We start from the raw sequence: 57,336 nt of genomic DNA, 5'->3' as shown, positions 1-57,336 counted from the left end.
AGGAAGGTTTGCGTGAGCGTGTGGCTGAACTCGCGGTTGCCGGTGCGGAGAAAATCCTGCGCCGTGAAATCGACGCCAAGGCCCATGCTGACATCCTGGGTACGATCAAACAGGATCTGTAACGCTTATGGCTGAATCCGTCACCATCGCTCGTCCCTACGCGGAAGCAGTATTCCGCCTGGCGCGCGACGGAAAGGCCCTGGCTCAGTGGTCGGATACCCTGAAGCTGCTGGCGACCATCGCACAGGACCCCGAAATGGTCCAGTGCGTCGGTAACCCGAAGCTTTCGGCCGAACAGCTGACCCAGCTTTTCGTCTCGCTCAGCGGCGAGGCTGCCAAAAACGCCGACGTGACCGGTTTTATCCGTGTCCTGGCCGAAAATGAGCGCCTCTCCCTGTTGCCGCAAGTCCAGGAAATCTACGAGCAGCTCAAGAGTGCCGAAGAGGGCATCAAGGAAGCCGTTGTTTTCAGCGCCTTCCCCCTCGATGACGCGCAAGTGAAAAATCTGATGGGCCAACTTGAAACCCATTTCAGCTCCAAGCTCCAGCCCCGCGTGGTGGTGGATGCAGCGCTGATCGGTGGTATCAAAGTGGCGGTGGGTGACCAGGTCCTCGACGCTTCCGTACGCGGCAAGCTCGATGCGATGGCTACGGCGCTCAAGAACTAGGAGAAATTCATGCAGTTGAATCCTTCCGAGATCAGCGAACTGATCAAGAGCAAGATTCAAAACCTGCAGGTGGGCGCCGAGACCCGCACGCAGGGTACCGTTGTCTCGGTGACCGACGGCATCTGCCGCGTTCACGGCCTGCAGGATGTAATGCAAGGCGAAATGCTGGAATTCCCCGGCAACACCTTCGGTATGGCGCTGAACCTGGAGCGTGACTCCGTGGGTGCTGTGGTGCTGGGTGAATACGAGCACATTTCCGAAGGCGACACCGTCAAGTGCACCGGTCGCATTCTGGAAGTGCCCGTCGGCCCCGAGCTGATCGGCCGCGTGGTGAATTCCCTGGGCCAGCCTATCGACGGCAAGGGCCCTCTGGGCAACAAGCTGACCGACAAGATCGAAAAGGTCGCCCCTGGTGTGATCTGGCGGAAGTCCGTGTCCCAGCCCGTGCAGTCCGGCATCAAGGCTATCGACTCCATGGTTCCCGTGGGTCGTGGCCAGCGCGAACTGATCATCGGTGACCGTCAGACCGGCAAGACCGCTGTGGCTGTTGATGCGATCATCGCCCAGAAGGGTCAGAACATGAAGTGTATCTACGTGGCAGTGGGCCAAAAGGCTTCCACTATCGCCAACGTGGTACGCAAGCTGGAAGAGCACGGCGCCATGGAATACACCATCGTGGTGGCCGCCTCCGCTTCTGACTCCGCCGCGCTGCAGTTCATCGCTCCCTACGCCGGCTGCACCATGGGCGAATACTTCCGCGACCGCGGTGAAGACGCCCTGATCATTTATGACGATCTGACCAAGCAAGCTTGGGCCTATCGCCAGATCTCCCTGCTGCTGCGTCGTCCGCCCGGCCGTGAAGCCTACCCTGGTGACGTGTTCTATTTGCACTCCCGTCTGCTGGAACGCGCTGCCCGCGTTTCTGAAGAATGGGTGGAAAAGCTGACCAATGGCGAAGTCAAGGGCAAGACCGGTTCTCTGACCGCCCTGCCCGTGATCGAGACCCAGGCAGGTGACGTGTCCGCCTTCGTGCCGACCAACGTGATCTCCATTACTGACGGTCAGATCTTCCTGGAAACCGACCTGTTCAACGCCGGTGTCCGTCCCGCCATTAACGCCGGTATCTCCGTGTCCCGCGTGGGTGGTGCTGCTCAGACCAAGCTGGTGAAGAAGCTGTCCGGCGGTATCCGTACCGACCTCGCCCAGTACCGGGAACTGGCTGCATTCGCCCAGTTCGCTTCCGATCTGGACGAAGCTACCCGCAAGCAGCTGGAACGTGGCCGCCGTACCGTGGAAGTGCTGAAGCAGGGTCAATACACCCCGCTGAGCATTGCCGACCAGGCCGTGACGCTGTACGCCATCACCAAGGGCTACGCAGACGACGTCGACGTGAAGCGCGTTCTCGAATTCGAGAAGGGCCTGCACAGCTACGTTCGTCAAAAGTACGCCGACCTGGTGACCAAGATGGAAACGTCCAAGGACCTGGATGCTGACGGCGAAAAGCAACTCGTCGAAGCGATCAAGGAATTCAAGGCCGCTTGGGTTTAATCCGTCCAGGAGAGCGTAATGGCTAGCGGCAAGGAAATCCGCAACAAGATCAAGAGCGTCGAAAACACGCGCAAGATCACCAAGGCCATGGAGATGGTGGCCGCGTCGAAGATGCGCAAGGCGCAGGAACGTATGCGTCAGGCACGTCCTTATGGCGAGAAGATCCGCCGCGTGGCCGCCCACCTCTCTCATGCGCTGACCGAGTACAAGCACCCGTTCCTGGTGAAGCGTGATCCGATCAAGAAGGTCGGCATCATCGTCGTGACGTCTGACAAGGGCCTGTGCGGTGCGTTGAACTCCAACGTGCTGCGCAACGTCCTGAACCAGATGAAGGACCTCGAAGGCAAGGGTGTCGCCATTCAGGCGACCGCCATTGGCAACAAGGGTCTGGGCTTCCTGCAGCGCTCCGGCGCAAGCGTCGTTTCCCAGGTCACTGGCCTGGGCGACACGCCCCACCTGGAACGTCTGATCGGGCCCGTCAAGGTTCAGCTCGATGCTTACATCAACGGTGAGATCGACCAGTTGTTCATCGCCTACACCCGCTTCGTGAATACCATGAAGCAGGAGCCGGTTATCGAGCAGCTGCTGCCCCTGTCCGGTGAGGTCGTGGGCTCCGAGTCCGCCCGTTGGGACTACGTGTATGAGCCCGACGCCAAGTCCGTCATCGACGACCTGCTGGTACGTTATGTCGAGGCACTGATTTATCAATCAGTCGCTGAAAGCATGGCGTCCGAGCAAAGTGCCCGAATGGTGGCCATGAAGTCGGCTTCCGACAATGCCAAGAATGTGATCGGCGAACTGAAACTGGTCTACAACAAGACCCGTCAGGCCGCGATTACCAAGGAATTGTCCGAAATCGTCAGCGGCGCAGCGGCGGTCTAACTGGTTTCTATAGTTTGAGGGATTCAAAATGAGTCAAGGTATGATCGTTCAGTGCATTGGCGCTGTGGTGGACATCCAGTTCCCCCGCGACGCCATGCCCAAGGTCTATGACGCCCTGATGCTCGATGTGGCCGAAGAGCACGCCAACATCGAAAAGGGTCTGACCTTCGAAGTGCAGCAACAGCTGGGTGACGGGATTGTCCGTACCATCGCCCTGGGTTCTTCCGACGGCCTGCGCCGCGGCATGAAGGTTAACAACACTGGCAAGCCCATTTCCGTGCCCGTTGGCCACGGTACCCTGGGCCGTATCATGGACGTGCTGGGTCGCCCGATCGACGAAGCCGGTCCCGTCGCTTGCGACGAACTGCGCGCCATTCACCAGAAGGCTCCCGCTTTCGACGAGCTGTCCCCCTCCGTGGAACTGCTCGAAACCGGCATCAAGGTGATCGACCTGATCTGCCCGTTCGCCAAGGGCGGCAAGGTGGGTCTGTTCGGTGGCGCCGGCGTGGGCAAGACCGTGAACATGATGGAGCTGATCAACAACATCGCCAAACAGCACTCCGGTCTGTCCGTGTTTGCTGGCGTGGGTGAGCGTACCCGTGAAGGTAACGACTTCTACCACGAGATGAAGGACTCCAACGTGCTGGACAAGGTGGCCATGGTGTTCGGTCAGATGAACGAACCCCCCGGCAACCGTCTGCGCGTGGCGCTGACCGGCCTGACCATGGCCGAGCGTTTCCGTGACGAAGGCCGTGACATCCTGTTCTTCGTGGATAACATCTACCGCTACACCCTGGCCGGTACCGAAGTGTCCGCACTGCTGGGCCGTATGCCGTCCGCCGTGGGCTACCAGCCCACCCTGGCCGACGAAATGGGCCGCCTGCAGGAACGGATCACCTCCACCAAGGTGGGTTCCATCACCTCCATCCAGGCCGTGTATGTGCCTGCCGATGACTTGACCGACCCCTCCCCCGCCACCACCTTCCTCCACCTGGACTCCACCGTCGTGCTGTCCCGGGACATCGCTGCGCTGGGTATCTACCCCGCCGTGGATCCCCTGGACTCTACCTCCCGCCAGCTGGATCCCCAGGTCGTGGGCGAAGAGCACTACAACGTGGCCCGTGGTGTGCAGATGACCCTGCAGCGCTACAAGGAACTGCGCGACATTATCGCCATTCTGGGTATGGACGAACTGGCTCCTGAAGACAAGCTGGCCGTGGCCCGCGCTCGTAAGATCCAGCGCTTCCTGTCCCAGCCCTTCCACGTGGCCGAAGTGTTCACCGGCTCCCCTGGCAAGTACGTGCCGCTGAAGGAAACCATCAAGGGCTTCAAGATGATTGTTTCCGGCGAATGCGACACCCTGCCGGAACAGGCCTTCTACATGGTCGGCTCCATCGAAGAGGCCTTCGAAAAGGCGAAGACCCTCCAGTAATCAACCGGTAAGCCGCATCCCGTCCGGGGTGCGGCCATCCTGAGGGGAACCCCTATCATGGCATTGAGAGTACATGTAGACGTGGTCAGCGCCGAAGAGTCTATCTTCTCCGGCGAAGCTGAATACGTGGTGCTCCCGGGCGAAGCCGGCGAACTCGGCATCTACCCGCGGCACACCCCGCTGCTGACCCGCATCAAGCCCGGTACCGTGCGCATCAAGGTGCCGGACGCTGAGTTCGAGATGATCTACGTCTCCGGCGGTATGCTGGAAGTCCAGCCCACCATCGTCACCGTGCTGGCCGATACCGCAATCCGCGGTGCCGACCTGGATGAAGCGAAGGCGCTGGCTGCCAAGAAGGCTGCCGAAGAAGCACTGCAGAACCGTTCCGCCGAACTGGATTACGCCAAGGCCGAAGCAGAACTGGCCGAAGCCGTTGCCCAGCTGGCAACCATTCAGCAGCTGCGCAAGCGCAAGCACTGATCGGTTCATACCGATAAAAAAAGCAGCCTTCGGGCTGCTTTTTTTTGTTTACGAATGCGACGAGCCTCAGCTACCTCGGGGGCCAAGCGTTAGCGGTACCCGGTGGGGCCGAGCCATGCCGCAGAGACGCCTAGGGGGGCCAAGCCAGCTACCAGCCATGCGGCACCCAACCCTGCGGCCGGCAGGCCTGAGAACATTCACTCCAAAGATCTGCCGCCTGCCTACCTAGTGATCGTCGAGGTAACACCGTAACGAGCACAGCGCTATGCCTCCCCATACCGGGAGGTCGCCAGAGCTATTGAATCAGCCTACTGAACCGCGCAATCATCGCCGCTGCCGCTGGAGGTGCCGGGACCTCGCAGGTTGCTTCGTGCAGCATCCCGGACAATGGATTCCGCCGGGCGGAAACCATTGGGAACAACAACCGGCAAGGTATTGGCATTCTGCACGTAGGCACCCTGACCGGCATTGAGATTCTGCGTGCCGGCCTGATTGCTGACAAAGATGGCACCTTCGGTCACATCCACATGCAAGCCATCCTGCAAGGGCTGGCCACCCTGGGTGGTATAACCACCACAATCACCATCGCAGAAGAGAACACCGAACACCGTTCCGCGGATGCCGATGGTGGCGGTACTGGTTGTCATGCGATAACGCTGCGGGTCCTGCTTGCCGATCAAACCCGTGATGGCCCGCAGACCACCCTTGATCAGCCGGAACACTGCACTGTCTTGTTCCGGTGAACCGGCGCGGTGGGAAAAGGCTTCCACTTGGAACTGGGTATTGGGCTTAAGGGTGATTTCACCGCCATCGCTGAAGCGAATCCGGGCAAACGTGTCCTTCTCCGTATAAAGGGTATCGCCGGAGAGCACGTCGGAATTGACGGAAAGAATACGCATCCGGCCGTCGCTTGCCTTGGCTGAGAGTGTCCCCCCGAGATTGAGCACCACCCCGTCAGAAGCGAAGGTCGGGGAAGCCGCCAGCGCGCAAAGGAAGATCAGGGAATAAAGCGAGCGGAGCATGACAGTGGGCCTCACGGATTGCATACCTTCATTTTCTGGGAACCATCCTTGTCGCCGGAGCGAGAGTCTCCCCGGTTGCCCGAGTCGGATTTTCTGTCGCGCCGGTCACCATTCTGATCATCGCCGGGGCCGCCCGTCCTGCCGTTGCTCCCGCTGGGGTCGGAAAGGGTCAGATTATTGGTCATGCTGCTGATCACCGCGTTGGCTGCATTGACCGACTGGTCGATGCTCTGGCCCAAGCTCCCACCGCCATCCACTGGGGGCGGTTGCAGCGCCGGATCGTTGCTGATGACCGTACCAGTTCTGGAATTGACCAGGGTTACATAGCCGCTGCTTGAGGACACCGACAGGGCCTTGGCATCATAGGTCAGCTTGATGCCCTTGGCGGCAGCCAGCTTGAGGGAACCGGCCAGGATGTTCGGAGAGATACTGGGATCGGCACTACCGATATTGCCGGACTTGGATGAAATATCCACATTGCCCGGCGCAGCATCGATGAGGCCCAGGGAAATGTCACCAACGGCCGCGATCTGGATGGGGCCGCCGGCAGTCTTCATCTGGGCTGATGGCGTCATGCTGAAGAGGCCGCCAGCGGTAGCCAGGATACTGCCACCCTGGGTCGTCAAACGGCCGCTCTGCACGTAGTTGTCCCCGGCAATGGCAGAAATATTCCCCAGTACGGAAAACACGGTGCCATTGATCACCAGATCGTCGCCGGTGGCTGCGCTTGCGCCAGCTTCCAGCAGGATATCGCTCTGGGCCTGGATGTTGCCATCGATGGTGAGCGGGCTGTGAGTGCGCAGGCTAACCTTGCCAGCGGTGGAAGTCAGCGTCCCGCCAACGGTCAGTGCCCCCTGGTTTTCCAAAGTGAAATCACCGGCAAGTTGCCCACCGGCGAGGGTTAGTTTGCCCACATTGTTCAAGGCGATGTTATGTCCACCGAGAACCAGCAGACTGCCCACATTGCTGTCCAGGGCTGCATCACCGCCAAGATTCAAGGTCAGGGATGAGCCGTGAATGTTGGTGGCGGTCCCATCGAGATCGGTGATGTTGCCACCCGCCTTCAACGACACGCTACCGCTACCGGCATCGATCAGGGCCGTGGCAATGCTGCCGCCGGCCTCCAGACTGACCTGCCCACCACCAGAACGGATACCGCTCGGGTTGTTGGCGATATCGCCGCCGGCCTTCAGCAGCACGTTGCCGCCCAGGGTGTTAAGGCCGCCGTTACTGTTGATCGAGCCAGTGCCCAGGGCAGTCAGGGTCAAGGGCCCACTGCCGGCATTGATGCCGCCGCCAATCATTGCGGCAGTGGTTGCACCTCCGCCGAGAATGGTGAGGTCGCCCTGAGTGGCAATATTCACCCCTTCAGCAGTCACGCCGGCGACGAAGCCATCCACCGAGGTGGTATCGCCCACGGTGCCCACGGTCAGGGTCTTGGCATTCTGCAGGGCGAAGCTGCCACCGACCCTGGCGGCAACCGTATTGACCGAGGTAACGAGGCTGACCGGGCCATTCGCCACCACGCCGAGGCGATCCACCGCCAGGGCGTTGCCGTTCTGAGCAATGGTGCCGCCGGTCAGCAGTGCCAAGTCGGTGATGGAGGTGGCCAGCGTGCTGCTGTCCAGGGCTGCGTACAAGTTGAGATTGCCGCTGACCGACCCCGTGCTGTTGTTCGTGCCGATACGCAACCCCTGGATACCCGAGCCCGTATGGCTCTTGATGTCGGTGAGGTTCAGCCCCAGGCAGGTATTGCTGCTGACGCAAGCGGGCAGGTTGGCCCCGTTATGCACGGCGATTTCCCGATTGTTGGTCAGGGTTTCGAAGCCCAGCCAGTGGAAGCCGCTGGCCGTACCGCCCATGGGGCCGAAAGTCAGCTTGTCGGTACGGAAGCTCAATTCTGCCGCGCCGCTGCCGGTGGCGTTCATGCTGGCATCTGCCGTACCCCAGGCAATCTCGGGAGCGGAGAAATAGACATCGCCACTGTTCGGGGCGCTGACCGAACCCTTCAGCGTCAGCAGGCCACCATGATTGATCTTGATCGCCTCGCTGCCGCTGCTGGTGGTCATGCCGCCAGCGCTCAGGGCTGCGGCGCCGGTCCAGCTATGGGCCATGATTTCCAGGGGAGTGGTGGCGCCGCTGCTGAAGGCCAGGGAGCCACCGCTGGCGCCGGAGAAAGAACTGACCGTTGCGTTACTGACGTTGATGGAGCCGGCACTTTTCAGAGCCAGGTGCTGGGCATTGATACTGCTGCCGGCGCCCGAAAAGATACCGGCACCGGTGCCGGTGGATTCCAGGGCGAAAGTCGTCAGCGCCTTGTTGGCGCCGAACAGGTTGGTGGGGCCCTGGTTGATGATCCACACGCTGCCGGTGGTGCTTTCCGCATGCAACTGGCTGGTCTGGGTCAGGATGGGCAATGGCGTAATCCCGTCCGTATCCATGCCGATGTCCCCATAGGCGGAGAGGGAAATGCTGGAAGCCTTGATGTTGGTTACGCCAGCCCCCGCTGCGTTAACGATCTTGCCCGTATCAACCACCAGATTCACCGTGCCCAGGGTGTACAGGGTATTCAGCATGTAATCGCCGCTGGACCACGTGATATTGATGTTCTCGCCGCCGATGGCGGTACCGCCGATATCAATGCCGGACTGGGCCGTTAAAGAAACGGTAGCCGAGGTCGAGGTGATGTCCGCCCCGGCAGAGCCGGCTGCCCGTGTAATGGAGGTTCCTGCATCGAGGCTGACAATTCCATCCGCCGTGATGGTGCGCTTCGGCATCAGGTTATTGACGTTGATGGAGCCATTGGAGATCAGGGTAATGCCGCCGCTGACCGTGGAGAGATTGGCTTCATTAACGATCTGCCCGCCGACGTCCTGAGTGGAAACGACAATGGCGGGTGCATCTGTCGACAACCCGGTCTGCAGCGCCTTGAGATCCCCCTTCAAGGTGATGATGCCGGCGGTGGAGCCGTCTCCGGAAATGAGCGAAATGGTCCCGGCATGGATAGGCCCGGCGGTCAGGTTACCGGTTGCACGCAGCGTGACGTCATCGGCGGCCGTCACGTTGATGCCATATCCCTGGGCGTTGAAAGACTGGCTGGTCCGCACATCAATGCTGGAGCTGCCACCGCCGCCAGTGATGCCGGCGCTACCCAAGGAGAGGGCGCTGCTGCTAAAAACCTGCACACCGTTCATGCCCTCGAGATAAGCCGAGAACGAGGTAAATGCATTTCCGGAGTTGGTGAAATTGGCGAAACCCTCTCCCCCCATGCTCAGCGAAAAAAGGCCGGTGTTCAGGAAAGTGCCAGTAGCCTGGGTGACCGATATCACCCGGTCGTAGAGGCTGAAGCTGCTGCTGGTGACATTCCCCACCAGAGTGATGTAATTATTCTGATTCATCAGGGAGATGGCATGGCCCGGGGCGGAAAGCGTCAAAATCCCCGGTGTGGCGCCGCCCAGGGAAATGACGTTGCTGAGGCCGGTGCCCTGGATAATGTCCCCGTTGGCGGCAGAAAGATTGATGTCGCCACTCGAAGTGCGGAGGCCATTGGTGTAGATCGCCCCGCTCGACTGGATGGAAATGTTTTTACCCAGCCCTGCCTCCAGCAAGCCTGTCTTGATCGGTGCAGCGTCTCCGCCATAACCGGTGGCTAGCAATATGTCCCCATTCGCCTTGAACTTGAGATCAGGGTTACTGCCTTCGCTCGTCAGGTCGATACCATAAGCCGTATTGCCATTTCCGGTATTGTTCTGGGTCTTCATCGTCAGGTTGCCGCCGATGGTCACCAGATTGCTGGCAAAGGTGCCGCTGGTTTTGATACCGCTGGCAGCTTCCAACCAAACGTTGCCGCCAATACCTTCCAGTTCAGACTGATAGATGATGCTGGGGCCGGCGCCGCCCATGAAAATAGTGCCTGCGCTACTGCCGGAGAATGTGCTGGTACCGTCTGTCGTGCCATCCCCGGAACCCCCGACGATCTGGATCATGTCCGGGTCCAGCAGCAGCTGGCCCGATTTCCCTCGGGGGGCCGCCAGGTCTGCCGTACCTCGCATCGAGAGAAAGGACTTGCCCGAGACTTCCGCCTGGCCGCCGTTGCCGCCGCGCAGGCCGCCCTTGGCCGCCAGGCTGCCGAAGAAGCGCGTTGTGTCGTCGGCCCAGACCACCACCTTGCCGCCATCGCCCTTGGCCAGGGCGTTGGCGCTCAGGTGTGCATCCGCGCCGACAAAGGTCAGCCGGGCATTCTGGATCGCCGAGTTTTCACCCCGGAAATCGCCGCCCACCAGCACCTGCCCGCCCCCCGTCTGCCCGTCGGCAGAAACCCGAGCACCGTCGAGCAAGGCCACGCGCTGGCCGAGAATCTGCACATTGCCGCCCTTGGCGGCGCTGCCGTCCGCCGATACCTGGCCGCTGACCAGGGCATCGCCGGCCGTGGCTTGCACCTGCACACTGCCGCCGCGAACGCCGGCCGCCTCGGTGCGGCTACCCGCCGTCAATTCCACCTGATCCACCGCCCGCAGGACGATGCGGCCCTGGGCATCCCGGCTTGCCGTATTGGCCGAAATCACGCCACTTTGGCTGATGCGGCCGGCAAACATGCCGATATTGCCGGCCCCGGCCAGCAACTGGCCGAGGTTCAGAGCCTCGCCCTTGCCGGCGGTGATTTCCACCCACAGGTCCGGCGTGCGGACATCGGCCACGCGCACCGATTCCCCCGCCGCCACCAGGATGTCCCCCGATGGCGCACGGATGACCCCCCGGTTCTCCACCGTCGGCGCCACCAGATAGATGGCACCGCCCTTGGCTGCCTGCAGTAGGCCCTGATTCTCGATGCCACCGGCCCCGTTGCCGCCGGTGAAGCGCAGCTTGCCCGCCAGGAAATCCTGGTCGGAGAGATTCAGGGTCGACGCTACCAGCCCGCCCACGTTGATCTGGGCGCCCTGGCCAAAAACGATACCGTTGGGGTTGATCAGGAAAACCCGGCCGTTGGAGCTCAACTGGCCGAGAATCTGGCTCGGGTCCTGGCCGATTACCCGGTTCAGTACGGCGCTGCTGGCCGAAGGCTGGAGAAAGCGCGCCGTCTCGCCGGCGCCGATGGAAAAGCCCTGCCAGTTGATGATGGCGCCGGAGCTGTTGCGTACCGTCAGCACGTTGCCGGCCTGGCTGATGCTGGCCTGGCCGTTCGCAACGGTGGGGCCCGTGGGCATTGCCAGAACGGTGCCCGGGAAGGCAAAGCAGGCAGCCACGGCAGCGGCCAGCACCGTGGGGGAATATTGCCGGGAACGGCACCGAGTTTTCAGACTGACCATACGCACCCCCCTGAACCCCAGGGAAAAAACAACATTCAACGCCCGTCTGCCCCGCCGGATCGGGCGGTGGCTCGCCGACCACCCTCATTCCACCAGGGGTGGCTTTCTCGATTCAGCCTAGCACACGGGAAAAAAACCGCTGTGAAGCAAGGCCGCCGGGAGCCGGGCAGGCTCGGGCTGATAAAAAAGCTCAATAACTGAGCATCAGATTGACATGCAGCCGGTCATCGCCGGCCCGCTTGGTGCCGGCGCCATCCAGCACCTGGGCGTAGTCCGCACCCAGGCTGAAACGCTTGCTGACGTTCAGGCGCAGGCCGACACCGGCACTCGCCAGGCCTTCCCGGGAGACTTCGCCGGGGAGCGCATGGTTGAGGCGGATCGACGCAAAATCATAAAAACCGAGCAGCCGCAGATTGGCACCTTCAATCGGCACCCAGCCCTTCAACTCGGGGGTGTAAAGCTCCAGGCTGCCCCGGTAGCCGCGATCCATGGCCACGGCCCGCTCGTTGAAGCCGCGTACCGAAGCCACGCCGCCGGCGCCGAACTGTTCGGCGGAAACCAGTTGGTCCCGGGTGTACTGGCCGGAAAAGGCAGCCACAGCCTGCCAGTCGCCGGCCAGGGCCTGGCTGTAATTGCCGCTCAGGCGCCACAGGGAGTAATCCTCCCGGGCCCCCAGCCGCACCTGTTTGAGCTGGGCCTCACGGCCCTTGTCCGTATAAGGCAGGTTGCGCATCCAGGTGGCAGCAAAGCCGGCGCGGGCGGTGGTCCAGTCCAGGGCGCCGCTATAGGTGGCCAGCAGGGGCGTGACGGTGTAGTCGGGTAGCAGGGAAGCACCGCCACCGAGGGGGCGCACCTGGTTTTCATAGGCCCGGTAATCCAGGCCCAGGGTGGCCTTGTGGTCGTAGATGCCGTGGCGGGCCAGGTTGCGCGTGTAGCGGGCCCCCAGCACGGTACCGGCACCGCTGACGGTGAAGAGATTGGCCACGGTGCCCGAGCTGACGTCCGAACGGCCGGCGAAGAATTCCAGGGTGTCGCTGCTGGCGTAGAGGGGAATCCGGTAACCCAGGCCGTAGACCGATACCTGGTCCAGCGCATCCGGCGCGGTGGTGTATTGGGCCGTCAGCACATGGTCGCGATTGAAAAGGTTGGCGTGCTGGGCGCCCAGGCCCAGGCGCATCCGGCCGGTTTCCACCGTGCCGGTGTTGTCCAGGGTGGCGAAAAGACGCCAGGGCTTTTCGTCGCTGACCCGCACCGCCGCATCCACCTGGCCCGGCACTTCGCTGCCCTGGAGGATCACCTGCACCTGCTTGGCCGGGCTTTCGTTGGCCACTTGCAGATTGCGCGACAAGGCCTGCAGATTGGGCGCCTCGCCCTCCCGCAGGGCGGGCAGGCTGGCCCGCAGGTTGGCTTCGTCGAAATGCTGCTGGCCGCTTACGTGCACCTTGCCCAGGCGGGTCTCCTGCACCGTCAGGCGAATCTCGCCGGATTCCAGCACCTGCTCGGGCAGCACCACTGATACGGTGGAATAACCGGCGGCCCGGTAGGCGGCCTCCAGGTCTTCCACGGCCCGTTGAATGTCGCTGAAAGTGCGGTCAGTGCCGGCGTGGCGGGCCAATATCGCCGCCACCTCGTCGGCCGGCAGAAGGCTGTTGCCCTCCACGACAAAGCGGGAAATGCCAAAGCGGGGAACCGCAGCGCCGTCCTCCGCCCATCCTCCTTGGCAGAACAGCAAAGCGGCCAGGGCGCAGGCGCGGAAGGAGAGGGTGGGAAGGCGGGCGGCGTTGATGGGGAGATTCTGCGGGATGGGCAATGGTCGGATTTTTTCATGAACTCGCCATAAAGTCACTTAACTGATTGAAAAATAGGCGAGTTGCCGTCTTACGCCTGACTTTTCCCGGATCGGTGGCGACTTGATGCCTCCGGTATGGCCGGCCGTGCTTCCACCGGGCCGCAAACCCTCTCCGGCTTTGCCTGGCTTAACGATTGGGAGCGGCGCCAATGATGTTAAACTGCCAAAGTTTTGTTCAATTGCATCAATAGGTCATGACAAACATCCTGTTTTCCCTGCGCCCCGTCCTCCGCAAGCATTTCGCCGTTCCTTTCCTGGCCCTCATGCTGTTGGCAGGTTGTGCCACCACTGCACAGTGGGCGGCCTACGAAGTGCCGGGCGAAACCAAGGCCATCCTGGCCCGTCAGGCCGAGCTGGAAAGGCCGGGTCTCGATCTTTCCCAGGCCACGATCATTCGCCTCAAATCTGGCGATGTGGCGCTGGAGGTCAATAGCTTCATGTCCCTGGTGCTGAAGAACCAGGCTTTCGGCTGGGCCTACGCCAAGAGCCTGATGAGTTTCGACGAAAGCCGGAAAAACCTGCGCCTGTTCACCTTCGACGTCAAACGCAACAAGGCCTACCAGACCCAGATTCCCGTGGCTGAATTGCAGCCCGGCAAGAGCTTCACCTTCCCGATTCTGGGCAAGGACGGCTTCGCAGAAGACATGACCTTCACGGTCGAACGCGTCATCGTCCAGTAACGATGGGTTGGCTGGTCGCCATTCGCGGCAAACTTCAGGCAGGTGCAGGGGCGGGCAAGAATCAGGCTCGAACCTATCTGCTGGTTGGCGTGGCCCTGCTCCTGGGCGGATTGATCTACCTGGATCAATCCGGGGGGCCGGCCGATCGCGCCGCCAGCCGTTCCGATGATTCTCCCGCAGCCTCTGGTTCTGTTACCGGCGCCCGCAAGCGGGCCGGCAACGACCTGCAATCCCGCCTCGAGGAAATGCGCCAGGTGGTGGCCCAGCGCCCCGAAATCGAAGGCCGCTACCAGAAGATCGGCTTTGCCTACGCCGAATCCATGGCCTCCCTCATTGGCTACAACGAAGACGGCAAGGTCGATGATGAAAGCCTGCGGGCTGCCATCTCCCGGGTCTTGCCGGAGAGCGTCAAACTCGAAGAACTGCTGGTGGGCGCCAGTTCCCCTGGTCGGGGGGGCAGCCAGATCGTGCCTTTGAACGTTAGCCTTTCCAGTACCGATTCCCAGGCGCTCCTGGCCGTCGTCATGCAGCTGGGTGATGCTGCCAGCGGCAGCCTGTGGCAGGACCTCAGCATCAAGGCCGACCCCGAGCGCCGGGAAGTCCGCCTCGATGGCACCCTCAGCCTGCTTGTCATGGGGCCTGCCGAATGAAATTCCGCAAGCCGGCCTTCTCTTTCCCTTTTTCCCGCGGCCCCCGCGCACAGCCACGCCTGGCGGGCACGGGGCGTATGGGCCGTATGGGGCGCCTGGGCAATTTCACCCCGGCCCTTGGCCTCTGGTTGGCCAATGCCCTGCTGTTGTGCCTGCTGATCGTGGCCATCTTGTACCAGGCCGCCCGCCTGTTCGGCTTTCTGCCCCTGTCCCCCAAGCCCCTGGCGCTGCCCGCCGCGGCTTCTGCCGTGGCTGCTGCGCCCCTCGACTATGCCCAGGCCCGCAACCCCTTTGACCCCGCGGGCCAGCCCTGGGGTCGGGTGGCGGCCCCCCAGGGCAATGTCCGGCCCAGCGGCCCGGTGGGCGGCATCATGATGTTCCCCGGCGTATCCCTGGCCCTCACGCCCGGTGGCGCCGTAAAGCCCGGCGAAGCCCTGGCCAATGGCACCCTCAAGGAAGTCGGCGCCACCCAGGTGACCGTGCAGACCCCCGAAGGCACCAAAGTTGTGGACCTGCCGGCCCGCCGGCGTCCCAGCCTGCAGCAGCTCAATGCGCGCAGGGCAGAATCTCGTAAGGAAACATCCCAGTGATCACATTCAAATCCCGCTTGCTTGCCCCCTGCCTGATGGCCCTGCTCATCAGCCAACTGGCCGCCTGCGGCTTGCTGGACCCCTTCGTGCCGCCAGCTGCCGGCCAGGTTGCCGAACATGCCGTGCGCACTGATTCCGAGTTGCAGAAGCTGGCCGAGCGCAACCGCCAGCTGCGGCAGGAAAACGACTACGCCACCATGGGCCTGCCGGCCCGGCCGGGTTCCGGGATCATCGGCGAAATCGACGTCACCAAGGCGGTCAACAAAAGCATCAACGACAGCAACAAAGGCAGCCGGGAAAAGCCCAAGCACGTTCGCCTGGATTTCGACAGCGTCAGCCTGAAGGACGTCATCGTTGCCTTCATGAGCGAGTACATCAAGGCGCCCTACAGCTTCCAGGACAGCTTCCGCGACCGTAACGTGAACCTCGTCTTCGATGCCGAAGCCACCCGGGATGAAGTCATCGGCCTCTTCGAAAGCCTTCTCGACGCCAACGGCGTGCGGGTGCGCCGGAACGGCAAGGTCTACCTGATCGGCAGCGCCGAAGACAAGGGCGAGGCCGGTAGCCAGGGCCCCGCCGCCACGCCGCCCGGGGCCGCCCGCATTGGCGATTCGGTGGGCCTGTTCAAGCTCAAGTTCCTGGAAAGCAAGGATTTCCTCGGCCTGGCCAAGCAAGTGGTGAAAAGCACCGACAAGCTCACCCTGCTGCCCGGCAACATCATTCTTGCCAACACCAGCAACGCCGATCTGCGGGCCCTCGATTCCCTGGTCAAGGATGCCGACGTGCCGGCATTCCTGGGCAAGTACATCATCGTCTACAGCCCCAAGTTCCTCACTGCCGCCGGCCTCGTTGCCGTACTCGACAGCTACCAGACCCAGCTCACCGCCGGTGCCCCGGCCAACGTGAAGCAGTTCGAAGTGAAGCAGATTCCCGAAATGGAGCGGGTGGTCATCGTCGCCGCCAACAAGGTCTCCCGGGATCTGGTGGAAGGCTTCCTTAAGCAGGCCGACGTGCGCAACGGCAATGACCGGCAGATTTTCCAGTACCCCCTTTCCATGCAGACCGCCACCGACCTGGCGCCCAACCTGCTGACCCTTTCCAAGGCCGTGCTGCGTAACGCCACCGAGATCAACGTACTGGCCGACAAGACCAGCAACAGCCTGCTGATCTATGCCTCCCCCGCGGAATTCGCCGAAATCAAGAAGCTGCTGGACCGCATGGACCGCCGGCCCCCCTCGGTGCAGGTGGAAGTGGCCATTGCCGAAGTGCGCCTCAACAACGCCATGCGTTACGGCGTCGAGTGGTATCTCAAATCCACCGGCAACATCACCACGGACTTTGCCACCAACCTGATCGCCAAGGATTTCACCAATCCCACTTTCTCGGCCGGCGTGGTGCACAAGAGCAACTTTGCCACCCTGCAATTGCTGGCCAGCCAGACCGCCTTCTCCCTGCTCTCCAACCCCAAGATCGTCGTGCGCAACGGCGCCACCGCCAAGATCAACGTGGGCAGCGAAGAGCCCATTCCCAAGGGCAAGCTGATCTCCGGTACCTCCACCCAGACCGCAGTGGAAGTGGAGTTCAAGAAAATCGGCCTGCAGCTGGAAGTGACCCCCTGGGTGACCAACAACAACGAAGTACGCATGGTCATCAAGGTCAAGGATGACACCGTTTCCGGCAACAAGACCATCGACGGCAACAGCTACCCGATCCTTTCCAACCGCCAGCTGGAAACCGACCTCATCAGTGCCGACGGCGCCACCATCTTCATGGGCGGTATGCGCCGGCAAGACGCCAACGATACCCAGACCAAGGTGCCCGGCGCCGCCGACATTCCCTATCTGGGCGCCGCCTTCCGGGCCAAGAACCAGGAAGAAAACGGCACCGAGCTGATCGTTCTCGCCACGCCCCGCCTCATTCTTGACCAGCAAGGTGCCGATACCCTGTTGCAGGCCCTGCTGCGGGCGGCCAACGAGAAGTTTGCCGACCTCAAACAGCCCCGCCCCGGTGCCCTGGCCGCCAAGGCGCCCCAGGGTGAAGACGGTGCCGTAGTGGCCCCGGTGGCAGCGCCGGCGGTGGGTACCAGCGTTGAAATCGAGCCGGCCCCGGCCGAACCCGTGGCCCCTGCAGCCGCCCAATGATCCGCCCCCTTCTCTTTCCCCGCTGGCTGGCGACCCTGGATGCTCAGGGGAAACTGGCCCTGTGGCGCCTGCACATGGGGTGGGACGGCAAGCTGAGCCTGGCCCCTCAGGCCGCCCCGCCGGCGCCCCGCAAGAACGGCAAGCCCCAGCCCTGCCTGCTGCTGGTGTCGCCCCGCCTGCCCTTCCGGCGCCGCCTGCACCGCTACCCGGAGCAGGAGACCGCCCGGGCCGCCATGCTGCGGTCCGCGCCGGATGAATTCCCCCTGGCAGCGGCCGAGCATTGCTATGCCATGGCACCGAACGTGGAGCAGGCCGGTGAAGGTTATCTGTATGCCTTGCCCCGGGCTGCCCTGGCGTCAGTAGGCGAAGCCGGCCTGCGGCCGGTGGCCATCCGTCTGGTGGATGAAGGTTTGCTGGCCGACCCGGTGGCGCTGGCCCCGGCCTTGCCCCGTCTGGCGCGGCAGGCAGCGGCGGGGGATTTCCTGCGCCAGCACCAGCTGATTCCCCCGGCGGTTCCTCTCTATGGCGGCCTGGCTGCCGGCCTGGCCATCCTCATGGGCTTGCTGACGCTGGTGTTGTTGCCCCAGGGGCCGGTGGAATCCCTGGAGCGCCAGCAGATCGCCCGCCTGCGCCAGCAGGCTGGGCCGGCCCTGGCCCAATACCAGGCCCTCAAGCGCATGGAATCCCAGCAGCAGGCCCTCGCCGCCTTCCAGAAGCGGCCGGAAGCCCGCCTGACGCCACGCCTCAAGGAACTGCTGGCCAACCTGCCCGAGGGCTACAGCATCCGGGCCATCCAGCTCGATGGCCAGAGCCTGCTCATCAGCGGCCGGGGCCTCAACGATCCCGAGGGCAACAAGTTCCGGGAATGGGCCGCCCGCAATCAGCTGCCCGCCGAATCCGCCACCTTTGAAGAAGGCGGCGGCCTCATTCTCTTCAAGGTGCAGCAGAGCCTTTAGCCGGCGCCGGGGAGTTCTCCGGGGTTCCCTGTTTCTGTGCCGATGCCTGCTGGGCGGCCTCCCGCTCGGCCTTCTCAGCCTTTTCGGCGGTCCGCTCTGCTTCCTGCATCGCCTCCTTCCGCCTTTCCTTGTCTTGCCGCAGGATGGTCTGCGCCGTATCCACATTGACGTCGGAAGAGGTATTGGCTGGTGGGTCCAGCGAGGGGGCCAGGCGGCTCATGGTGAAGCGGCCCCGTTCCAGCACGAAACGCTGGCCGGGGGTATAGGCCAGGTCCAGGGGCGGCAGGGGTTCGTTGGTAAAACTGAAATTCCGCACATCCACGCTGGGCGAATTGGGCTGGCTGGGCCAAGTCATGGTCAGGCGCTGGGCATAGAGGCCCGAACCCTCCCGGGTGCTGACAACCTGCAATTGCCCCTTGGGCCAGTGGGGCAGGCGGGTGGCCTCGTTGAGCAGGGTCATGGCCGTGATGACCTGCTCCTGCTCCTTTTCCGCCCGCAGGATCAAGCCGCGCAGGTGCTGCAAGACCACCCCGGCGCCCACCGCCAGCACCACCAGGGCCACCACGGTTTCAATCAGGGTAAAGCCGCCCTGCCGGTGGCTCGGCCACGCCCCCCGGCGCTGCCAGATGTTCCGGCTCACGGCGAAACCCGGCTGGTGCCGCCGCCATACAGCCGCAGGATGGCCCAGTCCGCCTCGTCGCAGCGCCCATCCCGGTTCACATCCCGGGTTTCGTCGCAGGGGGCTTCCACCTGGCGGGTCAGGCGCTGGGCCTGGGGGGTGGCGGCTTCCTGGGCCGAAAGTTCTGCCGTCTGGGGGCCGATGCGCCAGTGCAGGGGCGTGCGGTCTGGCAGGGTGCGGCCCCGGTAGGTGAACCATTCCTGGCTGCCCTCCAGCGGCAGCAGGGCATAGCGTTTGCGGCCCTGCTGCAACTCCAGCACCACCGGGGTGCCGTTGAACGAAGTCAGGCGGGAGGCGCTCACCACATAGCGGCCCGGCCCGGTTACCTCGCCATCGCCCACCAGCAGCCCATCCCGCGAGGAGAACATCAATACCCGCCCCGGTGGGCGGGCTTCCACGCCGGGGGCCAGGGGGCCGGGGCGAATGTCGCCCACCACCACCATCAGGGCCGGCGCATCCGGTGCGGCCAGCAACGGGGCGTGGGGCAAAAGGCCCGTCAGGGCCAACAGGCAAAGCCGCAAGGCTTGTCCCACGACAGGGGGGTAAGGAAAGTTCAGGGAGTGATTCATCGGTGCAGGGGGAATACCGGGAATAGGTAAGGGAGGGTCGGTGCGGCACGGCGGCCGCAAGTCACGGCCCCGCTTGGCGGCTACTATACCGGCCAACCACGCCGACCCGTTATATCGACAGCTGGGGCAATAAAAAACCCGGGCACTGGCCCGGGTCTGGTTATTACCTGTACATCACCTTCAAGAGTTTCCGCAGGGCAGAAAATCAGCGGTTGGTACTACTCTTGGCCGCTTGCACGGCGGGGGAGCCGGTGGTGCTGGTGGTGCCTGCCGCCGCCTTCAGGGCCTGCACAATGGGGGAGCCGCTGCTACTGGTGGTTGTGCTGGCGGCCGTGGCGCTGCTGCTACCGGTGGTCGTGGTGGTGGTGCCCGGCAGGGAGGCCCGCAGGGTCTGCAGGCGCAGGGTGCGCAGGTTCTGCAATAGCACGATCAGGTCCCGGGTATTGAAGACGCCGTCCTTGGTAATATCCATGGTCGCCATATTCACGGCCCGGTTGCCGGCCAGGGCGGCGTGGAGAATCTCCACGTCGGTCTCATCCAGCTTGCCGTCGCCGTTAACGTCGCCGGTTACCGGCGTGGGGGTCGGCGTACCGCCGTTGCCATTACCGTTGCCGTTGTTGCCGTTGCCGTTATTTCCATTGCCGTTGCCGTTGCCATTATCGGTACTGATCACCGTGGCGGTCATCAGCACGTCCATGGTGCTGCGGGTGGGAAAGACGCTGCCGGAGAAAGTGAAGGTCTTGTCCCCTTCCTTGCCGGCTTCGGTGGCATAGGTACTGTTGCCCTTGATGTAGCGGAAGGCCAGCACCTTGGTGCCGTTGTCCGCCAGGGTCAGGGTGACGACCAGGCCGCTGTAGACGCCGCTGGTCACGGTGGTGCGGGCCTGTTCCTTACCGGCAGAATCCACCACTACCACCACGTCGCCGTTGGTGGGGCTGAATTTACCGTCGGTGGTGGCAATGACCTTGCCGTCCAGAATCATCATGGCCGGCATCTGATTGGTCTGGGCAGGGGCGGCCAGGGGCAGCAGGCAGGCGACGCAGAGCAGGAAAAAACGTTTCAAACAACGCTCCCTATTACTTTTGTAAGGTACTTACTGGTAGCTAATGACTTTTGAGTATATACAGCCAGGCCTCCTTTGCCAATACTCCGCCCGTCATCGTCCCCCCATGAACCCTACGTTCGGGACGACGGCTTTAAACGATTTCTTTCGAAAGGAAATGTTCATGCAAAAGTTCTCCAAGAAGCAGATCGCCCTGGCAATCTCCGCTTCCCTGCTGGCTGGCTCTGCTCTGGCTGCTGCTCCCGCTTCCCGTACCGCTGCTCCCGTGCTGGTGACCTCCGTCGGCGGCGCTACCGAAGCCCTGTACGCTACCACCGGTCTGGTTAACCAGACCGTTACCTTCAAGTACTACATTGTTGATACCGATGTTGCCGACACCCTGGCCAGCGCCGGTCCTTCCGTGATCAACAACGCTACCCCGGCCAACAACACCGTCAACGTCTACGCTGTTGATGCTGCTGCTGCCAAGACCTATCTGACCGTGACCTCCGCCACCTTCACCTCCGGCGGCGCTGGCGGCCTGGGTGACTTCTCCGTGGTTCTGACCGCTCCTGGCGCCAACAAGGGCTTCAAGGTCATCGGCGGCAAGCTGAAGTACTCTGCTGACACCACTGTTGCCGCTCCCGTGTGGCAAGACGTGAAGTTCGAGTACAACGATCTGGCCGGTTCTGCAGTTAACGACGGTGTTGCCGCCTCCAAGCTGGTTTCCCTGGCTGCTACCGATATCCAGACCTCCCTGGTCCCCGCTCTGAAGTCCGTCAAGACTCGTGCTACCAATGGCCTGGTCGACGGTATCACCTTCGAAACCTACACCCCCCTGTCCGCCTTCGCCAACGACGACGTGGATGTGGCTACCATCATCAAGACTGCCGGTTCCATCACCACCAAGGCTGGCGCTCTGACCACTGGTTACACCGCCCAGGCCAAGGCTGCCACCACTAACACCTATGAAGTCTTCTTCGCCGCCCCGGCCACCATCGACTGGACCGCTGGCGATACTACCGCTGACGCTGCTGCCTATAGCTCCGACCTGTTCAACACCGGTGTTGCTGGTGGTGGCCTGGCCTTCTCCGTTGCTGCCACTGCTACCGGTGCCAACCAGACCGACTACTCCGAAGTCTTCGACGCTGTGACCGGTGCCAAGGCCAAGTTCTCCGCTGGTCTGGCTGCTTCCGCCTCCACCGACGGTGCTGCTCCCGTCCTGAAGACCGCCGTGTACAGCGCCCCCGCTGGCACCCTGACCCTGACCGTGTCTGAACCTGTGAGCCTCGGCGGTATCGCCGGCGGCGCCGACCAGATCCGTAAGGTTCTGGAAAACGTCTCCGTGGCTGGTGTCAAGCTGGCTGCCGACTACCAACTGCGTTCCGCTTCCGCCAACGTCACCACCGGTACCGACGGCCATGGCTACGGCACCGTGCTGCTGAGCAACATCGGCACCAACCGTACCGATGTGGAAGGCAAGACCGTTGCTGTGCTGCCCACCATCGCCCTGAAGGACGCCTTCTCCAACAACGATACCGCCACCCTGGACGTCAGCTACCTGGCTTCCAACAGCGGCGCCGTTGAAGGCTCCTCCGGTTCCGTTACCGCCACTGCTGTGAACACCGTGGCTTGGGCTGACAGCGTTGCTCGCGCCTACTACTCCGTGACCCCGGCCGAAGCTGGCCTGGTGAAGACCATTGAAGTGGACTTCGGCAAGGCTCTGTCCCTGAAGACCGGCGGTTCCCTGGACAAGACTTTCGAAATCAAGTTCTGGACCCCGAACCAGCTGGAAAACGGCGGCGGCTTCCAGTTCACCTGGTACCCGGCTGCGGGCGAATACGCCATCTCTGGCAACAAGATCGTCTTCACCATCCCCACCGCTCTGCTGCGCACTAACCTGAAGGGTATCGGCGACGCCGGCACCGTGACCTCCGTGCGTTACGTTGGCTCCACCGCTACTGTCGCCTCCCCCCTGCAGGCTGCTGTTGGCGCCACCACCGTGGCTGTGGCCGATGGCATCGAAAACGTGATCATGCCGCTGTCCGCTACTGCTGTCGGCCAGGGCCTGTACACCATGGACGTCAAGGCTGACCTGAAGGCCCCCGCCGGCTCCAAGGTCATTGCTTACCTGGCCAAGTGGGTTGAAAAGGCTACTGCTGACGCCGCTCAGACCTCCATCAGCGCCGGTAAGGTTTCCATTCCTGGCGACAAGTGGGCTACCGACGTGGCTCTGGCTCTGGACGGCTCCGTGGGCGCCCTGGAATCCAAGATTGACGACCAGCTGGCTTCTGCCAAGCCTGCCGCCGTTCAAGCCTGGGTGGTGGTGACTCGTTCCAACGATCTGGTGAAGGGTGGTTCCAACACCGGTAACAGCACTGGTGCTGGCTCTGAAAACTACCTGGTGGCTTCCGCCACGCTGTACGGCAACGCTAACGCCGCTACCAGCGCTCTGTCTGGTGATCACGTCGCTACCGCCTTCGAAGTCGCTCTGGACCCCAAGACTGGCAAGATTTCCGGCCGTCTGACCGGTGACGTGAAGCTGGCTAACGGTGCTAGCAACGTCAACGAACGTGGCCTGGTCTTCATCAAGTCCGATGGCACCCTGACCAACTCTGCCGCTACTGCTGCCCAGTCCCAGGCTCTGGTTGATGCCGCTGGTAAGGCCCGCTTCCTGATCGGCGCTGGTCCCGAGAAGGATCTGAAGGACGCTGGCGCTGTGTTCAAGGACGCCTTCGTGCTGCTGGTGAGCGAGTCCCAGGATGCTGCTGGCGCTTCCCAGTACAAGCTGCTGACCTCCGCCGAACCCTCCATGAGCAACTTCCTGCCGTTCAACGCCAACCTGGTGGCTGGCAACGATGCTCTGGGTACCGTGACCCTGGACGTGGCCAACATCAAGACCGCTTCCTTGGCTAACGATACCGCTTGGCAACTGGTCGGTGCTGGCAACCTGGATCGCTCCGCCAAGGCTGCTGCTGCCATCAGCCTGCCCCGTCTGCTGGTCGGTCTGAACGGTTCCACTCCCAAGTCCTTCTGGACCAATGACGGTACTGGTAACGTTACCGACATCGCCCTGACCCTGCTGGGCAACAAGTCCGGCGTGGCTGTCGAAGCTGCTGACAAGGATGTGAACACTGTTGCTTCCGGCTCCAACACCAAGGCTAATGCTTTCGCTTTTGCTTTCGCCAACGATGTTGCTGCTGCTAACAACAAGCTGTTCTTCCTGACCAAGACTGCTGAAGCTCCCGCCCTGCCCGTGGGCTGGGCCCTGGTTGCCGCTAACGCCACCAGCCTGCCGTCCGACGTCTCCATGGCCCTGTTCGCCGGTTCCAACCACGTTGGTATCGGTTCCAGCTGGGCTACCGGTGACACCGCTGCTACCCTGACCGTGGGTCAGCCGCTGTTCGTGTATGCCAAGAAGGCTATCGCCGGCAAGTAATCCCGCCGCGATTGCACAGGAGTAGTTTTCCTGTCTGGACGGGCCACCCTTCGGGGTGGCCCGTTTTCTTTTGGGGTTTGGGTATTTCACGCCTGAACCGGGGCAAAAAATGCCTAGCGCGTTTTGCGCTACAATGCGCCCTCCGCCTACGGGGCGGTTATTGAGGAGGCAAGCAATGTTGCGCCACGTCTATCTGATCCTGCTGGGCCTGCTGCTGGCGGCCTGCGGCATGGATGAACAGGCTGCCCGGGAGGCAGCCAAGAGCAAGCAGTTGCCGCCCACCGAGCAGCAGCTGATGGCGAAAATCAAGGAAGGCGGCCACGACAAGGAAGGCAAGCTGCTGGTGGAGGCCGGGGTGAACCCCAATACTGCCCAGGCCAACGGCGTCACCGTGTTGATGGCGGCCGCCTTCAACGGCCAGCACAACACCGCCAAGGCCCTGCTGGAGAAAGGCGCCGATGTGAAGGGCCATTCCGGTGGCTACGATGCCCTGGGCTTTGCCGTGGAAAAAGGTGATGTGGCCATGGTCAAACTGCTGGTGGACCACGGGGCCGACCCCCAGTGGGTGCCTCCGGCCGGCAAGAGCGCCGTGCAGCGGGCCAAGGAGCGCCCCGATGGGGCCGCCCTGCTCGACGCTATGGGCGTGAAGTGAGATGCCCATGACCCTGCTTCGTTTTTTAGCAGTCACCCTGGCCGTGCTGCTGGCGGCCTGCGGCAATGACAAATCGACCGGCAATGCCGTGGATGGTCAGGCCCTGGTGGTGCCGACCGACCCCCACGCCATTGCCCAGCGGGAATTGGAAAAGCCCTCCCTGGAGTTGCAGCGCTTTGTTGCCGTACGAATCCAGGATGGTGACCGCCGCCTGGAAGCTTCGCCCATGGCGCCGGCCATCGTTGCCGACACTCGTCTGGGGGAGGAGTCGATCAAGACCCTGTTCCGGGTGAACCCGGAAGGGGACAAGCTGATTCTGTTCACCCGGGATGTGTTCAATGCCCGCTCCCATCGGACAGAGATTCTGCTGACCGAGCTGCAGCAGCAACAATCCTTCACTTTCCCCGTGGTGCAGCCGGATGGCAGCCTGAAGGCCCGGGAATTCAAACTATTGCAAATCGTCAGACCGGAGTAAGTGCGACATGAGCGACAAAGATCAAGCCAAGGCCGCCGAGGCCGCTGAAAAGAAGACCAAGGCCAGCCGCAAGAAGGCCGATGAAAAGGTGCTGACCGGCGCCGACGCCGTAGTGCAGACCGCCGTGAGCGGTGCCAATCAGGTTCTTGCCCAGCAGGCCCAGGAAGCCGCCCTGGACCCGACGGCCCCGGTGGTGGTGTTGCACCAGCACTTCCTCAACGATCTGTCGGTGGAAAACCCCGCTGGCGTTCTCGATGCCCGGGCTTCTGAGGCCAAGCTGGGCCAGGCCGGGCGCGTGGAAGTTTCTGCCCGTGCCGGCGACCCCGCCAGTTTCCAGCCCGGCGAACCCACCCACCAGGTCACCGTGGGCCTGCGCCTCACCGCCGATCTGGATGGCAAGACCATCTATCTGGCTGAAATGGGCTACCGCGCCCTGGTGGAAGTGCGCAACCTGGAAGCCGAGCAGGTGGAGCCTGCCCTCTTCGTGATGATCCCCGAAGCCATGTTCCCGGCCCTCAAGGAAGTCATGGAGCGCACCGGCGGCTACGCTGGCTACCCGGCCCTGACCATCCAGCCCATCGACTTTGCTGCCATCTACGCCCAGTCGAAGAATAACCAGGCCGCCGCCGCCGAGGCCGCCGGCAAGACCAAGCACTAACCACAACCCACCGCGGCCCGGCTGGGCCGTCAGCCGGACGATGTTGTTGGACGGCGGTTGAATGAAAAAGCCCACGCCTTGGCGTGGGCTTTTTTATGGCGATTTTGGGAAAAGGAGAAGTGCCGGCTTTCAGGCTTCAGTGAGCAATTTGCGTAGGGCTTTGCTGGAAATATCGTCGATGTGCCGAAAGGCGGGGGCGATTTTGGCCTGTTCCTGGTCGGGCACGCCCGTTTGGTCGAAGAAGACCCGCCACTGGCGCACGATGCGCCAGACCTCGGCAATCAAAAGGCAGGCCGTTTCCTGGGAGAGGGTAAACCTCGCGTGGGCGGCCAGGGCATTGTCGAGACTGGCCAGCCTGCCCTGGGGGCCTGCCTCCAGGTGCAAGAAGCGCTCGGTGGCGTGGCTGGGGCGGGGCAGTACGTCGTAAAGGGGGCTGAGTCGCCAGCCGGGAAGCCGTGGGTCCCAGAGAAAGCCGTGGTTGCGCAGGTGGTCGTCGTCGTTGCTGACGAAGATGTTGTAGATCATGCGCCGGTATAACTCTTCGGTATTTTGCCGGATCACGGCAGGGTGGCCGTAGCGGCGTATGGCTTCAGCCAGGTCCGCATAGGACTTGGTACGCGACTCGGTTTCGTCGCAGGCCACCAGGGTCAGTCCACTGACGAAGCCCAGGCGATGCTCGACCTTGCCCGGGCCGGGGAGGCTTGAGAGCAGATCGCTGTTGGGGTTCAGTGCTTCTCCCGGCGTTGCCCAATAGCGGTCAAAACGACGGATGAGCATGAGGCGCCGGTTGCCGAGCATGAGCGTATACACTGGCGGAACGGTGAGCCCGGCCTGGCGGGCCAGCTGCAATGCGGCGCATTCGATGGCGGGAACATCGAATGCGTCCTGGCGACTGGAGAATTTGGCCAGCCATAACACGCCTTCATCGTCGCGCACCGACGCTTTGGGGCGGGCGCCGCCCAGGGCGGTGCCGTCGATGAATATGGCCTCGAGATGGTGGGGGATGGGGTGCCCGGCCTCAATGCGCTCCGCCGCTTCCATGAGGTGTTCCAGGGTATGCCAAGGGCTGCCTGCTGCTGTCGGGAGGGCGTTGATGTCTGGCCGGATATCCAGGGCACCGATTCGCTCACTGCCGGCATGGAGCAGGTATTGGGATTCGGGCAGGCTGTTGGCGGGTACCTTGAGCTTGGCCTCGATGACCCGCCGACCCCAGGAATCGGGGGCGGCATCGCGGATGCCGCCAAAAAAGGGCAGCTGGGCCGCAGGCAGCAGTTCCCGGCCAAGGATCGGCTCCCGGTCGGTGAGACCCAGACTGACCGGGTCCACTTCCAGCGCATCGTTCCGCCGGGCGTAGTTGAGGCCGTAGGCAAAGCGTGAGGCCAGGAGTTTGTGACCGTCTTCGACGAGGGTAAGCCGGCCGCAGGGTGCCCAGCTGGCGCCGAGGTGGGCGAAGGCCATCAATCGGGTTTCCCTGGTGGCCATGGCTCAGAAATCCAGTGCCTGGAGCTCGGCGGCGCTCAGGTCGCGTACGCGCCGGGTTTGCTCCTGGGCTTTGAGGGCGATCAGGGCCGGGTCAGACTCGGCCAGAAGGTCGCGCAGGGTGCTGCCGGGGGAGATGGCTTCCAGGTAACGCAGTATCTGGCCGATGGCCAGGCCGGGGTCGCCATGCTCGATACGGTAGGCGGTATTGCGGGATAGACCGGCCCGCAACGCTGCATCGGCTTGCTTGATGTGGCGGGCCAGGCGCAGGCGGGCCAGTTGCTGACCCAGTTGGGCGGACTCTTGCAGCAAAGATGTGGGGAGTGCAGCAGCTTGTTTGATTTTCATGTTCGTAATATCGAGTGTTAATTACTTAATGCACGAAATTACGAGCAATTTAGGCGGTGAATTTTCGCTTGTCAATTTATGAGCGAAATTCAATGCGCCTTATTTCGAGCATTAACATCATAACGATCGATTTTACGAGCATGTGGTGTTGGCGCTACCGGCTCCCCTCACGACGGTAAAGCCGTGTCGCCCGTGTCGCCCGTGTCGCCCGTGATGGCGGTTGGGGGCAAGGCCCCTTGGGTTGCCAAGGGCGGGTTACATGATGCCGACGCCAGAAATCTCCCGGGCCAGGGTGGCGGCGGCGTTGTCGGTCATGGCGCCGACGTAGTCGAGGATGGACATGTAGGCGGCGTAGAGCCCGTCTTCGGGGCGGGGCAGGACTTCGAGGAGGGAGAGGGCGGTCTTCTGGCGGTTATCCACCTGGCCGTTGTTGCTGACCCAAGCATGAACGGCGGGTACCAGCACGTCGAGAATGGAGCCGAGGCAGGGGTAGGCGGCCAGTTCGGTCATGACCTTGCTCTTGTGGCGGTAGACCCGTTTCTTGGCCAGCTCCTTGGCTTCGGAGAGCACCCGGTCCACGGCATTGTCTTTGCACACGGCGAGGAGATCCTTGGCCCCCGTAGTGGAAAAAAAACTACCGTCGGTGAGCTCTGGTAGGTTGTTCATGAAGGCATCGCCGATGGCATGGACGCAGCGGCCCACGGCCATGCCGCGCAGCATGGCGCATTTCTGGCGGGAGCTGGGGCTTTCCCAGACGCGGCCGGCTTCGGTGGCGGCCAGGGGGTGGATGAGCTGCTCGAATTCCTGCACGTCGATGATGCCCATTTCCACCGCGTCTTCCAGGTCCAGGATGGCGTAGCAGACGTCGTCCGCCGCCTCCATCAGGTAGGAGAGCGGGTGGCGGGCCCAGCGCTCACCCTGGCGGGGCAGGCCGAGGGCGCCGGCGACGGCCTCGAAGTAGGCCAGTTCGGACTGGTAGAAGTTGAACTTGCCGGGCTTGGGGCTGGCGGCCACGGTCCATGGGTATTTGATGAGGGCGCCCAGGGCGGCGGCGGTGAGGCGCATACCGCCTTCGTTGGCGTACATCTCCAGGCGCGAAACCATGCGAAAGCCGTGGGCGTTGCCTTCGAAGGTCTGCACGTCGAGCCGTTCGGCATCGCTTAGGCCGGCTAGCCAGTGCGCATTGCGGGGGTCGCGGAACCAGGCCCGCAGGGCATCTTCCCCGGTGTGGCCGAAGGGCGGGTTGCCGATGTCGTGGGCCAGGCAGGCCACCTGCACCACCATGCCCAGATCGAAGGGGGTGATGCCCTCGGGCAGGTAGCCCTGTTCGGCCATCATGGCCCCCACCCGGTTGCCCAGGCTGCGCCCGACACAGGCCACCTCGACGCTGTGGGTGAGGCGGTTGTGGGTGTGGTCGTGGCTGGCCAGGGGATGCACCTGGGTTTTGCGACCGAGGCGGCGGAAGGCGGTGGAGAAGACCACCCGGTCATGGTCGATGTGATATTCGGTACGCAGCCCGGCGGCCCCTTCGGCGGCGGTGGAGGCCTGGGATTCGAGGATTTCCCCGCCCTTGACCTTGAAGCGGCGGGTGGAAAGGCGTTGCTGCCAGAGGGCGGCGAGTTGGCGATCGTTCATGGGGTCGGCGGGCCGGCTGCGATGGATAGGGATGTTTTACCATGAACCGCCGCCAATGCAGAGGCCACCGCCCTCTTGGGCGATGCGCCGGTGACTCGACGGCGCTTCAGGGCTGGTCCGGCCACGGAGCGAAGCGCTTCCCAGCGGTCGGAAAATTCCCCCCAAGGCCAGCAGATGCCCGCAGAGGCAATAGGGACGCGGGGCTGCCTGGCGTGCCGCGCCCCTATTGGCGCAGCGGGGTGGTATGGGGAAGATGCCCGTCCCTATTGCCTCTGCAAGGCATTGAAGTACGCATACGGGCGGGTTGGCCTGACCCCTGCCAATATCAAGCGGTGATTCCGGATCGCTCCGGATCGTTGAGATCGTCAGGGGAAAGGCCCCCGCGGACGGCTTCAAGCTGGGCATGGCGTCTTGGTAGCCCCATCCCGGATGGTCGTCCAGACAATCCCGAGATCAACCTTGTCATCGGCATGATTAACACGGTTGCGCATGGCGTACATGACTGACCCGGGGATCTGATGGCGCTGCCCCACGCCTTACAAGCGCAATAGCCAGGGCGACGAAGGGGGATTTCCCCCGGCCAGCCAGGATGGCCTGAAAGAAGGCCAGGCGAAGTATCAAGACACCCAAGTTAGCGGCTTAGCGGAACGTGCCAAGTCAGAGGCACGCAAATGAACACATTTTCCTTGTTTATTGAGACTGGGTTTTGTCGTCGCCAAACCCGTAATTAATTGCCATATGGATAATTTAAACCGGGCCAGGGGCTTTTCCTGACTGCCGCCATCCACTAAGCTGCAAACCAATAACCACGCCCCTTGCGGAGGTGCGCCATGATTATTCCCGCTCCCCCTGCCATGCCGACCCTGGAGTTTCGCAGCGGTGCCGATGCGGTGGCCTTTCTCGGCCGTCTGCCCATGGCGGACCCGGTGCAGACCCACGAGTCCCTGACCCGCTTCTTCCACGCCCTGGCCCGTCGCCCCCTGCCGCCGATGGAGCAGGCGCCGGTGCTGGCCCAGGCGGAAAAGCCCCTGGCCTTCGTGCAGGAAGAAGCCGCCCGGCGCTACTTGGGGCGGCCCCTGCCCTATGGCGAGCAGGAATTGCCGCTCTTCCGCCGTACCGTGCAGCTCTGGCTGGATGCGGCGGATGCCTGGCTGGCTGCCGAGCCGCCGACGGGCGGCGATGCCGATACGGCGGCCATTCTCGAGCGAGCCTTGTTCTGCCGCGGCATGGCCGTGGTGGAACATCTGCTGGCCCGCTTTCAGATTCCGCCGGGCCTGTGGCGCAGCTTTCACGAGATTTTCGAGGAGAGCGAACGGCGCCAGGTGGCGGATTTCGTCTTCCAGGACCCGGCCGGCCGCAATCTCAGCTGTACCCGGGCCTATGGCGCGGTGCTGCTCTTCGACATGGCCAAGCCCTATTCCCTGCGCTCCCGGGATTTGCCCCTGGTCTGGCGCTGGGCCCGCTCCCTCGGCCAGCTGCTGAAGGTGCTGCCGGTGGAGGCGGGGGTTGCCGTGCCTTTCGTCGTCAATCTGGCGGGAGACAAGCCGTTGATGAAGGCCCTGCCCGGGGCCATCCATCCGACCTCTGTGCGCCGCCTGGAGACCGAGGCCCTGGCCAACCACCTGCGCAAGCTGCGCCGGCGTCTGGCCGAGGGACTCAGCCCCGGCGAACTGCAGCTGGGCAGCGATGTGGCCGCCGCCGATGCAGCCCGCCTGCTGGCCCACCTGAAATATCCCTGGACCCAGGAAGCCATCGCCCGGCCCTTCGACCTGGGCCAGCCCATCGGCCCCCTGGCGGTGGTGCTGGGTTACGAGGCCATCCACTACCGCATCACCGGGCGGGAGGTGAATCGCCCCCAGGCCGCCCGGGAGGCCTACCAGTTCTCCCGCCAGGATGCGGACCGCCTGGCCGTCTTCGGCACCGCCCGGGATGGCGCCGCCAGCCTGCGGGATGCGGCGGCCAGCCGCTATGCCGGCGAAAGCTGGTCCCTCCTCGAACACAATGCCGGCGCCCTGCGCCTGCACCGGGCCGGCCCCGGCGGCCGGGTGGCGGTGGGCCAGCTGACCGCCGTGGCGGCGGACCCGGCCAAGCCCGAGAGCCTGGCCCTGGCCCGCATCAGCAGCCTGATGCAGACCGGCGACGGCGGCGTCATGATGAAGGTCAAGCGCCTTTCCGGCGTGGCCATTGGCGTGGCCATCCAGGCCCTGGGCGCCAACCTGTCGGCCCAGCCCCTGGTGGGGGGCTTCCTTATCCAGGCCCTGGGGGAGGACGGCACGGCGGCGCCGGAATTGGTGATGCCCCGGGGCTGGTACCAGAAGCAACGGCTGATCAGCCTGGATTTCCACGACCCCGAGGTGCCGGTACGGCGCTATCGTCTGGAAAAGGTGATCTTCGGCGGCCACGATTACGATCTGGTGGCCTGCGTCGCCGACGACGGCAGCTACCCCAACTGAGCCCCATCCCGGGACACCGCCATGCCATCTGCTGATCGGGCCACCATAACTGCCCCCGCGTTCCTTGCGGCCGCGGCCGTGGCCGCCCAGGAGGTCGAAGTGGGCCATTCCTGGGCGGCGAGAGGGCGGCCATGAACGGTGGCTTTATCCTGGCTTTCCCCGACCAGCCCAGCGGCGCCGCCTTTCTCGCCCGCCTGCCCCTGGCCGACCCCCTGCGGGCCCAGAGCGACCTGCTGCGTTTCCAGCAGAGCCTGCTGGCCGCCCCGCCACCACCCCTGGCCACCTTGCAGTTGCTGGAGCAGGCCCAGGTGCCCCTGGCCTTCGTCCAGGAAGAGCGGGCCAAGACCTACCTGAACCGGGCCGTGCCCCTGGCCGAGCGGGAAGAACAGGCCTTCACCGAAGTGGCGGCCGCCTGGCAGCGCATGGCCGATCTCTATGCCCGGGTGGCCCAGCGGCTGCCGGCGGGGGAGGACACGCCGGAGCGCCTGGCCCTCATCCTGCACCGCTGCCTCTACTACACCGGCCAGGCCCTGGCCGAGCATTACCGCGCCCGCCGGGAGGTGCCGCCGGGGCTCTGGCTGAACCTCCACGGTACCTACGGCAGCGCCGAGGACTGGGGTGTCGCCACCCTGCCGGTGGCCGACCCCCGGGAGCCCCTGGAATGTCGCAGCCATTGCGCCGCCGCCTACGTGGCGGCCCTGCTGCTGGATCTGGCCGGCCCCTACCACCTGGGAGTGCGGGAGCTGGGCCTGGCCTGGCGCTGGGCCTTGCAATGGGCGCCCCTGGTCACCTTGCAGGCCGTGACGCCGGAAGAGGAGCCGCCCCGTTTCGTCGCCGACCTGATGCAGGATGGCGGCCTGCGCCCCCTGGCCGTGGATCGCGAATTGCAGGCCGAGGCCGGCCTGTTCCTGCGCCGCCTCGATACCTCCCGCCTGGCCCTGCAACTGCAGCAGGCCCACCAGGCCCTGAAAGCCCGCATCAGCCCGGTGGATGCGGGGCTGGGCGAAGGGGCCAGCGCCAGCCTGTGCGTGCACCTGCTGGCCACCCTGTTCCGCCCCTGGTCCCAGGCGGCCGCCCAGCGGCGCTTCCGGCGCCATGCGGCGTCGGGCAGCCTGCGCCTGGCGGTGGGCTGGGAACCCATCCATTACTTCATCGGCGGCCAGACCTTTGCCCAGCCGGAGAATGTGCGCGTCTATTCCCGCCAGGAGTTCGACCGGCTGTACGTCTTCCGCCATCAGGTGGACCCGAGCCAGCCCCTGGAAGTGGTGACCTCGCGCATTACCTATGCGGCGGATGAGTGGGAGGTGATCAACCAGTCAGCGGCGGGCTACCGCCTGCAACGGGGCGCGGCGGGCCAGCGCCTGGCCCACGGCCAGCTATTGGCCGTCAGCCCCGGGCCGGAGCAGCCCTATCTGCTGGCTCAGGCCAGCTGGCTGATGCAGGAAGGGGCTCGGCCGGAGGGCGCGCGAACAGAAAGGGGCCACGGCGAAACCCCGTCCCCGGTCCCTCTTGCCGAAGGCGCGGCTGGCGCAGCCTCCTCGGGCGGTGGTCTGATTGCCGGCATCAGCCTCATGGCCGGCCATCCCCAGGCCGTGGCGGCCCGCCTGGTGGGCGACGGGCACTCCGCCTCCGAAGCCTACAGCCGGGCCTTTCTGCTACCGGCGGTGGCGGCCCTCAACGAGGGGCCGAGCATTGTCCTGCCCATCGGCTGGTACGCCCCGGGGCGGGAGGTGGAAGTCTTCACCGACGGCGCCTGGCGCCTCAAACTGGGCAAGCTGCGCCAGAGCGGCAGCGATTTCGAGCGGGTGGAATTCAGCGTCTGCGGCTGATTCCCCTGATTGTTCCTTGTGCTTTCGCCGAGTGGTCGGTCAGGTCAGACCGGTCAGCCGGCCAGACCGGCGGCACCCGTGGAAAAGAGGGTGGAGAGGCGCCCGGCCTGGTGCCGGAAATCCGGGTGTTGTTCTGCGTAGGCCCGAATCTCGGCTATTGCCTGTATCACGCCGGCTTGAACCTTGGCCAGAATGTCGTCACTTGCCTGTCGGCTCAAGCCGCAGGACTGACGGGCAAACTGAAGCAGTTGCTGGCGCGTGGGGTAGTCCCGGCTGCCGTTGAGGTCGAGGGCCAGCCGGTCATTGGGGAGATAGGGCTGGGTGGAAAGCATGTCGTACACCGGGGCCAGTCGCACATTGATGCCGGGTCGGTCGTACAGCACCGCGAAATTCTTCAGGTGGGCATCGCCATTTTTGATGGCCGTGACCAGGGCCAGCATGGCGAAGAGTTGGCGCATGGCCCCCGGGTGGTGTTGCGGTGAGACGAAGATGGCCACTTTTTTGGCCAAGTCCTCATACGATCCGCTGTACCTTCCGCTGGCCCGCATACCGCTGAGGACGCAAAAATCCTCAAAACCCAGATAGCGGCTGTCCGCCGTCCGGTCAAAGCGCTCGACAACAAGAAGTGCCCGATTGTCTGATAGCCGGGTATTGGCAGTCGGTAGCCCGGCGTGGCGCGCTGCCTGCATGGAAAAATACTCGTTGGCGGCGAGCTCGGGGAATTCGAGGGGGTTGAAGCTTTTGACGATGTGGGTGGCGCCCTTGTCGGTCAATCGGTCGAGGGCTGGTGCCGCGTGACGGATCAGCACCTTGGGTTGCATGCCGGAGATACCGGAATAGCTGGCGAAACGGCGTAGCAGGTCGTCGAAGAGGTCTTCTGCGCCGTTGTAGGCCAGGATGCGCTCGATCGATTCTGTCGGCACCTCGGCAAGGGGGATGCCTTCGGTGGCGTAGCGCAGTCGCCCGATCTGGGAACGGCCGACGATGTCCAGCAGACTCAGGGCGTCAAAATCCCGCACCGCTTTGGCAAACATCCGCTCCAGCCGTTCCCGCAATGCGCCTTCCGGCAGGTTCATTTCAAAGATAGGGTGGAGAAAGTTCATGGAGTCGTATTGATCCGCGACCACCGGCATGGTCAGGGAAACGGCGTTTTCCTCCCGGCACCCGGGGCAGTAGGCGAAGAGAAAGGTATCCGCCTCCAGGTCGCTTCGGGAAAGCAGGCCGGCATGGTCCTGGCCGACATAGACGTTAACCCCGCTTCTTTTCATGGGCCTCTCTCCTGAGTTCCTGCAGGGTCGGGTATTGCCGCTTCTGGCCGACTGAAATTTCCAGCCCGAGGATGGCGCACAAGGCCATCAGTTTACGCACACCGACCTCGGCGATCCTGCCGGTTTCGATGCCGGAGATCGTCGCCCGGCTCATACCCAGCATCGCGGCGATTTGGCCTTGGCTGAGCTTGCGCTCGGTTCTGGCAGCACGGATGGCTGCACCCATTTCCTGAATGTCCATGCATCAAATATAGTGCAAATATCGTGAAATTCAATAAATGCATTAAATTTGATGCATTTTCGTCCCGATAGACAGGGCAGGCTTTCACCGATCCGGCTTTTCTGCCGGGGGTGATTGGCGTAACAGGACGAATGAGGAGGTGGCGCAGGGAAGCGCCGCCGCAGCGGCAGCTTCAGGCGGTGATGCGGGATGGTGGGAAATTGGCGGAGAAGCGGCTGCCCTTGCCGGGTTCGCTTTCTACCTCCAGGCGGCCCTGGTGGCGGGTGAGCACGTGTTTGACGATGGCCAGGCCGAGGCCGGTGCCGCCGGTTTCCCGGGAGCGGCTGCGGTCGACCCGGTAGAAGCGTTCGGTGAGCCGGGGAATGTGCTGGGCGAGGATGCCGATGCCGGTGTCGGCGACGGAGAAGGCGGCGCCGCCCTCCGCCGTGCCGGACCAGCACAGCACGACTTTGCCGCCATCCGGGGTGTAGCGCACGGCGTTGGAGGCCAGGTTGCCGAAGGCGCTGCGCAGTTCGCTGGCGCACCCCAGCAGGGCTGTCGGGCCGTCGCAGTGGAATTCCAGCTGGTGGCGCCCGCCGGAGAGGGCCTGGGTTTCCTGAAAGATTACCTGGAGCAGGGCGGGCACATCCACCCGATCATCCACCGGCGTCAGGCGGCTGGTTTCCAGGGCCGAGAGGGTGAGCAGGTCGTCGATCAGGCGCTGCATACGGCCCGATTGTTCGCGCACCAGGCCCAGGTAATGCAGGGCGTCTTCCCGGGGGTAGGCATCGAAGTCGTCCACCAGCATTTCGACGAAACCACTGACCACGGTGAGGGGCGTTTTGAGTTCGTGGGAGACGTTGGCGACGAAATCCCGCCGCATGTTTTCCAGGCGCTCCAGCTGGCTGATGTCCCGGGAGATCAGCAGGTTCTGGTCGTCGCCGTAGGGAATGACCTGGATTTGCAGGGTCTGGCCCCGTTGCAGGTCGTTCTGCAACAGCAGGGGTTCGGTGTAGAGGCCGGCTTCCAGGTAGGCGACGAATTCGGGCTGGCGGATCAGGTTGGTGACCGGCTGGCCCCGGTCGGTAGCCGGGTTGAGATTGAAGTGGGAGGCGGCCTGGGCATTGAGGCCGTCGATCTGGCGGTGGCGGTTGAAGACGATGACGCCGTCGGGCAGGGCTTCACCGGCCAGGCGGAAGCGTTCCAGGGCCCGGGCCAGGGCATTTTGCTGTTCGAGGCGGATGCGGACCCGGCGGTGCAGGCCGGCAAAGGCCATCTCCCAGACGCCGAAGCCCCGGGGCACCCGGGCATCCAGGGGGCCGCGCAGCCAGCGCATGAGCTTGGCCAGGTACCAGAGGTGGTAGAGCAGATAGAGCAGCAGGCCGCTGCAGAAGGTTTCCCAGGCCTGCTGGCGACCGACGAAAATCCACACGGGGCCGGTGACGGAACAGAGCAGGAAGAGGAAAAAGAAGGCGCGCAGCCAGACGGCTTTCACCATGGGAGGTACCGATCAGGGGTGGCAGGCCGGGAGTTTAACTGGCCTGGATGGAAAAACGGTATCCGCTGCCGCGCACGGTCTGGATCAGGCGTTCGTGGCCGGTGGGTTCGAGGGCGGAGCGCAGGCGGCGGATGTGCACATCGACGGTGCGCTCTTCAACGAAGACGTGGTCGCCCCAGACCTGGTCCAGCAGCTGGGCGCGGCTATGCACCCGTTCCGAATGGGTCATGAAGAAGTGGAGCAGGCGGAATTCCGTCGGCCCCAGGTCCACCGGCTGGCCGTTGCCGGTGACCCGGTGGGTGACCGGGTCCAGGCGCAGGCCTTCGATATCCACCGGGTCTTCCGTCATCTGGGGGGCGCGGCGGCGCAACACGGCCTTGATGCGGGCCTGCAGTTCCCGGGGGGAGAAGGGCTTGGTGACGTAGTCGTCGGCGCCGGCTTCCAGGCCGGTGATCTTGTCGTGCTCCTCGCCCCGGGCGGTGAGCATGATGATGGGCACTTCCCGGGTGCGCTCGTCGCTGCGCAGCTTGCGGGCGAACTGCACGCCGGACATGCCGGGCAGCATCCAGTCCAGCAGGATCACGTCGGGCAGCACTTCCCGCACCTTGCGCTCCGCCTCTTCGGCATCGTAGGCGCGCAGCACCTGGTGGCCGGCGTGCTGCAGGTTGGCAGCGATCAGTTCCTGGATGGAGGGTTCGTCTTCGACGACGAGGATGTTGGCGGGCATGGTCAATGCGTCCGTGAAGATTTGCCGAAGAGTCTATTGCAGCTACGTGACAAATTGATGACGCCGTACGCGGATCGGGCCAGGGCTGTCGGGACGGGGCCCGACACTGCGGAAAAGGCGGGCTAAACTGTTAACCAAGCACTAAGAATAGCCCTCTGAATAGCCCTCTGTTCGTCCCGCATGAATTCCCTGTGCTTGGTGAAACTTGGTGCGCCTTGGTGCCTTGGTGGTTCGCTTTTTGATTGCAGGCAAGCCAGGTACGTAGTTCCCCGGAAAAGCCCCATTTGCGGCTTCTGCGTTATCATAGCGCGTCTTTTTTGCAGGACTTGCGGCCATGGCCGGTCTCCATCGGGACACCCCCGTTCCCAGCGAAATCAAGCTGCACCAGAAATCCCGTTTGCTCGAGCTTTCCTTCGAGGACGGGCAGCATTTCGAACTCACCTACGAATTCCTGCGGGTCCTCTCACCCTCTGCCGAGGTGCGGGGCCACGGCCCGGGTCAGGAGAAGCTCCAGGCCGGCAAGCAGGCGGTGGAGATCGAGAAGGTCGAGCCCGTCGGCAACTACGCCATCAAGCTGGTCTTTTCCGACGGCCACGACAGCGGCCTCTATTCCTGGGATTACCTCTACGAACTGGGCCTCAACCGCGAGGCCCTGTGGCAGGAGTATCTGGAGAAGCTGGCGGCCGCCGGCCTCTCCCGCGACCCTGCCGATCTGCCCCCGCCGCCACCCCGCCCCCAGGGCGGCTGCGGCAAGCACTGATCCTCCCCTCAACGCACAGCAAACGGATTTCCCATCATGGGTGACAAAACGCATTTCGGTTATCAACAGGTGGAAGAGGCAGAAAAAGCCCAGAAGGTGGCCGACGTCTTCTCCTCCGTGGCCCAGCGCTACGACCTGATGAACGACCTCATGTCCGGCGGCCTGCACCGCCTGTGGAAGGCCTTCACCATCGGCCAGAGCGGCGTGCGCGAGGGAATGCGGGTGCTGGACGTGGCCGGTGGTACCGGCGACCTTTCCCTGGCCTTCGCCAAGAAGGTCGGCAAGAGCGGCCAGGTATGGCTCACCGACATCAACAACGCCATGCTCACCCGGGGCCGGGATCGCCTCTGCGACAAGGGCTTCATCATGCCCGTGGCGCAGTGCGACGCCGAGAAGCTGCCCTTCCCCGATGATTATTTCGACGTGGTCACCGTGGCCTTCGGCCTGCGCAACATGACCCACAAGGATTCCGCCCTGGCCGAGATGCGCCGCGTCCTCAAGCCCGGCGGCCGTCTGCTGGTGCTGGAATTCTCCCAGGTGTGGAAGCCCCTGGCGCCGGTCTATGACTTCTATTCCTTCCAGGTCATCCCCCGGCTGGGCCAGATGATCGTCAAGGATTCCGACAGCTACCGCTATCTTTCCGAGTCCATCCGCGTCCACCCGGACCAGGAAACCCTGAAGGCCATGATGGAGAAAGTCGGCCTGGAAAAGGTCGAATACTTCAACCTGACCCTGGGCGTGGTCGCCCTGCACCGCGGCTACAAGTACTGAAACTGAAGCACCCCCATAAAAAAATGAGGAGAGACACCATGCAACGATCCATTCTCGCCCTGTGCGTTCTGGCCCTGGGCCTGACGCTGGCCGTGCCTGATGCCGAAGCCGCCCGCCTGGGCGGCGGCCGCAGCAGCGGCATGCAGCGCAGCGTGACGCCCCAGCACAACACCTCCCCGGCACCGGCGGCCCCCCAGCGACAAAGCACGGCCCCGGCCCAGCAGGCTCAGCCTGCACCCGGCGCGCCCGCTCCCCAGGCTGCTGCCCCCAAGCGTAGCTGGCTCGGCCCCATCGCCGGCCTGGCGGCCGGTCTGGGCCTGGCGGCCCTGGCTTCCCACTTCGGCTTCGGCGAAGGCATGGCCAACTTCCTCATGATCGCTCTGCTGGTGATGGGTGCCATCGTCGTCTTCCGCCTGCTCTTCCGCCGGCCCGCTGCGGCCCAGCGTGCCGAGCCGCTGCAATACGTCGGCGTGGGCGGCCCCTCCATGGCGCCGGTGCCGGAAACCCCGGCCCAGCCGATGGGCGCTAGCGCTTCGGCCGCTCCGGCCGCTGCGCCGGTGGCCGCCGCGGCGACTCCCGCTGCCAACATTCCCGCCGATTTCGACGTGGAAGGCTTTCTCCGCGTGGCCAAGCTCAATTTCGTGCGCCTGCAGGCTGCCAACGACCAGGGCAACCTGGACGACATGCGGGAATTCCTGGCCCCCGAAATGTTTGCCGAAGTGCAGCTGCAACTGGCCGAGCGCGGCGGCAAGGCCCAGCAGACCGACGTGGTGCAGCTGGAAGCCACCCTGCTGGAAGTGGTCAGCGAAGCCGGCCGGCACATCGCCAGCGTGCGCTTCCATGGCTTGCTGCGGGAAGAGAAGGAGGCCGCCCCGGCGCCCTTCGACGAAGTCTGGCACCTGGTCAAGCCGGTGGATGGCAGCCGGGGCTGGATGGTCGCCGGCATTCAACAGCTGGCCTGAGCCTCCCTAAGGTCTTTGCCATGTTGCAACGTCCCGTCCTCGCCGCCCTGAACCACCTGCTGCGCCAGGAGTCCTGGGCCCGTCAGCGGCTGCGCCCCTTCGCCGGGCGCGGCGCCCGGGTGGTGCTGCCGCCCTGGTTCACCCTGGACCTGACGGTGGCCGAGGACGGCACGTTCCACAGCGGCGCCCTGGCGGCACCCGATGTGCTGATCCGCCTGCCCGAACACGCCCCCCTGCGTTTTCTCGGTCGCCCCCAGGAAGCCCTGGCGGCGGCGCGGCTGGAAGGCGTGGCCGATTTTGCCGAAGCCCTGGGCTTTGTCTTCCGCAACCTGCGCTGGGACGGCGAGGAAGCCCTGGCCCGTTGGGTCGGCGACATTCCCGCCCACCGCCTGGCCGGCCTTGGCCGGCGCCTGGGCGCCTGGCAGGGCGAGACCCTGGCCCGCCTCTCGGCCAACGGGGCCGAGTTCCTGGCCGACGAAGGCCCGGGGGTGCCCCGGCCGGCCCTGGCCGAACAGGCCCGGGACATCGCCGCCCTGGACAGCGCGGCGGATGCCCTGGCGGCCCGTCTGGCCCGCCTTACCCAGCCTTCCCGCTGAACCGCCGCGGCACCTCTCCCGGTGCCGCCTGGGCGCTAGCGTCGCGCCCTCGTCTCGTTTTCTCTGCGCTTTTCCCTGCATTTTTTCTGCTTATTGCTGCACCTCCCCGCTTCTTTTCCCCTTCTTTCCTGCGCCGTCCCCCTGCTCTTTCCGTCCTTGCCTTGAGGCCTGGCGGTCGCTGACCCGACTCCGGGCGCACCGGCCGGTCTGGCGGTGCGTGGGGCGTCCGGCTGGGGGAATGGGAGGATTGAGGTATGCCCTGGAAGGCAATAGGGACGCCATTCTTCCTGGCATCGGCCCTGGCGGCGAGAAGGGGCGCCAGTCTCCTGGCATGGCCGCGCCCCGCCTGCCGCTGCGGGCATCCTTCGCTGCTGCGTAGCCGCTATCGGTGATTGGCTTTAGTGCCGCTGCCGGCGGGCCGGCTTACAGGCCGAGGCGCACGATGCCGGCCGGTAGCGGCGGCAGGTCCGCGATTTCCGCGGCTGCCAGCAGGTAATCCCAGTGGGGGTCGTCCTGTAGCAGGGCGGCCAGTTCTTCGCCGCTACGCAGGTCGGCGACGATGCAGTGTTTGTCATTCTCCAGCCGTTCCAACAGGGCGGCTTGGCTGCTCTCGTCGGGCCGCAGCAGCAGGATGCGGCTGGCGTCGGGAATGCTGTCGAGCTGGGGCGCGCTATGGGGCAGGGGCAGCCAGATGCGGGCCTGGATTCCTGAGCCGCCGGGGTTCTGCACCAGTTCCAGGTGGCCGCCGTGGGCATCCACCATGAGGTAGCTGATGGACAGCCCCAGGCCGCCCTGGCCTTCGGTCTTCGAGGTGTAGCCAGGCTCGAAGACGCTTTGCAGTTTTTCGGCGGGAATGCCGCAGCCCTGGTCGGTGATGGTAATCAGCACGCCCTGGTCCCGGGGCACGGCGCCGATCACCAGGCTGCTTTCCGCCGGGCTGGCGCGCAGGGCGTTGCGGATCAGGTTGGTGAGGACGCGCACGATCTGGCTGGGGTCGACTTCGACGATGAGGGTCGGCAGGGGCTCACAACGCAGGGCGATGCGGGCCTGCTCGGCAGCGGCTTGGCAGATGGCGCGGGCGTCGCCGATGAGGCCGGCGAGGGCGACGGGTTGCAGCTTGGGGGCGCCGAACTGCTGGCCGCTGCCCAGCTGGCTGAGCATCGACTGGGCGTGCTTGAGGGCCGTATCCAGGCCTTCCATGGCCTCCTGCTGGCCGGGGATGTCCTGCTGACGCAGCCGCTCCAGCTGGGCTCGGGCGCCGATGAAGACGTTGGAAAAGTCGTGGGCCAGGACCTGGCCGGTGGTGTGGATGTCCTTGATGCGGGCGCTGTTGAGGCGGCGCTGCTCGGCCAGCACCGCCTGGGTGACGTCCTGCAGCAGCACGTAGTAGCCCTTGGCCGGCTGCTGGGGCCGGTTGCGCAGGGGGGTGACCTGGATCTCGGCCCATTGGGGCTGAGCCGCATCGTCGTCGCTGCGCTTCCAGCGCCGGGGCCGGTCTTCCTCCGCCAGCCGGGCCAGGGTGGTGGGGCCGTCCTGGGTCGGCGTGAACAGGGCGGCGAGGCGCTCTTCCAGGCGCTGGCCGGCCGGCAGGGGGCCGAGCAGGGCAGTGGCGGGGCCGTTGAGGCGGGTCACCAGGCCCTGGGCGTCGGTGAGGATGATGCCGTAGCTGGCGTGTTCCAGGTGGTAATCCATCAGCCGGCTGTTTTCCTGCAACTGCTGGTTGAGTTGCTGCAGTTCGGAAATGGTGCGCTGGCGGTTGATCAGTTCGTCGTCCCCGTCCTGGGCCGGTGTGGGCAGGAATAGGGCGCGGCAGGGCAGGGTCGGCATGAGTTGCTGGGCCCGGGCGGCGAGAAAGAGGTAGGGCAGGCTGAGCAGGGTGGCGGGCAGGCTGGCGAGGAAGTATTCCAGGCTCTCGTTGCGCAGGTTGTTCCAGGCCATGGCCGCGTCGTAGCGCAGCAGGGAGTAGAGGCCGAGCCAGACCTCGGCGGCGAGGGGCAGCAGGCAGGGCAGGGCAAGCCAGCCCAGGCGGGTGCGGCTGAGGTTGAGCAGCAGCACGCTGCCGTACTGGGTGAGGACCAAGCTGGCGACGATGGCGATGTGCTCCCGGCTGCTCAACTCGATGGTGTAGGGCAGGGGGACGTAGCGGGCCAGGTGCTGGCGGAACAGGGCGTAGGCCCAGGCGGCCACCCCGGTCATGAGGATCATCAAGATGAAGGCGCGGGTGGTCTTGAGGCCGTCCAGCACCAGGGTGAGCAGGGTGCCCCAGAGCAGGATGGGGATGAAGGTGGTGAGGCCGGCGTTGAAATGCAGGCTGCCCCAATCCACCCACCAGCCGGTCTGCAGCACCTGCCAGAGCATGAGGCTGAAGACCCCGGCGGCGCCGAAGAAGGTGCCCAGGGTGATGCGGCTGCGCAGGGCGTGGAAAACGACGAACAGCCCATTCAGCAGGAGCAGGGCGTACAGGAAAAAGCCTTGATCTTCGCTCATGGGAGCCTCGTCAGGGAGTTACCAGCGGGCGATGACCTTTTTTTCCCGGACGTCGTAATCCAGGGTGCGGGTCAAATCGCTGCCGCTGACGGTGATGCGCAGGGTGCTGGTGTCGATGCCCCAGGTGACGCCGGCATCGAAGCGCTGGCGCTCGGTGTCGCCCAGCTGGGAGAGTACCCGCTCCCGGTGGTCCACGGTGGTGTCGGTCATGGTTTCGGCCTGGCGCAGCTGGTCGATGATGCTGCGCGCCCGTTCCGTTGGCTGCTCCAGCAGGGCCCCGAGCTTTTCCGGGGTCAGGGCACGGTACTGCATGGCGTACACGGTGCCCTTGGCCAGGCTGAAATTTTCCCGCAGCAGATTGAGGGTTTCGGGGGTCACGCCATCCATGTAGGCCAGCTCCTGCCAGGTGGCGATGGGCCGGTTGGGCGGGTCGTAGGGCGGGTTGAGGCCCCGGTAGTGGTCCCCTTCCTTGCCCAGGCCTTCGCTGCGGAAGGAATCGGCGTCCCGCCAGTCGATGATGTTGGCCGCCAGTTGCTGGGCATCGCGCTGTTCCATGCCCAGTTGCCGCAGCAGTTGCCAGAGGGGCAGATAGGGAATGGCGTTGAGATTGGGCCGCAGGTTGCCCGGGCTGACGTCCACCAGGTAGCTGTTGTCCCCCAGCTTGATCTGATGGGTGCCGATGGTGAGGGGAAAGCGGGCGAGGGCGTTGGCGGCGCTGTTGGGGTCTTTCAGCGTGGTGTTGGTGGTCTGGTTGCCCAGGTCGATGTTGAAGCCTACCTGGGCCAGCATGGCCTTGAGCATGGCCAGCTCGTCGGAATTCTTCACGTCGTCCAGATTCTTGCGCCGCAGGATGTCCTTGTAGCGCGCGTAGCGGGGGTCTTCCGGCAGGTCCGTGGTGGCGGCGAGGATGACGAAATTGAGCAGGCTGTCGATTTCCTGCCCCTGGAGGCCTTGCTGCACGTGCTTTTCCAGCTGCCGCGGAATGGCGTTGCGGTTCTGCTGGCTGTGGTAGATGACGGCGGAAATGGCGGCCAGCATGCCGACCACGTAGATGAGGATGAATCCCCGCTGGCGCGGCGGCTTCATGGCATCTTCCGGCCCAGCAGGCGCGTGGCCAGGGGGGCGTAGCGTTGCGGGCAGTTGAGGTCCTGGCTGCGGTCGAGGGTGAAGCCGACCACCGCAAGCACCATGCTGGGCACGTTCTTGCCGCCCTGGCGGGCCGGCAGGTAATGGGCACGGCTTTGGCTATCCACCACCGACTGGTCGAAGACGCCCGGCACATCGGCCTGGACGATCTCCACCCGGGCCACATCCCCGGCCTCATTGACGTGAACTGCCGCCAGCACACAGCCCTGGAGCTTCTGGGCGATGGCGTCATCCGGGTAAACCGGGGCGGCGGCATCTTCCACCCGTACCGCCGCTTCCGTCGGCGGTGCCGGCGGGCGCGCTTCGCCGGCTGCCTGGGGGGCGGCGGAGGCGGCCTGGCCCTTGGCGGCCACCTTGTTGGGGCTGGGGCCGTCCTGGGCCAGCTGGCCTTCCTGGGTGGTGGCGGGCTTGGCGGGAGTGGCGGGTTCCGCCGGTGCCGGGGTGGCCGGCTGGGGCGTCGGTGCCGAGGGCGGTGCCAGTCGCAGCTGCATCTGCAGCTGTTCCAGGGGTTCGTCGCGGCCGGGCAGGCTGATCATGCCGCCGAAGACCGCCAGCAGATGGGCGGCCAGGGAGGCGGCGATGGCCAGCGCCAGGCGGCGCTCAGTTGGCCAGGTTTTGGGTTTCCAGCCAGAAATCATAGTCGCGGCCGCTGCGGTTGAAGCTGAGCTTGATGAGTTGCGGGGGGGTCGGGCTGCTCCAGTTGTTCAGCCAGGCGCCACTGCTGTTGAATTCCTCGGCCTTGGCGAGGTAGGAAAAACGGGCGTCCTCGATGCCGCCGAGGAGGGTCAGGTCGGCACTGGCCTGCATGTTCTGGGCCAGCTGCAGGGTCGCTGCCAGCGTGCCCTGGGTGTACCACCAGGCCGGCAGGGGCGTTTCCTGGTAGGTGATGCGGCGGTTGGCCGAGTCGATGGTGTAGCGGACCAGCACCGGCTTGCCATCGTTGCCGTTGGCGCGGCTCTTCCAGGTGGGCAGGAAGAGCTGGCTGCCATCGCCCCGCAGGATCAGGTCCGGCATGTTCGGGGGCAGCAGCAGGGCCGCCGTCTGGCCCCGCAGGCTCTGCATCAGGTACCACTCCTTCTGGGGCCCCTTGAGGCTCTGCAGGGTCTTGCCGGTAGCCCGGTAGATCTGGGTAATGGTGGCGATGATGCCCAGGCTGAGCAGCAGCACGATCAGCACTTCGATGAGGGTGAAGCCGTCATGCCGTGGGGCGCGGCGTGGCAGGGCCTTACTTGACATCGGAGAGGTTGAAGACCGCCAGCAGGATGGAGATGACCATGAAGCCAATGAGGCTGCCCATGACCAGGATGATGATCGGGTCGAGCATGGAAACCAGGGATTTGAGGCGGCTGCGGCTCTTGATGTAGAGCATCTCGGACGCCTTCTCCAGGCTTTCCCCGAGGGCGCCGGTTTCGTTGCCCAAGTTCACGAAGCGGTGCAGCTGCACCGGCAGGCCGGGAATCTGCTGGAAGGCCTCGGGCACCGGGCGGCCCTTGCGCAGGGCGGCGATGCAGCTTTCCAGGCCATCCCGGCGCAGCTCGTTGCGGAACAGGCTGCGGCACAGCTCCATGGCGCGGGAAAGCTGGACGCCGCTTTGCAGCATGATGCCGAGGGACTTGGCGATCTTGAAGCCTTCCAGCTCGCCGCTCAGCTGGCCGACGAAGGGGGCCACCATGAGCCAGGCCAGCCAGCGCCGGCGCAGTTCTTCCCGCCGCTTGACCAGCTGGACGATGCCGACGGTGGCGCTCACGCCGATCACCAGGGCAATCAGCCCGTACTGGTGGAGGAAGGTGCTGAGGGCGAAGACGATGCGGGTGCCCATGGGCAGCTTGGCCGCGGGCACGTCGGCCAGCATGTCCTGGAACACCGGCACCACGTAGGCGATCAGGCCGATGATGGAGGAGATGCTGACGAAGGCCAGAATGGCCGGGTAGGCCAGGGTGGATACCAGTTCGCGGCGGAACTGGCTCTGCTCGCTGTAATAGCGGGCGAGAATTTCCATCACTTGGGCCAGGGAGCCGCTGGCCTCACCGACCTTGATCAGGGCGATGACGAGATGGTCGAAACGGCCGCTCTGCTGCATCACCTGGGAGAGGGCCTGACCCTTCTTGATGCCGCCGCGCAGCTGTTCCGAGAGGGCGGCGATGTCCTTGTCCGGCGTGTCTTCGCCGAGAATCTTCAGGGCTCGCTCCAGAGGCAGGCCGCGGGAGAGCAGGGGGGCAACTTCGCTGAGCAGGGTGGTGGTCAGCTTGAGGCTGGAGCCCCGGGCCTTCAGGGCCTTGGCCTTGATCAGGGTGAGCTGGCGCTGGCGCAGGGCCTGCTCCAGCGCCTCGCGGCTGTCGGCCTGCTCGTTGCCCTTGATCTCGAAACCGTCGCGGCCGAGGGCGGTGTATTCGAATTCCACGCGCCTTGCCCCTTAGCCCGCCACGCGCATGACTTCTTCCAGGGTGGTGAGACCGCCCTGGGCCCGGATCACGCCGTCCTGGATCAGGGTGCGGAAGTTCATCTTGCGGGCCTGCTCGTTGAGGTGCTCGGCGGAAGGGTCGGCCAGGATCTGGTGCCGGAATTCCGGCGTGACTTCGAGAATCTCGCCGATGGGCAGACGGCCCCGGTAGCCGGTGCGGGCGCACTTGGGGCAGCCGTTGGCGTGGTACAGGGGCTGGGTTGGGTCGAGGCCGAAGCGGGCGCAGGTGGTGGGGTCCGGCAGTTCCGGCGTCTTGCAGTGTTCGCACAGGCGCCGCACCAGGCGCTGGGCGCTGACGGCGATGAGGCTGGACGCCAGCAGGTAGTCCGGCACCCCCATGTCGAGGAAGCGGCCAATGGCGCCGGTGGCGCTGTTGGTGTGGATGGTGGACAGTACCAAGTGGCCGGTGAGGGAGGCCTGCACGGCGATTTCCGCCGTTTCCCGGTCGCGGATTTCGCCGATGAAGATGACGTCCGGGTCATGACGCAGGATGGAGCGCAGGACGCCGGCAAAGGTCAGGCCAGCGCCTTCATTGACCTGGATCTGGGTGATGCCGGGGATTTCGTATTCCACCGGGTCTTCCACCGTGATGATCTTGCGGGTGCCGTCGATGATGGACTGCAGGCCCGAGTACAGGGTGGTGGATTTGCCCGAGCCGGTGGGGCCGGTGACCAGGATCAGGCCGTTGCTGCGCAGCAGGTTGGCGCGGTAGGCGTCGGTGACGTGGGTGGACAGGCCCGTCGCGTCCAGGGTCAGGGCCTGGCTCTTCTGGTCGAGAATCCGCATCACCACGTCTTCGCCGTGGTTGGTCGGCAGGGTGCTGACCCGGATGTCCACTTCGCGGCCGGAGGTGCGCAGGCGGATGCGGCCATCCTGGGGCAGGCGCCGTTCGGCAATGTCCAGGTTGGCGAGAATCTTGATGCGGGAAACCACGGCGGCGTAGTCGTCCCGGGCCGGCGGGACACGGGTGATGAGCACACCGTCCACCCGGTAGCGCAGTTCGATGCGGGCCTTGCTGGGTTCCAGGTGGATGTCCGAGGCACCCATTTCCACCCCGTCGCCGATCACTTCATTGACGTAGCGGATGATCGGCGCTTCGAGGGCCAGATCCTTGAGGTGGCTGATGTCGTCGACGCTGAGGTCTTCGCCAGCCGCTTCCTGGCCCTGGTCGCCGAGCAGGGTGTTGAGGGCGGGGCCGATTTTCTGGGCCGGCGCCAGCTGAATCTGGGCATCGCCCAGCAGGCGGCCCAGCATGTCGAGCAGGCCGTCGTCCTCCGGGTCCTCGATGGCCAGGATCAGCTTGCCGTCCTGGCGTACCGGCAGGACGCGGTTGTAGGCGATGAAGCCTTCCGGCAGCCGTTCGTCGAGGAAGGGCTCGCCATCCCCGTTCCACAGGGGCAGGCCGAAATGCTCGCCGTAAAACTGATACAGGGCTTCTGCGTTGAGAAGCCCTGTATCGACCAGCAGCTTGCCGAGCTTTTGCGGCGACTTGGCGCGCAGGGCGCTGATCTGCTCGCGCCGCTCCGCGTCCAGGATGCCGCGGGCCGTCAGCGCCTCAAGGATGTCCACAGCCACGGACGGGCTTAATCCCAGTTGCCGAGGTCGCCGTCGTCACCGCTGCCGCCGGGCTTGCCGTCGGCGCCGAGGGAGTAGATGTCGAACTCCATGCCGTGCTTGCTGGGGATTTCATAGGCGAAGGCATTGCCCCACTCGTCGGTGGGAATGCGGTTCTTTTTCAGGTAAGGGCCGCGCCAGTTCTTGATGGGCGCGTTGGCGGGGTTCTGCACCAGCACCTGCAGGCCTTCCTGCTGGGTGGGGTAGCGACCGGTATCCAGGTGGAAGGCCTCGACCATGGAGGAGAGGGTTTCCATCTGCATCTTGGTGGCTTTCACCTTGGAGCCGCCCAGGGCGCTTTGAATGCGGGGGCCGACCAGGGCTGCCAGCATGGCGATGATGACCATGACGATCATGATCTCGATCAGGGTGAAGCCACGGTTGCGGCGGGATGACAGTTGGCTCATCGAGAATGCACCGTTCAAGCGAGTTGTTCGAACCGCCTATTATGCCCTCTCTTCCTCTTAATTGCGCGGATATGGACCCGGATGGTATGGATGCTGAGCTGCAGCGCATCGGCGATCTGCTTGTCCGCCATGCCTTCCCGCATCAGGAGAAAGACTTCCCGTTCCTTGGGGGTGAGCAGGGTGTCCTTGGGGAAGTGTTCATTGCTGTCCCGCAGGGCCTTGTGTTCCGGGCACCAGACCCAGGTGCCCGTCTGGCCGGCCGGCAGGGCCAGGAGCTGTGCCAGGGCCTGGCACAGGTCTTCGGGCTCGGTGTTCTTCGACACGAAGCCGGTGGCGCCGAGGGCGTAACCGCGGCAGATCAGTTCCTGCTCGCTGATGCCGGAAAACAGCATGACCCGGCCGAGCTTGGGCGTGCAGCCCTTTTCTAGCAGGTCCAGCCCGTGGTCGGTGCCCAGGTTGATATCGAGCAGCGTCAGGTCGAAGCTGTGTTCCGCCAGCTTCTCCATGGCTTCGGCCAGGGTCTTGGCGGTGGTGACCCGGGCGCCGCCCTGCTCGATCAGGCCCTTGACGCCGGAGAGGATGAGCGGGTGATCGTCCAGGAGAAGAATGTGGGTATCGGCGAATTGATTGGGCATCGCTTGAACTGTCCGGAGGAGATCGTCATGGCCGGTCATGCGGCCGTCGGGTTCGGGAGGATAGCGGTAAATTGCCTGCACTACGATGGCATTTGGTCGTCTGGGCGCGCTAGTTAACGATAATCCGGCTTTTCGCCGTAGGGCAAGTTACGGATAGCGGATAGAATGTCGTTCGGGTCAATTTTCTCCTCGGTGGCATAAATGCGTGCGTTCCTGGTCGGCTGTGCACTGTGTGCTTCTCCCCTGTTGGCAATGGCGGCTGCGTCGTCGGCCAACATCGTCAGCCTGCAGGGCAACGGTGACGTCAAGGCGGTGGACAAGCCGGACTGGCAGAAGGCCAGTATCAAGCAGCCCCTGTTCCATGGGGATTTCGTGCGTACCGGTGATCTGAGCCAGATGGCCCTGCTTTTTACCGACAACACCCAGCTGCGCCTCAACCAGAACAGCCAGCTGCAGATCAAGTCCGCCGGCGATGCCCAGGGCGGACAGACGGCGGTGAAGCTCAATGCCGGCCGCGCCTGGAGCCAGATCAAGCCCCAGACCGGTGGTGGCGGCGGCGGTGCCCGGGTGAGCATGGAAACTCCCTCCGCCACCATGTCCATCCGCGGCACTGACTGGGAAGTGGAAGTGGCCCCGGACGGCACCACCCAGCTGGTGGTGCTGAGCGGCACCGTGGAAATCGGTAACGCCCAAGGCCAGCTGGCGGTTGGCGCCAATGAGGCCGCCCTGGTGGTGCCCGGTCAGGCACCGCGCCGCCTGGTGCTGGCTAACCCCCGGGAGCGGGTGCAGTGGGTGACCGCCTACCGCAGCGAACCCTGGCGCTATCTCCAGGCCGAGGGCCCCAATGCGGCAGCCTTTGCTGCCTTGCTCAAGGGCCAGCGCTGGGAGGAGGCCCGGGCTCTGACCACCGGCCAGTCGGCCTGGCAGGCCGCCCTGGCCATCAGTTCCGGCGAACCGGGCCAGGCCCGCAAACTGCTGGAGGGTGAGGGCCGGGACTGGCTGGCCGATCTCCTGCTGGCAGACCTGCGCATTATCGAGGGGCGTCCCGCCGAGGCCGCCGCCCTGTTCCGCCACGCCGCCGGCCAGGCCCGCTCGGGGGAGCAAGAGGCCCTGGCCCTGGCCCGCCTCACCAACGTGCTGTTGATGCAGGACCAGGGCGGCGAAGCCGCCACGGTGCTGGCCCAGGCCCGGGCCAAGGGCCTGGGCGGCACGGAGCTGGATTTGGCTGCCGGCTGGCTGGCCCGCTTCAATGGCGCCGCCCCTCAGGCGACGGCCGCTTACGACGAAGCCCGGCAGCGTACGCCGGAAGATGCCCGGGGCTGGCTCGGCGCCGGTGCCGTGGCCAGCGAACGGGAAGACGTAGCCCCGGCCCGCCGCCTGCTGGACGAAGCCATCCGCCGGGACGGGGAGGAGGCCACGGCCTTCGGCGAAATGGGCACCCTGGAGGCCCTGGCCAACCGTTTCGAAGCGGCGGAAGCGGCCTTCGACAAGGCCCTGGCCCTGCGGCCCGACGACTACGTGGCCCTCACCGGCCGCGGTGTCATGCGCCTCAAGCAGGGCTTGCCCGATGCGGCCCTGGAAGACCTGCTCAAGGCCGGCCTGATGGAGCCCCGCTATGCCCGGGCCCGCCTCTACACCGGTATCGCCTACTACCAGCTGGGCCGCAGCAGTCGCGCCCTGGAAGAATTCGCCCTGGCCTCCCGCCTCGATGCCAAGGACCCCTTGCCCCACCTGTTCGCCTCCATGGTTCATACCGACCAGTTCGAGGCGGCGGATGCGGTGGCCAGCGCCCGGGAGGCCCTGGCCAAGATGCCCAACCTCAAATCCCTCAACCAGGTGGCCAACAACCAGAAGGGGGCGGCCAACGTCGGCACCTCCCTGGCGTTCTGGAACCTGCGGGACTGGGCCCGGGCCTATGCCCAGGATGGCGAGTATCCCTTCTGGGGCGGCAGCCATCTCTTCCTGGCCGACCTCTACGATGGCAAGTACGCCAAGAATTCCGAGCTGTTCCAGGGCTTCGGCGTGGACCCCACGGTGTTCGGCGCCAGCAACCGCTTCCAGAGCCTGATCCACCGCCCCGGCCATTACCAGACCCTGACCCTGGTGGCGGGCCAGGACAAATCGGTGCGCGAATACACCCCTCGGGTAACCCTCAACGGCTACACCAACAGCCTGACGCCCCTGGCTTACTTCCTTGAAGTGGACGAGCAGAACGGCCGTCAGCGCAGCAATGCGGACTTCAGCTACAAGGACCGCACCGGCTCCATCACCGCGGCCCTGGGCTGGATGCCGGCCCATGACCTGCGCCTCTTCGCCTACTACGACCTCAACGACACCGACAGCCGTTTCAATGGCCGGGACGTGCGCAACCTGCGCTTCACTTCGCCCACCTCCAACCTCAGTGTCGGCGGCAGCTATTTTGTCTCCCCCACCTTCATGCTGCAGGGCCGCCTGGCCCGCAGCCGCATCGAGGGGCAGCAACTGTGGGGCTATGCCGCGCCCCTGGATGGCCTCTTCCAGGACCACGAAATTTCCCGGGAGGCCCAGTGGGGCCTGCGCTACCGCCATGAGCAGCAGTTCGAGCTGGTGGCCGGCGCCGAGCGGGCCCGCAGCCCGGAGAACAGCCTGTTGACCATCACGCCCCAGGCCGCGCCGGCAATCTATTCCGACGGCGCCAACCTGACCGAAAAGACCGATCTGGCCTATGTTTCCGGCAAGTACTTCTTCTCCCCCGGCGCCTTCGCCCAGATGGATTTGTGGTGGACGGACTACCTCAAGCTGAACCAGGGCACACTGCAGGAATTCGGCGCGGTGACGCCCATTAGCCGGCGTTATGAAGTGAACCGGGTCAGCCCCCGTCTGGGCCTGACCCTTACTCCCTGGGCCGGCCACCGCCTGCGCTACGCCTACCAGGACTGGGTGCGGCCCTCTTCCTCCGGCACCCTGGGCCCGGTGGCCACCGCCGGTGTGGCCCTGGATGAAACCCTGCTGCGCTTCGGCGGGCGGCAGAAGCGCCACGTGCTGAAGTGGGAGGCGGAGCTGTCGCCCCGCCTGTATTCCGAAGTCAGCCTGGATTCCCAGCGGGTGCAGAACCTGGGCACCTACGACCTTTCCCTGGCCGAGAACTTCGCCAGCCTGGCCCGCCTGCGCCAGAAGTCCCTCACCGACGTGGCCGATTTCTACGCCGGTTCCGCCAGTTCCGAACTGAGCAGCGCCAATCTGGCGTCCCGCAGCAAGGTGGATCGCCTGGCCTGGGCCAACAACGCCATCCTGACCGACCGCCTCTCCGTCTCGGCCACCTACGCCTATACCCAGTCCCGCCTCAGCCTGGATGGCGACAGTACCCATTACTATCTGCCCCGCCATTCCCTGCGCCTGGGCACCGCCTGGGTGTCGCCTTCCCGGATCCGCCTCTCGGCTGACCTGCTGTGGCGCTCCACTGGCTTCTCCCTGGTGGATATCACGGCGCCCCGGGGTGACTACTGGAGCGGCGCCCTGTCGGCCTACTGGGAATCCCCCGATAAGCGTTACGCCTTCTCGGCCTTTGCCAAGGAACTGTTCTCCCCCCACGACTCCACCTTCTACGGCGTCGCGGCCAACCTGCGCTTCTAGGAGACAGTCGGGTCATGCGTGCTGCCGTTCGCCGGGGGGGCTTGGGTCTGGGGCTGGTCCTGGTTTTCTGGCTGCTCGCCCTGGTGCTGACGTCGCTGCCTTTCTGGCGCGACGTCGAGCATCGGCATTTCGATGCCCTGAGCGTGGCCACCGCGCCCCGGGCCAGTTCCTTGCCCATCACCATCGTCGGCGTGGATGAAGCCTCCTTCGCCCAGATCGGCAAGCGCTGGCCCTGGCCCCGCAGCATGCACGCCCAGCTGATCGACCGGCTCAGCGCCTCGGGGGCGGCGGTGATCGCCTTCGACATGATCTTCGCCGAGGCCTCCACCCCGGCGGATGACGAAGCCTTTGCCCGGTCTATCGCCCGGGCCGGCAACGTGGTCATGTCCTCCGACCACGCCTATCAGGAAACCAGTCTGCTGCGGCAATGGATTCGGGTCGATCCCCTGCCGGCCTTCCGGGCGGCGGGTGCCGTGCCCGGTCTGGCCACGGTGACCCTGGACGGCGATACCGTGGTGCGCCAGATGCCCGACGGCGACGATGTCTTCTGGCGCGAGGTAATCAGGACCCTGGCCCGGGTACGCCCCGATGTACTGCCCGAAGAGGTGACGCCGCCGCCCAATGGCATGGTGCGGCACCTGGGGCCGGCCCATACCTTCCCCTATGTGTCCTACTACCAGGTGCTGCAAGGCGACAAATCCCTGCCGGAGGACTATTTCCGCGACCAGATCGTGCTGATCGGCCGGGACGTGCGGGCCTCGCCGGAAGTGGGTCTGGCCCAGGCCGACATGTTCGCCACCCCCTTCCTGGGCGAAAGCAAGCTGCTCACCCCCGGGGTGGAGGTGCACGCCAACATCATCGAGAGCGTGCTCACCGGCCAGGTCATCTACCCGGTTTCCCGGCTCTACGAAACCATGCTCATCTCCGTCGCCATGCTGCTGGCCCTGCCGGCCCTGCTGCGCTGGCATCCGACGGGCAGCGCCCTGTGGTTCCTCGGCCTGATGGCCGCTATCGCCGGCGGCAGCTGGTATCTGTTTCAGTACCGTCTGACCTGGCTGCCGGTGGTCGGCATCCTGCTGGCCCTGGCCGCCCTGTACCTCACCATGGCCCTGGTTTCCTACGTGCTGGAACGCCGCCGTGGCCGCTACGTCAAGGAGGCCTTTTCCAAGTACGTGGCCTCGGAGGTGGTGGAACAGCTCATTGCCCACCCGGAACGCCTGCGCCTGGGCGGCGAGCGGCGGGAGCTGACCCTGCTCTTTTCCGATCTGGCGGGTTTCACCTCCATTTCCGAGAAGCTGCCGCCGGACGGCGTGGCCAGCCTCATCAACACCTACCTGACCGCCATGACCCGGGTGATCCTGGAGCAGGGGGGCACGGTGGACAAATTCATTGGTGATGCCGTCATGGCTTTCTGGGGGGCCCCGCTGGATGACCCCAAGCACGGGCTCCACGCGGTGCGGGCGGCCATCGCCATGCAGCAGGCCATGGCCGAATTGCAGCCCACCTACCGGGCCATGGGCCTGGAGACGGTGGGCCTGCGCATCGGCGTCAATACCGGGCCGGCCATTGTCGGCAACATGGGCTCGGAAGATCGCTTCGACTACACGGCCCTGGGGGATGCGGTGAATCTGGCTTCCCGTCTGGAAGGGGTCAACAAGGCCTACGGCACAGGCATCCTGCTCTCGGAAAGCACCGCTCTTCTGGTGCAGGAAGAGATTCGCCTGCGCCTGGTGGACCGGGTGCGGGTCAAGGGCAAGCTGGAGCCGGTGCGCATCTATACGCCCTGCGACGATCCGCTCCTGATAACGCTGACCCAGACCGCCTGGGAGGCCTACGCCGGCCAGCACTGGGATGTGGCCCGCAGCGCCTGGCGGGCTGTGCTGGAGCAGCAGCCGGGCGACCCAGTGGCGACCACCTTCCTGGCCCGTATCGACCATCTGGTCGAGGAGCCTCCGGGGGCCGCCTGGGATGGCGCAACAGCCCTGGAGAAGGGCTAATATTTCATAGAGTTATGGGCGTTCCGGCTGCTATGATGAACGGCTGCCTTACGTTTGCTCCCTATCGTTCAATATCTGGAAAACTGGATCATGGATTACTTTGCCCTGCCCGCTTCTGCCTCCGGCGATGAAACCTCCGTTGCCCGTCTCTCCGACGGCAGTTTCGTGGTGACCTGGGATCAATGGAGCGCCACCGGCAATACGTCCTCGGACATCTGGATGCAACGCCTGATCCTGGACGACGCGACGGGGCAGTTGCTGACGGCGGGTGCCGCCCAGCTGGTGAATTCGACCACGGCAAAGAACCAGAACATGCCCCAGATCGTTGATTTCAGCGATGGCGGCTTCGGCATCGCCTGGGAATCGGAGGGGCAGGACGGCTCGGGTCGTGGCATCTTCGGCCAGCGCTTCGACGCGGACGGCAACAAGCTGGGCGGTGAAATCCGCATCAACCAGGTGACCGCTGGCGACCAGCACACCCCCATTCTGGCCCCCATGCACAGTAGTGATGGTTTCGATGCCGTGTGGGCCACGCCGGTGCTGATTCCCGGCACCAAGCTCTATCGCAGCGCCCTGTCCGGCCGCTCCTTCGAGCACGACTGGACCACCGGCGGCTTCACGGTGGGCGGCGAGGATTCGGTGATCGTGAACGGCCAGGCTGCGCCGACCTCCATGGTGGAGCTGAGCGACAGCTGGGTCTTTATCGGTATGGAAGTGAGCCCGGCCGATGCTACGCCGGATCCCTACGACACCATGCCTACGGCTTACCTGGCGGTGCTTGACCACAACAGCGTGGTGCAGCAGGAAATCAAGCTCGGTACCAGCCCCCTGGGTTCCGGCCAGGTTCAGGTCAATCAGCTGGCCAATGGCTCCCTGCTGGTAACCTGGCTGGACCTGAATGCGTCAGGGGATTCCGCCACCCTGTACCGCCAGCGTTTCGACTCCTCCGGCGGGGCTCTGGATTCTCCCGAGGTCGTGACCGACAAGGTGGGTTTCTTCCAGCCAGAAGGAAACGTCACCTACACCACCGAGATTCTGGAATTCGGTTCCCCTCTGATCGTCTGGCGGGATACGTCGGGCGCCATCCAGGGCCAGTGGTACGACGACAATGCCACCCTGCCCATGGGCGGCACCTTCCTGATCCAGGACAGCAGCGTCGGCGCGCTTAAGAACCTGGATCTGGTGGCCGGCCAGGATGGCGGTGCCCTGCTGGTCGGCATGGGGTCGGGCCAGATCCTGACCGAATACATTTCCCTGGATGACCTGCTCAACTCCCTGAGCCCCCTGACCGACCTGGATGGCGACGGCACCATTACGGATTCCGGCAGCAAGGGCTCCCTGCTACGCGGCGGGACCGGGCACCAGGTGCTGGATGCCGGCGCCGGCAACGACAAGCTGGATGGGGGCGCCGGCGCCGACACCATGTATGGCGGTACTGGCGACGATACCTACGTGGTGGACGATGCCGGCGATATCGTCAGTGAAGCTGGCGGCAGCCCGGACGATATCGACACGGTGGAAGCTTCCATCGGCGAATTCACCCTGCCTGAAGGCTTCGAGCACCTGAAGTACACCGGCCAGGGCAATTTCACCGGGGTCGGCAACAATTCCGACAACCAGATCATCGCCGGCCAGGGCAATGACACGGTGGACGGATTTGCCGGCTCCAACCTCATCGACGGCGGAAGCGGAGTCGACTCGGCTCTCTATGGCGGCGAGGAAAGTGAGCTGTCAGTGCTGAGCATCAGCCTGAAGGATGCCGGTGGCTACACCCTGAACGGCCAGAGCATCGGCAAGATCGTTTCCATGGCCGGGAAGAATGGCCGCCTGGACCGCATGGTCAATGTGGAGAACATCCAGATTCATGGCCAGAGCGCCAAGGCCGTGAAGGACGTGGAGGTCTTCCGTGAGGTCAAGGCAGATCGCTACCTGTCGGATGATTCCACCACCAGCAAGGACAACACTCTCAACGGCGGCAAGGAGCGGGATGTCCTGGACTTGCTGGATGGTAACGATACGGGCAACGGTAATGCCGGTGACGACGTACTGCTCGGCCGCGGCGGCGACGACAAGCTCTACGGCGGCAAGGGCAACGACATGCTGGATGGCGGTTCCGGCAACAACATCCTGGATGGCGGGGTCGGCAACGACACCTATGTGCTGGACGACGCGAGCGCCACCAACACCATCATCGACAGCGCCGGTACCGACCTCATCAGTACGGCGCAGGGCACCATGGACCTGAGCAACTTCGCCACCATCGAAAACCTCGAGCATCTGGGCAATACGGATTTCGTGGGCGTCGGCAACAAAATGGCCAACCGCATCACCGGCGATGGCGGTAACGATCTGCTGGATGGCGGCCAGGGTGCCGATACCATGATCGGTGGGGCCGGCAACGACATCTACGTAGTGGATAACGCTGGCGATGTGGTGACCGAGGGGGCCGACGGCGGCATCGATACCCTGCGTAGCAAGCTCAACGCCTATGGCTTGTCCGAGCGCCAGATCAATGTGGAGAACCTGGAATTTGCCGGTACGGGCAAATTCGTGGGGAGCGGCAATTCCGGCAACAACCAGATCACCGGCGGCTCTGCCGACGACATCGTCAAGGGCGGCGGCGGCAATGACCGCCTGGTCGGCCTGGAAGGCAAGGACGTCCTGGATGGCGGCGCCGGCGATGACATCCTGGTAGGCGGCCTGGGCAACGACAT

The 57,336-nt window shown here is 64.5% G+C and carries 45 protein-coding genes (1 of these 45 running past the window's edge); 24 read left to right on the top strand and 21 right to left on the bottom strand.

Annotation, left to right across the window (positions count from 1 at the left end; genetic code table 11):
* The 6 genes in view from AZSI13_RS08200 to AZSI13_RS08175 are tightly spaced (at most 57 nt apart) and all read left to right on the top strand, a layout consistent with a single transcriptional unit that may run on beyond the window.
* Positions 1-122 carry the end of a F0F1 ATP synthase subunit B gene (locus tag AZSI13_RS08200; RefSeq protein WP_109040689.1) on the top strand. It extends 349 nt beyond the left edge of the window, so the window shows 122 of its 471 coding nt (coding positions 350-471); its start codon lies beyond the left edge, outside the window; its stop codon occupies positions 120-122.
* Positions 123-127: 5 nt separating this feature from the next.
* Complete coding sequence (locus AZSI13_RS08195) at positions 128-667, top strand: F0F1 ATP synthase subunit delta (RefSeq protein ID WP_109040688.1); 540 nt, start codon at positions 128-130, stop codon at positions 665-667.
* A 9-nt stretch (positions 668-676) separates the two neighbouring features.
* Positions 677-2,215 carry a F0F1 ATP synthase subunit alpha gene (gene atpA / locus AZSI13_RS08190; protein ID WP_109040687.1) on the top strand — a complete coding sequence of 513 codons (1,539 nt, stop codon included), beginning with the start codon at positions 677-679 and terminating at the stop codon, positions 2,213-2,215.
* Between the two features lie 18 nt (positions 2,216-2,233).
* Positions 2,234-3,097, top strand: a complete 864-nt coding sequence (atpG, locus tag AZSI13_RS08185) for a F0F1 ATP synthase subunit gamma (RefSeq protein WP_109040686.1) — start codon at positions 2,234-2,236, stop codon at positions 3,095-3,097.
* A gap of 28 nt (positions 3,098-3,125) precedes the next feature.
* Positions 3,126-4,529 (top strand): F0F1 ATP synthase subunit beta, encoded by a 1,404-nt coding sequence (atpD, locus tag AZSI13_RS08180; RefSeq protein WP_109040685.1) that lies wholly within the window; start codon positions 3,126-3,128, stop codon positions 4,527-4,529.
* Positions 4,530-4,586: 57 nt separating this feature from the next.
* Positions 4,587-5,009, top strand: a complete 423-nt coding sequence (locus AZSI13_RS08175; RefSeq protein ID WP_109040684.1) for a F0F1 ATP synthase subunit epsilon — start codon at positions 4,587-4,589, stop codon at positions 5,007-5,009.
* Between the two features lie 308 nt (positions 5,010-5,317).
* Here the strand turns inward: AZSI13_RS08175 and AZSI13_RS08170 are convergent, their stop codons facing one another.
* The 3 genes from AZSI13_RS08170 to AZSI13_RS08160 form a co-directional block, all read right to left on the bottom strand.
* Positions 5,318-6,031: a FecR domain-containing protein gene (locus tag AZSI13_RS08170; protein WP_165833409.1), complete on the bottom strand. Its 714-nt coding sequence runs from the start codon at positions 6,029-6,031 to the stop codon at positions 5,318-5,320.
* Positions 6,032-6,042: 11 nt separating this feature from the next.
* A complete protein-coding gene (locus AZSI13_RS08165; protein ID WP_109040682.1) occupies positions 6,043-11,337 on the bottom strand; it encodes a filamentous hemagglutinin N-terminal domain-containing protein in 5,295 nt (1,764 codons plus the stop codon).
* Positions 11,338-11,527: 190 nt separating this feature from the next.
* Positions 11,528-13,147, bottom strand: a complete 1,620-nt coding sequence (locus AZSI13_RS08160) for a ShlB/FhaC/HecB family hemolysin secretion/activation protein (protein ID WP_165833407.1) — start codon at positions 13,145-13,147, stop codon at positions 11,528-11,530.
* 233 nt (positions 13,148-13,380) lie between these two features.
* On the opposite strand from AZSI13_RS08160, the gene AZSI13_RS08155 reads away from it, so the two are divergent.
* From AZSI13_RS08155 to AZSI13_RS08135, 5 genes are all read left to right on the top strand, one after another.
* Positions 13,381-13,866, top strand: a complete 486-nt coding sequence (locus AZSI13_RS08155; RefSeq protein ID WP_109040680.1) for a hypothetical protein — start codon at positions 13,381-13,383, stop codon at positions 13,864-13,866.
* 2 nt (positions 13,867-13,868) lie between these two features.
* Positions 13,869-14,516, top strand: coding sequence for a hypothetical protein (locus tag AZSI13_RS08150; protein ID WP_109040679.1), 648 nt, complete (start codon positions 13,869-13,871; stop codon positions 14,514-14,516).
* Positions 14,517-14,593: 77 nt separating this feature from the next.
* On the top strand, positions 14,594-15,106 hold the full coding sequence (locus tag AZSI13_RS08145; protein ID WP_133247286.1) for a hypothetical protein: 513 nt from the start codon (positions 14,594-14,596) through the stop codon (positions 15,104-15,106).
* Complete coding sequence (locus AZSI13_RS08140) at positions 15,103-17,247, top strand: type II secretion system protein GspD (protein ID WP_109040677.1); 2,145 nt, start codon at positions 15,103-15,105, stop codon at positions 17,245-17,247. Before AZSI13_RS08145 ends, AZSI13_RS08140 begins: the two co-directional genes overlap by 4 nt.
* The gene (locus tag AZSI13_RS08135; RefSeq protein WP_109040676.1) at positions 17,244-18,203 is read left to right on the top strand and encodes a hypothetical protein; all 960 of its coding nucleotides are present in this window, start codon (positions 17,244-17,246) and stop codon (positions 18,201-18,203) included. Before AZSI13_RS08140 ends, AZSI13_RS08135 begins: the two co-directional genes overlap by 4 nt.
* Here the strand turns inward: AZSI13_RS08135 and AZSI13_RS08130 are convergent.
* The 3 genes from AZSI13_RS08130 to AZSI13_RS08125 form a co-directional block, all read right to left on the bottom strand.
* A complete protein-coding gene (locus tag AZSI13_RS08130) occupies positions 18,181-18,843 on the bottom strand; it encodes a prepilin-type N-terminal cleavage/methylation domain-containing protein (protein WP_165833405.1) in 663 nt (220 codons plus the stop codon). The two genes, AZSI13_RS08135 and AZSI13_RS08130, sit on opposite strands and share 23 nt — an antisense overlap.
* On the bottom strand, positions 18,840-19,370 hold the full coding sequence (locus AZSI13_RS17550) for a hypothetical protein (RefSeq protein WP_165833403.1): 531 nt from the start codon (positions 19,368-19,370) through the stop codon (positions 18,840-18,842). The genes AZSI13_RS08130 and AZSI13_RS17550 overlap by 4 nt, the downstream gene beginning before the upstream one ends.
* A 286-nt stretch (positions 19,371-19,656) precedes the next feature.
* Positions 19,657-20,514 carry a dockerin type I repeat-containing protein gene (locus AZSI13_RS08125; RefSeq protein WP_109040674.1) on the bottom strand — a complete coding sequence of 286 codons (858 nt, stop codon included), beginning with the start codon at positions 20,512-20,514 and terminating at the stop codon, positions 19,657-19,659.
* Between the two features lie 163 nt (positions 20,515-20,677).
* Here AZSI13_RS08125 and AZSI13_RS08120 point away from each other — a divergent pair, with 163 nt between their 5' ends.
* The 4 genes from AZSI13_RS08120 to AZSI13_RS08105 all read left to right on the top strand — a co-directional run bounded on the left by AZSI13_RS08120 (position 20,678) and on the right by AZSI13_RS08105 (position 25,717).
* Positions 20,678-23,932, top strand: a complete 3,255-nt coding sequence (locus AZSI13_RS08120; RefSeq protein WP_109040673.1) for a hypothetical protein — start codon at positions 20,678-20,680, stop codon at positions 23,930-23,932.
* 175 nt (positions 23,933-24,107) lie between these two features.
* Positions 24,108-24,584, top strand: a complete 477-nt coding sequence (locus AZSI13_RS08115) for an ankyrin repeat domain-containing protein (RefSeq protein ID WP_165833401.1) — start codon at positions 24,108-24,110, stop codon at positions 24,582-24,584.
* Between the two features lie 7 nt (positions 24,585-24,591).
* A complete protein-coding gene (locus AZSI13_RS08110; protein WP_133247285.1) occupies positions 24,592-25,059 on the top strand; it encodes a hypothetical protein in 468 nt (155 codons plus the stop codon).
* A gap of 7 nt (positions 25,060-25,066) precedes the next feature.
* Entirely contained in the window at positions 25,067-25,717 is a 651-nt protein-coding gene (locus tag AZSI13_RS08105; protein ID WP_109040670.1) for a protein-export chaperone SecB, read from the top strand.
* Positions 25,718-25,846: 129 nt separating this feature from the next.
* Here AZSI13_RS08105 and AZSI13_RS08100 read toward each other — a convergent pair whose 3' ends face one another.
* From AZSI13_RS08100 to AZSI13_RS08090, 3 genes are all read right to left on the bottom strand, one after another.
* The gene (locus AZSI13_RS08100) at positions 25,847-27,199 is read right to left on the bottom strand and encodes a type II toxin-antitoxin system HipA family toxin (protein ID WP_109040669.1); all 1,353 of its coding nucleotides are present in this window, start codon (positions 27,197-27,199) and stop codon (positions 25,847-25,849) included.
* Positions 27,200-27,202: 3 nt separating this feature from the next.
* Entirely contained in the window at positions 27,203-27,544 is a 342-nt protein-coding gene (locus AZSI13_RS08095; RefSeq protein ID WP_109040668.1) for a helix-turn-helix domain-containing protein, read from the bottom strand.
* A gap of 255 nt (positions 27,545-27,799) precedes the next feature.
* Positions 27,800-29,179 (bottom strand): deoxyguanosinetriphosphate triphosphohydrolase, encoded by a 1,380-nt coding sequence (locus AZSI13_RS08090; protein ID WP_109040667.1) that lies wholly within the window; start codon positions 29,177-29,179, stop codon positions 27,800-27,802.
* A gap of 830 nt (positions 29,180-30,009) precedes the next feature.
* On the opposite strand from AZSI13_RS08090, the gene AZSI13_RS08085 reads away from it, so the two are divergent.
* Together AZSI13_RS08085 and AZSI13_RS08080 are read left to right on the top strand one after the other, a co-directional pair.
* Positions 30,010-31,632: a hypothetical protein gene (locus AZSI13_RS08085; RefSeq protein WP_109040666.1), complete on the top strand. Its 1,623-nt coding sequence runs from the start codon at positions 30,010-30,012 to the stop codon at positions 31,630-31,632.
* 131 nt (positions 31,633-31,763) lie between these two features.
* The gene (locus AZSI13_RS08080; protein ID WP_109040665.1) at positions 31,764-33,461 is read left to right on the top strand and encodes a hypothetical protein; all 1,698 of its coding nucleotides are present in this window, start codon (positions 31,764-31,766) and stop codon (positions 33,459-33,461) included.
* Between the two features lie 53 nt (positions 33,462-33,514).
* Here AZSI13_RS08080 and AZSI13_RS08075 read toward each other — a convergent pair whose 3' ends face one another.
* The 4 genes from AZSI13_RS08075 to phoB all read right to left on the bottom strand — a co-directional run bounded on the left by AZSI13_RS08075 (position 33,515) and on the right by phoB (position 37,174).
* Positions 33,515-34,729, bottom strand: coding sequence for a type II toxin-antitoxin system HipA family toxin (locus tag AZSI13_RS08075; RefSeq protein ID WP_109040664.1), 1,215 nt, complete (start codon positions 34,727-34,729; stop codon positions 33,515-33,517).
* A complete protein-coding gene (locus AZSI13_RS08070; protein WP_109040663.1) occupies positions 34,710-34,970 on the bottom strand; it encodes a helix-turn-helix domain-containing protein in 261 nt (86 codons plus the stop codon). Before AZSI13_RS08070 ends, AZSI13_RS08075 begins: the two co-directional genes overlap by 20 nt.
* 172 nt (positions 34,971-35,142) lie before the next feature.
* Positions 35,143-36,447, bottom strand: coding sequence for a phosphate regulon sensor histidine kinase PhoR (gene phoR, locus AZSI13_RS08065; RefSeq protein ID WP_109040662.1), 1,305 nt, complete (start codon positions 36,445-36,447; stop codon positions 35,143-35,145).
* A 34-nt stretch (positions 36,448-36,481) separates the two neighbouring features.
* Positions 36,482-37,174 (bottom strand): phosphate regulon transcriptional regulator PhoB, encoded by a 693-nt coding sequence (phoB, locus tag AZSI13_RS08060; protein ID WP_109040661.1) that lies wholly within the window; start codon positions 37,172-37,174, stop codon positions 36,482-36,484.
* A 334-nt stretch (positions 37,175-37,508) separates the two neighbouring features.
* On the opposite strand from phoB, the gene AZSI13_RS08055 reads away from it, so the two are divergent.
* Genes AZSI13_RS08055 through AZSI13_RS08040 form a run of 4 tightly spaced genes read left to right on the top strand, consistent with a single transcriptional unit; the run spans position 37,509 to position 40,263 of the window.
* On the top strand, positions 37,509-37,934 hold the full coding sequence (locus tag AZSI13_RS08055) for a gamma-butyrobetaine hydroxylase-like domain-containing protein (protein WP_109040660.1): 426 nt from the start codon (positions 37,509-37,511) through the stop codon (positions 37,932-37,934).
* A 36-nt stretch (positions 37,935-37,970) separates the two neighbouring features.
* Positions 37,971-38,705, top strand: a complete 735-nt coding sequence (gene ubiE / locus AZSI13_RS08050) for a bifunctional demethylmenaquinone methyltransferase/2-methoxy-6-polyprenyl-1,4-benzoquinol methylase UbiE (RefSeq protein WP_109040659.1) — start codon at positions 37,971-37,973, stop codon at positions 38,703-38,705.
* A gap of 38 nt (positions 38,706-38,743) precedes the next feature.
* Positions 38,744-39,667, top strand: coding sequence for a Tim44 domain-containing protein (locus tag AZSI13_RS08045; protein ID WP_109040658.1), 924 nt, complete (start codon positions 38,744-38,746; stop codon positions 39,665-39,667).
* Positions 39,668-39,687: 20 nt separating this feature from the next.
* Positions 39,688-40,263 carry an SCP2 domain-containing protein gene (locus AZSI13_RS08040; RefSeq protein ID WP_109040657.1) on the top strand — a complete coding sequence of 192 codons (576 nt, stop codon included), beginning with the start codon at positions 39,688-39,690 and terminating at the stop codon, positions 40,261-40,263.
* Positions 40,264-40,686: 423 nt separating this feature from the next.
* On the opposite strand, the gene AZSI13_RS08035 is transcribed toward AZSI13_RS08040, so the two are convergent.
* The 8 genes from AZSI13_RS08035 to AZSI13_RS08000 are packed head-to-tail and all read right to left on the bottom strand — an operon-like array spanning position 40,687 to position 49,013.
* Positions 40,687-42,750, bottom strand: a complete 2,064-nt coding sequence (locus AZSI13_RS08035) for a PAS domain-containing sensor histidine kinase (protein ID WP_109040656.1) — start codon at positions 42,748-42,750, stop codon at positions 40,687-40,689.
* A gap of 18 nt (positions 42,751-42,768) precedes the next feature.
* Positions 42,769-43,836, bottom strand: a complete 1,068-nt coding sequence (locus AZSI13_RS08030; protein WP_109040655.1) for a type II secretion system protein GspK — start codon at positions 43,834-43,836, stop codon at positions 42,769-42,771.
* Complete coding sequence (locus tag AZSI13_RS08025) at positions 43,833-44,534, bottom strand: energy transducer TonB (protein WP_109040654.1); 702 nt, start codon at positions 44,532-44,534, stop codon at positions 43,833-43,835. The genes AZSI13_RS08030 and AZSI13_RS08025 overlap by 4 nt, the downstream gene beginning before the upstream one ends.
* Complete coding sequence (locus AZSI13_RS08020; RefSeq protein WP_109040653.1) at positions 44,497-45,132, bottom strand: prepilin-type N-terminal cleavage/methylation domain-containing protein; 636 nt, start codon at positions 45,130-45,132, stop codon at positions 44,497-44,499. Before AZSI13_RS08020 ends, AZSI13_RS08025 begins: the two co-directional genes overlap by 38 nt.
* Positions 45,122-46,297, bottom strand: a complete 1,176-nt coding sequence (locus tag AZSI13_RS08015; protein WP_109040652.1) for a type II secretion system F family protein — start codon at positions 46,295-46,297, stop codon at positions 45,122-45,124. Before AZSI13_RS08015 ends, AZSI13_RS08020 begins: the two co-directional genes overlap by 11 nt.
* A gap of 12 nt (positions 46,298-46,309) precedes the next feature.
* Positions 46,310-47,932 carry a GspE/PulE family protein gene (locus tag AZSI13_RS08010; protein WP_109040651.1) on the bottom strand — a complete coding sequence of 541 codons (1,623 nt, stop codon included), beginning with the start codon at positions 47,930-47,932 and terminating at the stop codon, positions 46,310-46,312.
* A gap of 8 nt (positions 47,933-47,940) precedes the next feature.
* Entirely contained in the window at positions 47,941-48,378 is a 438-nt protein-coding gene (gspG, locus tag AZSI13_RS08005) for a type II secretion system major pseudopilin GspG (RefSeq protein ID WP_109040650.1), read from the bottom strand.
* A gap of 14 nt (positions 48,379-48,392) precedes the next feature.
* On the bottom strand, positions 48,393-49,013 hold the full coding sequence (locus AZSI13_RS08000; RefSeq protein ID WP_165833399.1) for a response regulator transcription factor: 621 nt from the start codon (positions 49,011-49,013) through the stop codon (positions 48,393-48,395).
* Between the two features lie 201 nt (positions 49,014-49,214).
* Here AZSI13_RS08000 and AZSI13_RS07995 point away from each other — a divergent pair, with 201 nt between their 5' ends.
* The 3 genes from AZSI13_RS07995 to AZSI13_RS18185 form a co-directional block, all read left to right on the top strand.
* Complete coding sequence (locus AZSI13_RS07995) at positions 49,215-52,625, top strand: FecR domain-containing protein (RefSeq protein WP_109040648.1); 3,411 nt, start codon at positions 49,215-49,217, stop codon at positions 52,623-52,625.
* 14 nt (positions 52,626-52,639) lie between these two features.
* On the top strand, positions 52,640-54,622 hold the full coding sequence (locus AZSI13_RS07990; RefSeq protein ID WP_109040647.1) for a CHASE2 domain-containing protein: 1,983 nt from the start codon (positions 52,640-52,642) through the stop codon (positions 54,620-54,622).
* Between the two features lie 90 nt (positions 54,623-54,712).
* Positions 54,713-57,336 (top strand): calcium-binding protein (locus AZSI13_RS18185; RefSeq protein WP_133247283.1); only part of this gene is annotated, 2,624 nt, incomplete at its 3' end.

The sequence above is a fragment of the Azospira sp. I13 genome (assembly GCF_003112695.1).
Classification (GTDB): Bacteria; Pseudomonadota; Gammaproteobacteria; order Burkholderiales; family Rhodocyclaceae; genus Azospira.
Note: the sequence above shows the minus strand (reverse complement) of the source record. Positions and strands in the feature narration are given on the sequence as shown.

What these genes read in the sequence shown, in the direction of transcription:
- AZSI13_RS08195 (WP_109040688.1), top strand. Translation starts at nt 128, where the DNA reads ATGGCTGAATCCGTCACCATCGCTCGTCCCTACGCGGAAGCAGTATTC.
- atpA (WP_109040687.1), top strand. Translation starts at nt 677, where the DNA reads ATGCAGTTGAATCCTTCCGAGATCAGCGAACTGATCAAGAGCAAGATT.
- atpG (WP_109040686.1), top strand. Translation starts at nt 2,234, where the DNA reads ATGGCTAGCGGCAAGGAAATCCGCAACAAGATCAAGAGCGTCGAAAAC.
- atpD (WP_109040685.1), top strand. Translation starts at nt 3,126, where the DNA reads ATGAGTCAAGGTATGATCGTTCAGTGCATTGGCGCTGTGGTGGACATC.
- AZSI13_RS08175 (WP_109040684.1), top strand. Translation starts at nt 4,587, where the DNA reads ATGGCATTGAGAGTACATGTAGACGTGGTCAGCGCCGAAGAGTCTATC.
- AZSI13_RS08170 (WP_165833409.1), bottom strand. Translation starts at nt 6,031, where the DNA reads ATGCTCCGCTCGCTTTATTCCCTGATCTTCCTTTGCGCGCTGGCGGCT.
- AZSI13_RS08165 (WP_109040682.1), bottom strand. Translation starts at nt 11,337, where the DNA reads ATGGTCAGTCTGAAAACTCGGTGCCGTTCCCGGCAATATTCCCCCACG.
- AZSI13_RS08155 (WP_109040680.1), top strand. Translation starts at nt 13,381, where the DNA reads ATGACAAACATCCTGTTTTCCCTGCGCCCCGTCCTCCGCAAGCATTTC.
- AZSI13_RS08150 (WP_109040679.1), top strand. Translation starts at nt 13,869, where the DNA reads ATGGGTTGGCTGGTCGCCATTCGCGGCAAACTTCAGGCAGGTGCAGGG.
- AZSI13_RS08145 (WP_133247286.1), top strand. Translation starts at nt 14,594, where the DNA reads ATGGGCCGTATGGGGCGCCTGGGCAATTTCACCCCGGCCCTTGGCCTC.
- AZSI13_RS08135 (WP_109040676.1), top strand. Translation starts at nt 17,244, where the DNA reads ATGATCCGCCCCCTTCTCTTTCCCCGCTGGCTGGCGACCCTGGATGCT.
- AZSI13_RS08120 (WP_109040673.1), top strand. Translation starts at nt 20,678, where the DNA reads ATGCAAAAGTTCTCCAAGAAGCAGATCGCCCTGGCAATCTCCGCTTCC.
- AZSI13_RS08115 (WP_165833401.1), top strand. Translation starts at nt 24,108, where the DNA reads ATGTTGCGCCACGTCTATCTGATCCTGCTGGGCCTGCTGCTGGCGGCC.
- AZSI13_RS08110 (WP_133247285.1), top strand. Translation starts at nt 24,592, where the DNA reads ATGACCCTGCTTCGTTTTTTAGCAGTCACCCTGGCCGTGCTGCTGGCG.
- AZSI13_RS08105 (WP_109040670.1), top strand. Translation starts at nt 25,067, where the DNA reads ATGAGCGACAAAGATCAAGCCAAGGCCGCCGAGGCCGCTGAAAAGAAG.
- AZSI13_RS08100 (WP_109040669.1), bottom strand. Translation starts at nt 27,199, where the DNA reads ATGGCCACCAGGGAAACCCGATTGATGGCCTTCGCCCACCTCGGCGCC.
- AZSI13_RS08095 (WP_109040668.1), bottom strand. Translation starts at nt 27,544, where the DNA reads ATGAAAATCAAACAAGCTGCTGCACTCCCCACATCTTTGCTGCAAGAG.
- AZSI13_RS08090 (WP_109040667.1), bottom strand. Translation starts at nt 29,179, where the DNA reads ATGAACGATCGCCAACTCGCCGCCCTCTGGCAGCAACGCCTTTCCACC.
- AZSI13_RS08085 (WP_109040666.1), top strand. Translation starts at nt 30,010, where the DNA reads ATGATTATTCCCGCTCCCCCTGCCATGCCGACCCTGGAGTTTCGCAGC.
- AZSI13_RS08080 (WP_109040665.1), top strand. Translation starts at nt 31,764, where the DNA reads ATGAACGGTGGCTTTATCCTGGCTTTCCCCGACCAGCCCAGCGGCGCC.
- AZSI13_RS08075 (WP_109040664.1), bottom strand. Translation starts at nt 34,729, where the DNA reads ATGAAAAGAAGCGGGGTTAACGTCTATGTCGGCCAGGACCATGCCGGC.
- AZSI13_RS08070 (WP_109040663.1), bottom strand. Translation starts at nt 34,970, where the DNA reads ATGGACATTCAGGAAATGGGTGCAGCCATCCGTGCTGCCAGAACCGAG.
- phoR (WP_109040662.1), bottom strand. Translation starts at nt 36,447, where the DNA reads ATGGTGAAAGCCGTCTGGCTGCGCGCCTTCTTTTTCCTCTTCCTGCTC.
- phoB (WP_109040661.1), bottom strand. Translation starts at nt 37,174, where the DNA reads ATGCCCGCCAACATCCTCGTCGTCGAAGACGAACCCTCCATCCAGGAA.
- AZSI13_RS08055 (WP_109040660.1), top strand. Translation starts at nt 37,509, where the DNA reads ATGGCCGGTCTCCATCGGGACACCCCCGTTCCCAGCGAAATCAAGCTG.
- ubiE (WP_109040659.1), top strand. Translation starts at nt 37,971, where the DNA reads ATGGGTGACAAAACGCATTTCGGTTATCAACAGGTGGAAGAGGCAGAA.
- AZSI13_RS08045 (WP_109040658.1), top strand. Translation starts at nt 38,744, where the DNA reads ATGCAACGATCCATTCTCGCCCTGTGCGTTCTGGCCCTGGGCCTGACG.
- AZSI13_RS08040 (WP_109040657.1), top strand. Translation starts at nt 39,688, where the DNA reads ATGTTGCAACGTCCCGTCCTCGCCGCCCTGAACCACCTGCTGCGCCAG.
- AZSI13_RS08035 (WP_109040656.1), bottom strand. Translation starts at nt 42,750, where the DNA reads ATGAGCGAAGATCAAGGCTTTTTCCTGTACGCCCTGCTCCTGCTGAAT.
- AZSI13_RS08030 (WP_109040655.1), bottom strand. Translation starts at nt 43,836, where the DNA reads ATGAAGCCGCCGCGCCAGCGGGGATTCATCCTCATCTACGTGGTCGGC.
- AZSI13_RS08025 (WP_109040654.1), bottom strand. Translation starts at nt 44,534, where the DNA reads ATGATTTCTGGCTGGAAACCCAAAACCTGGCCAACTGAGCGCCGCCTG.
- AZSI13_RS08020 (WP_109040653.1), bottom strand. Translation starts at nt 45,132, where the DNA reads ATGTCAAGTAAGGCCCTGCCACGCCGCGCCCCACGGCATGACGGCTTC.
- gspG (WP_109040650.1), bottom strand. Translation starts at nt 48,378, where the DNA reads ATGAGCCAACTGTCATCCCGCCGCAACCGTGGCTTCACCCTGATCGAG.
- AZSI13_RS08000 (WP_165833399.1), bottom strand. Translation starts at nt 49,013, where the DNA reads ATGCCCAATCAATTCGCCGATACCCACATTCTTCTCCTGGACGATCAC.
- AZSI13_RS07995 (WP_109040648.1), top strand. Translation starts at nt 49,215, where the DNA reads ATGCGTGCGTTCCTGGTCGGCTGTGCACTGTGTGCTTCTCCCCTGTTG.
- AZSI13_RS07990 (WP_109040647.1), top strand. Translation starts at nt 52,640, where the DNA reads ATGCGTGCTGCCGTTCGCCGGGGGGGCTTGGGTCTGGGGCTGGTCCTG.